This window comes from Streptomyces sp. NPDC006368 (assembly GCF_040612535.1).
GTDB lineage: Bacteria > Actinomycetota > Actinomycetes > Streptomycetales > Streptomycetaceae > Streptomyces.
In genome coordinates, this window is the sequence record NZ_JBEXQK010000003.1 from 115344 (window position 1) to 172872 (window position 57529).

Here is a 57529-nt window from a genome sequence, read left to right on the forward strand (position 1 = left end):
TCGCCCTGCGCGGCGGCGGCGCGTCGCAGCTGCCGCGCAGTGGGGCGGGGGCGGGGCCGCCGCCCCACTGACCGGCGCGGGACGACCGTCCGGCAGGGCCGTCCCCGCGAGGAAGCTGCGGGGGAGCGGGGGAGCGGGGCGTCAGCCACCGCACCTCGTTCCCCCCGTCAGGGTCTGCGGGCGGAGAAGTCCCCCGCCCCCTGACCCGCCGCGCCCCGAACCCCGGCCGCCGGCCGCAGCCGCATCGCCGCGCCGTACAGCAGCACTCCCCCCGCCAGCCCCGCCCCCGCGCCGAAGCAGGCCGTGGGGATGATGTCCAGCGGTGTCTCGATCCGCCCCCAGTACGCGTACCACCGCGCGCACCGGTGCACGACCCCCGCCACCACGCACGCGCCGAGCAGCCCCACCGCAAGCCACCGGCCCCGCGGCCCGAGCACCGGAACCGCGACCCGAGCCGGCGTCGGAGCCGGCCCCGCCGGCATGCGCCGTACCGCGCTGCCCACGAACCACACCAGCACCACCAACGCCACCGCCGAACCGCCGTACTGCGCGTACAGATACATCGGGAACCCGGCCACCACCTCCCCGAGGACCGGCAGCACCTTCATGCCCCACCGGTCCAGGTGGGTGAACGCGTCCCACACCACGTGCGTCGTCGCACCGATGACCGCCGAGACGTAGAACCACGCCGCGAGCGCGGCAAGCCGCCGCTCACGCCAGGGCCGCCCCCGTACCAGCGCCAGTACCCGCCCCTGCCGGTGTTCCGGCAACAGCGCCACCAGCGGTTCACGCACCATCAGCCACACCCCCACCAGCAGCGCCGCGATGGCGACATCGACCGTCACCACCCCCACCACCCCGTGCGTGACGTCCCCGAAGCGCATCGCGCCGGGCAGCGCGGTGTCGGCGAAATACGTCATGTCGGGCGCGAACGAGCCGGCGACGAGCGCGGACGCGACGAGCGGTCCGCGCGCCGTTCCGGACCGTCGTATCGCCGGCAGCACGGCCACCGCATGGCTGAGCGTGAACGGCATGGGCGGTCCCCCTTGAGCGATGAGTCAACGGCGGCCAGTATGCGTGACCTTCGCACTCCGCATTCCGGTGAACCAAGGAGTGACGAATACGTGAAAACCGGTCAGACGGCGCTGTGCCGACGCCCCGAGTTGACGTAGTGTCTGCACAGTCCCGCGCTGGGGAGCGCGGGCAGCCGTCAACGGGGAGGGACCACACGTATGGCAGGGCACATGGGGCGCCGGCTGCGCAAGGGAGCCACCAGCACCGCGGTGGCCGCGGCCGCCGTGGCCGCTCTTTCCGCTTCGCAGGCACCGGGCGTCACGCCCTCCGCCGACGGCGGCGACCAGCAGGCCGCCGAGGCGACCCCGCCGCCCCCCGGAACGTCGGCCACCGGCAACTCCCCCTACTACACCGACCTGCCGCCGCTCAACACACCCAACAAGCCGGGCGCTTCCGTGGACCTGCCCGCCACGGGCACCGCGGAGGCGGGCATACCGGCGACCGTCCTCGCCGCGTACAAGCAGGCCGAGCAGCACCTCAAGGCCGCCGACCCCGGCTGCAACCTGCCCTGGCAGCTCCTCGCGGGCATCGGCAAGGTGGAGTCCGGTCAGGCGCGCGGCGGTCGTGTCGACGCCAACGGCACCACCCTCACGCCCATCCTGGGCCCCGTCCTCAACGGTGTCGGCTTCGCCAACATCTCCGACACCGACAACGGCGCGTACGACGGTGACTCCACGCACGACCGCGCGGTCGGCCCCATGCAGTTCATCCCGTCCACGTGGGAGAGCTGGGGCCAGGACGCCAACGGGGACGGCCGCAAGGACCCGAACAACATTTACGACGCCGCGCAGGCGGCCGGCATGTACCTGTGCGCGAACAACCGCGACCTCGCCGTCAAGGCCGACCTCGACAAGGCGATTCTGAGCTACAACCGCTCAACTGAGTACCTTCGTACGGTTCTGTCGTGGTTCGAGTACTACAAGCGCGGGACGCACCGGATCCCGGATGGCACCGGCGCTCTGCCGGTCGACCGCAGCGACACCCTCCCGGCGCCGACCCCCACACCGACGCCGACGCCGAGCGTGCCCCCGGTGACGCCCGGCCCGGCGCCCACGAAGCCGGCCCCGACGACTCCCACGACGCCGACGAAGCCGGAGCCGACCACCCCCACCACGCCGACGCCCACCCCCCCGACCAGGCCGACGACACCGCCGGAACCGACGACACCGCCGAAGCCCGCGCCCCTGCCGCACGAGAGGGTCGCGCTCCTCAAGGACGCCGGCACCGCCGACCTCACCGCGGTGGCGGGCAGCCGCTTCACCGAGCGCCCCGAGGTCGCGGCGCTCGACGCGAAGGGCAAGCCGGTCGCCGAGGTCGAGGTGAAGTTCGAGATCATCGGCGCCACGGAAGCCCGTTTCACGGCCGGGACCGGAGCCGTCACCAGCGCCACCGTCACCACGCACGCCGACGGCACGGCCACCGCGCCGCGCATCCAGGCGGGCGAGCGGACCGGCGAGTTCACCGTCCGGGCCACCGTCGTACGCCGTTCCCTGCCCGCGGTCGACTACACCGCGACCGTCACCGCCCGCGAGGCGGACGCGCTGGCGAGGACGGACGAGAAGGCGCTGACGGCCGAGCCGGAGGCGGAGTTCGCCGACCAGGTCCGGGTGAAGGCGACGTACAAGGGCGCCGTCGCGTCCGGCGTCGCGGTGACCGCCACCCTGGTCAAGGCCGCGGACGACCCCACCGTCAACGACAAGGGCCCCTACTTCAAGGACGAGCAGGGCAAGCCCGTCCGCACGCTCGACGCCCTGAAGACCGACGCCGACGGCATCGTCACCCTCCCGAAGATGTACGCGGACGGCGCCACCGGCACCTTCCTGCTCCGTCTCACCACCGCGGGCGGCGCGACCCTGACCGTCGAGGTCGAGGTCGAGGAGTCCGCCTGACCGGTCGCCGGTCCGGCACCACGCCGCACCCCGCACGCCCCGCCGCAGCCGTCCGGCGGGGCGTGCGGCGTCCCGGCGCCCCTCCCCGCAGCCGCACCCCTTCCCGCAGCCGCAGCCGCGGGCCGGTCAGCGCCTGCCGTTCGTCCGGCGCGTCGGCTCCGCCGCCGACGGGTCCTCCGGCCACGGATGCTTCGGGTACCGGCCGCGCAGCTCCGCCCGCACGGAGCGGTATCCCTCACGCCAGAAGGACGCCAGGTCCGCCGTGACGGCCGCGGGCCGGCCGGCGGGGGACAGCAGGTGCACCAGAACCGGAACGCCCGCCACGCGGGGCGTTTCGGCCAGGCCGAACATCTCCTGCAGCTTCACGGCCAGAACGGGCTGGTCACCGTCGCCGTACTCGACCCGGATCCGCGACCCGCTCGGCACCTCGATCCGCTCGGGCGCCAGCTCGTCCAGGCGCGCGGCGTCCCCGGTCGCCCACGGCAGCAGCCGCCGCAGCGCCTGACCGGCGTCGATACGGCCGAGGTCGGCCCGCCGCCGTGCCCGGGACAGCTCGGGCTCCAGCCACTCCCCGGCGCGCTCCAGCAGCGCCGCGTCCGACACATCGGGCCACGGCCCGCCGACCACCCGGTGCAGGAACGCCAGCCGTTGCCGCAGCCCGACCGCCTCCGGCGACCAGCGCAGCAGCCCGAGCCCCTCCCGCCGCAACCCCTCCACCAGCGCCTCCCGTACGAGCGCGGGAGCCGGGTCCCGCAACGGGCGTACGGTCAGCTCGACGGCGCCCAGCCGCTCCACCGACCTGGCGACCAGGTCACCGTCCTCCCAGCGCACCTCCTCGCCCGCGACGAGCAGTTCCCGGGCGGCAGCCCGGGCCGCGTCCTCGTCGATCACGGCGGCCAGCCGCACCCGCGCGGAAGCGGCATGCGCGGGCCGGTCCGCGACGGCGACGGCGAGCCACTCCGAACCCCGCAAACCGGATCCCTCCGCGAGCTCCGCGCCCGTCCCCGAAGCCATCAGGAACGCCCCCTCACCCCGCGCCCGGGCCACCCGCTCCGGATACGCGAGCGAGGTGACGACCCCGACGGCCGCGTCGTCGCGCACCGACCGGCCGCCGTCCACGGCACCGTCCAGCTGCCCCGCGAGCCGCCGGGCCTCCTGCCGCCAGCGGGCGCCGTACCCGTCGCCGCCCCGCCGGGCCGCGTGCCACGCGGCCGACAGGTCGTCGCCGTACTCGCGTGGCGGCTCCTCGCTCAGCAGGGCCACCACCTCGGCGGCCCGCCGCGCCCCCACCCGCGGCGCCCCGTCCAGCAGCGCCCGGGCCAGCCGCGGGTGCACACCCAGCCGGGACATCCGCACGCCCCGGTCCGTCACCCGGCCCGCCGCGTCCACCGCCCCGATCGCCGACAGCACCGCCCGCGCCGCCCCCATCGCCCCCGCGGGCGGCGCGTCCAGCAACGCCAGACCGGCCGCGTCCGGGTCACCCCAGGCAGCCGCCAGGAGCGCGAACCCGGTCAGGTCGGCCAGCTGGATCTCGGGCGCCGGGAAACGCTGCCGCAGCGTGTCCTCCGCCTCCGACCAGCACCGGTACACCGTGCCCGGAGCCTCACGCCCCGCACGCCCCGCGCGTTGCCGGGCGGCGGCCTGCGACGCCCACACCGTCGTCAGCCGGCCGATGCCCCGCGCGTGATCCACTCGCGGCTCACGCGCCAGCCCCGAGTCGACCACCACGCGCACCCCCGGCACCGTCAGCGACGACTCGGCCACCGATGTGGCCAGGACGACCCGCCGACCCCGCCCGGGGGAGAGCACCGCGTCCTGCACCGCCGCCGGCGCCCGCCCGTGCACCTGGAGCACCTCGACGTCCGGAAGGCCGTTCAGCAGCCCCGCCACCCGAGCGATCTCCCCCACGCCCGGCAGGAAGCACAGCACGTCCCCCGCGCGTTCCTCCAGCGCCCGCCGCACCACCGACGCGACATGCCCGAGCAGCGCCGGGTCCACCCGCATTCCGTGCGGCGGGCGCACCGGCCGGGGCGGCGGAGCCCATGCCACGTTCACCGCGTGGCCCACGCCGGTCGCCTCCACCACGGGGGCGCCGCCCAGCAGCCGCGCCCAGCCCTCCGTGTCGGTCGTCGCGGAGGCGGCCACCAGCCGCAGCTCCGGCCGCAGGGTCTCCCGCACGTCCAGCAGGAACGCCGCGGCCGTGTCCGCGTCCAGGTGCCGCTCATGGCACTCGTCGAGGATCACCACGTCGACGCCGGCCAGCTCCTGGTCGCGCTGGAGCCGCTGCAGCAGGACACCCGTCGTCACGACCTCGACGACCGTCTCGCGCGACACGGTCCGCTCGCCACGCACGGTGAACCCCACCCGGCCGCCGGTTTCCTCGCCCAGCAGCCACGCCATCCGCCGCGCCGCCGCCCGCACCGCGATCCGCCGCGGCTCGGCCACCAGCACCCGCGCGCCGCGCTCCGCGAGCGCCAGGGGCACCAGGGTGGTCTTGCCGCTCCCGGGCGGGGCGCACAGCACCGCCGCCCCGTGCGTGTCCAGGGCCCGTTCCAGCTCGGGCAGGGCGGTCCGTACGGGAAGGGCCAGGCCCTCGTCACGGATCACGCGCGCTCGCAGACGAAGATCGCGGTCCCGGGGATCAGGTTTCCGCGCAGGGGGGACCAGCCGCCCCACTCCTGGGTGTTCCACTCCGGCCACTCCGGCTCGACCAGGTCGACCAGGCGGAACCCGCCCGCCACCACGTCCCGGACCCGGTCCCCGATCGTGCGGTGGTGCTCGACGTACACCGCGCGCCCCTCGTCGTCCTGCTCGACGTAAGGGGTGCGGTCGAAATACGACGCGGAGACCGACAGCCCTTCGGGGCCCGGCTCGTCGGGGAACGCCCAGCGGATGGGGTGGGTCACGGAGAACACCCACCGTCCGCCCGGCCGCAGCACCCTGCGCACCTCGCGGAAGACCCGCACCGGATCGGCGACGAAGGGCACCGCCCCGTACGCCGAGCACGCCAGGTCGAAGGACCCGTCCCGGAAGGGCAGCGCTCCCGCGTCGGCCTGCACCAGGGGTACGTCCGCCCCGATCCGCAGGGCGTGCTGGAGCTGCCGGTGGGAGAGGTCCAGGGCGACGGGGCGGGCGCCCCGCGAGGCCAGCCAGCGCGAGCACTGCGCGGCGCCCGCGCCGATCTCCAGGACGTCCAGCCCGGAGACGTCCCCGAGCAGCCGCGCGTCGGCCTCGTCCAGCCCTTCGGGGCCCCAGACGAAGCGGTCGTCCCCCAGGAAGGCCCCGTGCTCGGTCTGGTACTCGTCGGCGTTCCGGTCCCACCAGCCGCGATTGGCCCGGCTGCTCTCCGCGTCGTCGGCTCGTCGCCGCGTGGCTTCCGGTTCGTACTCTTGGATCATCCCGCCCCGCCGTTGTGGTTTCGTCCAGGAGCGCGCGGTCACCTGCGCCTCCATACGGCCGCGATGGCCTCGGGAAACTTTAAATGTGCCGGGTATGCGGGGTTCTGCCCCGGGTGTGCGCCTTCGCGCATTGACCCTGTCCGACCGTCCCCGTATGCTAAAGGTTGCGCTGCGGGCCTGCGCGCCTCAGACGGAGCAGGCCGCGCTCGCATCTGTTGTATGTCCCCTCGGTTGTCGAGGCGCCATCCCTCCGGGCAGGCGCTTCCTTGGCTGTCCGGCTTCTGCAGCTGCGATACGGGCTCTCGGCGTAGCAGTACCTACGACTTCAATGTCCGTACCGGAGCCCTTTCCCACATGACGAGCAGCACCGAGACCACCGCCACCACCCCGCAGGTTGCGGTCAACGACATCGGTAACGAGGAAGCCTTCCTCGCCGCGATCGACGAGACGATCAAGTACTTCAACGACGGCGACATCGTCGACGGCGTCATCGTGAAGGTCGACCGGGACGAGGTCCTGCTCGACATCGGTTACAAGACCGAAGGTGTCATCCCGAGCCGCGAGCTCTCGATCAAGCACGACGTCGACCCGAACGAGGTCGTCAAGGTCGGCGACGAGATCGAGGCCCTTGTTCTCCAGAAGGAGGACAAGGAAGGCCGCCTGATCCTTTCGAAGAAGCGTGCCCAGTACGAGCGGGCCTGGGGCACCATCGAGAAGATCAAGGAAGAGGACGGCATCGTCACCGGCACCGTCATCGAGGTGGTCAAGGGTGGTCTCATCCTCGACATCGGCCTCCGTGGCTTCCTGCCGGCTTCCCTCGTCGAGATGCGTCGTGTCCGCGACCTCCAGCCCTACGTGGGCAAGGAGCTCGAGGCCAAGATCATCGAGCTGGACAAGAACCGCAACAACGTGGTCCTGTCCCGCCGCGCCTGGCTCGAGCAGACCCAGTCCGAGGTGCGCCAGACGTTCCTCACGACCCTGCAGAAGGGTCAGGTCCGCTCCGGCGTCGTCTCCTCGATCGTCAACTTCGGTGCGTTCGTGGACCTGGGTGGCGTCGACGGTCTCGTCCACGTCTCGGAGCTGTCCTGGAAGCACATCGACCACCCGTCCGAGGTTGTCGAGGTCGGCCAGGAAGTCACCGTCGAGGTCCTCGACGTCGACATGGACCGCGAGCGTGTCTCCCTGTCGCTGAAGGCGACGCAGGAGGACCCGTGGCAGCAGTTCGCCCGTACGCACCAGATCGGTCAGGTCGTCCCGGGTAAGGTCACCAAGCTGGTTCCGTTCGGCGCGTTCGTCCGCGTGGACGAGGGCATCGAGGGTCTGGTCCACATCTCCGAGCTGGCCGAGCGCCACGTGGAGATCCCGGAGCAGGTCGTCCAGGTCAACGACGAGATCTTCGTCAAGGTCATCGACATCGACCTCGAGCGCCGCCGCATCAGCCTCTCGCTGAAGCAGGCCAACGAGTCCTTCGGTACCGACCCGGCCTCGGTCGAGTTCGACCCGACGCTGTACGGCATGGCCGCGTCGTACGACGACCAGGGCAACTACATCTACCCCGAGGGCTTCGACCCGGAGACCAACGACTGGCTGCCGGGCTACGAGGCCCAGCGCGAGGCGTGGGAGACCCAGTACGCCGAGGCGCAGCAGCGCTTCGAGCAGCACCAGGCCCAGGTCATCAAGTCCCGCGAGGCCGACGAGGCCGCCGCTGCCGAGGGTGGCGCCGCCGCTCCGGCCGGTGCCCCGGCGGGTGTGTCCGGCGGTTCGTACTCCTCGGAGTCGGACGACAACTCCGGCGCCCTGGCGTCGGACGAGGCGCTGGCTGCCCTGCGCGAGAAGCTGGCCGGCGGCCAGAGCTGAGCTCGATCGGCTCACCGCTGAGCGGTAGTTAGTACGGTACTGAGGCCCGTCCCCGGAAGGGGGCGGGCCTCAGTCGTGTGCCGTGGCGCTCCCGTCTCCCCAGCCCGTGACCGGCACTCCGGGTGTGACCAGGCCGCGACCGCCCGTGTGGGTGTTGTCCGCGTACACCGTCGTCCGGCAGGACGAGGAGTGGTGGGGGGCGTGGATCGCATACCGGTGGGCGCCGGTGGCGCCGGTCAGGTCGGCCTTGTTCGCGCGGAGGACCGTGCCGCAGCCCCAGCCGCTCTGCTGCGTATGGATCTCGAAGCCGTTGTTGAGGGTGTCGCGGCCGGTGTTGTTCTCGACGAGGACGTCGTTGCCCTTCACGTCCACCCAGGAGTCGTCGTAGTGGACGCCGGTCATGCCCCGGCCGTCGAAGGTGTTGCCGATGATCCTCGCGCCGGTCGTGCCCTCCTTGACGTCGATGCTTTCGCCGCCGACGTCCGGGCCGATGACGTTGTTCAGTATCTGGATGTGGTCGCTCTTGTCCGTGAGCGTGTTGGCGCTGCCGACATAGATCCCTTCGCCCATGCCACGGCCGTCGTTGCCGGTGTCGTGGATGCGGGAGTTCTTGATGACGCCGTTGCTGCTGGAGGTGCGGAAGTGGACGCCCTCCATGTCCAGGCCGTGGACGGTGACGGCGTCGATGACGACTCCGTTCGCCGCGTCCAGCATGATCCCCTTCTGTCCGCCGGTGACGGTGATGCCGTGGACGGTCCAGTACGACGCGCCGTTGAGGTGGAGCCCGTAGCCGCCGCCCGCCGTGAGCACGGCCCTGGAGGAGCCGGTAAGGGTGATCCGGGCGGAGGGCGTGCCGGGTGCGGTGGCTTTGAAGTTGCCCCTGTACGTGCCGTCGGCGAGGCGGATGGTGTCGCCGGGGCGGGCGGCGGTCAGCGCCGACGTGAGCTGCGTGGCGGTGGACACGTCGATGACCGCGGCGGCGCCGGCGGGGGCTTGGCCGGCCGGGGCCCGGTGGGTGGGGGCTGCGTCGGCCGGTGCGGTGAGCAGGGTGAGGCCGCCGGTGGTGAGCAGGGTGGCCAGCAGGGCGGGGAGCGGCGTTCGGGTGCGCATAGGGGGCCTTCCCGTCGGGTTCGCTTACGTGTACGCCGGGCGGGTGTCTGAACGCGCGTGCTGCCCCGGGACGGTAGGGAGGGGGGCGCGGGCATGTCAAGGTCTGGACCAGGTGCGCCAACTGCCTCGCCGGGAGTGGGAATCACTGTGCGGCGAGTGACGTTCTCCCCTATGGACACGAGGAGGAGCGGTAATCGTGCTTGATCCGCAGGGTTTGTACGCATGGGAGCCGAAAGGCCTGGCCGTCGTCGACATGGCGCTCGCCCAGGAGTCGGCCGGCCTGGTCATGCTCTACCACTTCGACGGATACATCGACGCGGGCGAGGCCGGCGAGCAGATCGTCGCCAACGTCCTGGGATCGCTGCCCCACCAGGTGGTGGCCCGCTTCGACCACGACAGGCTTGTGGACTACCGGGCCCGCCGCCCGCTGCTGACGTTCCGGCGCGACCGCTGGACCGGATACGACACGCCCGGCATCGAGGTCCGCCTCGTGCAGGACGCCACCGGCGCGCCCTTCCTGCTGCTGTCCGGCCCCGAGCCGGACGTCGAATGGGAGCGGTTCGCCGCCGCCGTGCGGCAGATCGTCGAGCGGCTCGGCGTCCGCCTCTCGGTCAACTTCCACGGCATCCCCATGGGCGTCCCGCACACCCGCCCGGTCGGCCTCACCCCGCACGGCAACCGCATCGACCTGATGCCCGGGCACCGCAGCCCGTTCGACGAGGCGCAGGTCCCGGGCAGCGCCGAGGCCCTCCTGGAGTACCGGCTGATGGAGGCCGGGCACGACGTGCTCGGGGTCGCCGCCCACGTACCGCACTACCTGGCCCGGTCCGCGTACCCCGACGCCGCGCTCACCGCCCTGGAGGCGATCACGGCCGCGACCGGCCTGGTCCTGCCGGGCGTCGCGCACACCTTGCGCGCCGAGGCCCAGCGCACCCAGACCGAGATCGAGCGCCAGATCGGTGAGGGCGACGAGGAGCTCGTCGCGCTCGTGCAGGGGCTGGAGCACCAGTACGACGCCATGGCGGGCGCCGAGACGCGCGGCAGCCTCGTCGCGGAACCGGTGGAGCTCCCGTCCGCCGACGAGCTCGGCCGGCAGTTCGAGCGGTTCCTGGCGGAGCGCGAGGGCGACGCGGGCTGAGGGCGACGTCGGCCGACCGCGGCCCGGGGCCGATTGGATAAGCTGCTCGGCGCCGCGCCCGGATGGGACGCCGGGAGGTGCTCCCCGAACCAGCGCGGCCGGGACGTGCTCCCCGTGCACGCGGGGACAGCGAAAGGTGGAGGCCGGTCATGCTGACCGTGGGGCTGACCGGTGGGATCGGGGCCGGCAAGAGCGAGGTGTCGCGGCTTCTCGCCTCGTACGGCGCGCTCCTCATCGACGCCGACAGGATCGCCCGCGAGGTCGTCGAGCCCGGCACGCCCGGGCTCGCCGCCGTCGTCGACGCGTTCGGACCCGACATCCTGACGCCCGAGGGAACCCTGGACCGGCCCCGGCTCGGCGCCATCGTCTTCTCCGACCCCGACCGTCTCGCCACGCTGAACGGCATCGTCCACCCGCTGGTGCGCGCCCGCTCGGCCGAGCTCCAGTCCGCCGCCGGACCCGACGCCGTGGTCGTCCACGACGTACCGCTGCTCACCGAGAACGGCCTCGCGCCCCTCCACGACCTCGTGGTCGTCGTCGACGCGTCCCCCGGAACCCAGCTGGACCGACTCGTACGGCTGCGCGGAATGACCGAGTCCGAGGCCCGGGCGCGCATGGCCGCCCAGGCGACCCGCGAGCAGCGGCTGGCCATCGCCGACCTGGTCATCGACAACGACGGACCCCTCGAGGCGCTGGAGCCGCAGGTCCGCACGGTATGGGCGGAGCTGACCCGGCGGGCCGCCGCCCGCTAGGGACGGGCCCGCACCAGGAATACCGCCCGCGACCCGGATGTTGAACAGCCGGAGCGAAGGGAAGGATGCGAGCGTGCCCGAAACCAACCCGGAGACCCACGTCATCGACTATCGCGCGGCGGAGCAGCTGCTCGCCGCCCGGGACCCGCGCGGGGCCGTCAAGCTGCTCGACTCGGTGATCGCGGCCCACCCCGAGAACACCGCGGCCCGGCTGCTGCGCGCCCGCGCCTTCTTCGCGGCGGCACAGCTGCGCCCGGCCGAGCTCGAATTCGAGCTGGTCCTGGAGCGGGAGCCGGACAACGCGTTCGCCCACTTCGCGCTCGCCCGTACCTTCCAGCGGTCCGGCCGGCCCGAGCAGGCCAAGCGCCACTTCCGCCTGGCCGCCGCGCTCGACCCGAAGCCGGAGTACCTGGAGGCCGCGCGCTTCGACGCGCGCTGACGCCCGCCCCCGAGGCGGCGCCCCCCCCGGCCTGGTCCTAAGGCTCGTACGGCGGCACATCGCGGCCCGGCTGATAGTGCGGGCCCTGGCGAATGTGCCGCACGACGAACGCCAGGTCCGCCGTGACCACCACGAACAGCACGCCACAGGCCACCGCCCAGCCGGGCCGCCCGGCCAGGGCGAAGCCCACCGTGCCGGCGACCGCCCAGATCAGCCCCCATAGACTCAGCCAGAACCGGAGCCGCAGCGGACTGCGTGCGGTCCTGGGTTCACTGCCCGTGCGCATGACGCTCGCTCCCCTGTTGGCCCTGTGCCGGGTACCCACAGCGGGCCGACATGTGACACGAGGCGAGCGGGGGAAGAGCCGCATGGTGAACGAGTCGTGGGAGGACACGCCGGTCCGGCGTGCCAAGGTGCGTGGATGCCTGTTGGGCGGGGCGATCGGTGACGCCCTGGGCAACCCGGTGGAGTTCCTCTCCCTGGGCGCGATCCGCCGGACGTACGGCGAACAGGGCGTGACCGGCCCGGTGCCGGACGCGGAAGGGATGACCGGGCGCGTCACGGACGACACCCAGATGACCCTGTTCACGGTCGAAGGACTGATCCGGGCGCAGGCGCGGGCGGCCGGCAAGGGCATCGGCGGCGGCGAGACCGCCGCCGTGCGGAACGCGTACGCGCGCTGGCTGGACACCCAGAACCACCCCTCCCCGCCCCGGCGCGGCGGCGACGACCCCATCCGTACCGGCTGGCTGCGCGAGCAGCCCTGGCTGTACGCGCGCAGGGCACCCGGCAACGCCTGCCTGACCGGCGTGGCGGCCGGACACGTACCGGACCCGCTCGGCGCGTTCGGCGCGCCCGGGCCCGTCAACCCCGGCTCCAAGGGATGCGGCACGGTCATGCGGTCGGCGCCGTTCGGCCTGATGGGTGTTCCCGCCCGGCGCGCGTTCGAGCTGGCCGCCCGGTGCGCGCAGATCACGCACGGCCACCCGACGGGTTACTACGCCGCCGGGGCCCTCGCCGCGATCGTCACGCACCTGCTGGAGGGGGACACCCCGGAGGGCGCCGTGCTGCGGTCCCTGGAGATCCTGCGGCGGTACCCCGGTCACGACGAGACCACGGCCGCCCTGCGCGCCGCGGTCGACCTGGCCGCCGACGGCCGGTCGCCGAGCGCCGAGAAGGTCGAATCCCTGGGCGCGGGCTGGGTCGCCGAGGAGGCCCTCGCCATCGCCGTCCACTGCACCCTGGCACGCACGGAATCGGTCGCCGAGGCGCTGCTCCTCTCCGTCAACCACTCGGGCGACAGCGACTCCACCGGGTCCATCTGCGGCAACCTCCTGGGGGCCCACCACGGTGACGTCCACCTGCCCGCCGCGTGGCTGGCGGCGACCGAGGGCAAGGGCGTGATCGCCGAACTCGCCGACGACCTGTGCCTCCAGTTCGTGTCCGCATCCATGGATCACGGGGAGCCGGTGCACCCCCGGGAGCGGTACCCGCACAACTGACGTGCGTCCGGGCGGATGACGGGAACGGGCGCGTCCGTCCCGTCGTTCCTCCGTCATGACAGGACGGATGCGCAAGGGATACGAGGGGACGGGTCCGGGCGCGATCACCCCGGACGGCTGCTCCGTCGAGCTGTACGACCGGCTGGCCGCGGGGGAGGAGCCCGGCATCGTGGCCGCCGCGGCACCGGCGGGCGGGACCCTGCTCGAACTGGGCAGCGGCGCCGGCAGGTTGACCGGTCCCCTGGGGGAACGGGGATTCACCGTCACCGCCGTGGACGAGTCGGCCGAGATGCTGGAGCGGCTCCGGCGCCGCACCCCGGGCGTCACCACCGTACGGAGCCCGATCGAGACGCTCGACCTGCCGGAGCGGTTCGACGTCGTGCTGCTCGCGTCGTTCCTGGTGCACGCGGGTGAGCACCGGGTGCGCGACGCGCTCCTCGCCACCTGCCGACGGCACGTCAAGGACGACGGCTGCGTCCTGATCCAGCGTGAAGGCCCGGACGCGCACACCCGGTTGCCGCGCGAGTGGGTGGACCCGGCCGGATACACCGTACGGATCGTCTCGGCCGAGCCGGTCGGGGACGGGGTGGACTCGGTGTTCGCCGAATACGTCTTCCCCGACGCCCGGTGGACGCAGACCTTTCTGTCCCGGCCGCTGACCGAGGAGGACTTCGAGCGGTACGCGGACCAGGCGGGGCTCGCGGTGGACGCCTATCTGACGGATGACCGGACGTGGGTACGAACGAGGCCGAAGGAGCGATGAGTTCCCGGCACGGGCCCGGTCCACCTCGGTGGCCCACGCCCACGCTCACGCCCGCGCCCGCACCGTCCCGTCCGCCGACGCCCTTCTCGGCCACCGCGCCGACATCCGGTGTGTGTCCCGCAGGCCCTGCCCGCCCTGCTGTTCGCGATCCCCGGCGCCGGGCCCAAGCCGGTCCGCCACTGGTCCACCGCACCCCTTCGACACGATCAGGGTGACACTGGGGCGACACTGGGCGCATCGACGTCGACCGAAGGGGCCGGGTACCGATGGAAGCGGTGTGCGCGACGCGGCAGGGCACGGTGCGCGGCAGACTGTCGGCCGACGGCCAGGTGGCCTCGTTCCTCGGGATCCCTTACGCCGCCGCGCCCTTCGGCCGGCTCCGTTTCCGCCCGCCCGCTCCACCGCGCGCGTGGGGCGGGACACGCGACGCCACCGCGCACGGGCCGACGCCCCCGAAGGCGCCGTACACGCCGCCCTTCGACGTCCTCATCCCCGAGGACACCATCGCGGGCGAGGACTGCCTGAACCTCAACGTGTGGACGCCCTCGCCCGGTCCGGGCGCCCGCCTGCCGGTCATGGTGTGGCTGCACGGGGGCGCCTTCACCAACGGGTCGGCGTCCACGTCCGCGTACGACGGCGGCACGTTCGCCCGCGACGGCGTGGTGTTCGTGTCGCTCGCCTACCGGCTCGGCACGGACGGCTTCCTGCACCTGGACGGTGTGCCCGACAACCGGGGCCTGCTCGACCAACTGGCCGCTCTGGAGTGGATACGGGACAACATCGCCGCCTTCGGGGGCGACCCGGACCGGGTGACCGTCTTCGGCGAATCGGCCGGAGCGATGTCCATCGGCGTCCTGCTCGCGGACGGCCGGGCGCGCGGCCTGTTCCGGCGGGCGATCCTGCAGAGCGGCGCCGCCCACCACTTCGTGCGTCCGGAGACGGCCCGCCGGATCACCGCCCGGCTCGCTGAGAAGCTGGCCATCGCCCCGGCCGCCGACGCCTTCGCCGCCGTACCGCTCGACCGGCTCCTCGCCGCCCAGGCCGAACTGCGCGGTGAGATCGGTGCCCGCCCCGACCCCGCAGTCTGGGGTGAGGCGGCGCTCAACGCGATGCCCTTCGAACCGGTCACCGACGGGCTCGCCCTCCCGGGAGCCGACTGCGGCGTCGACCTGCTGATCGGCAGCAACCGCGAGGAGTACCGGCTGTTCCTCGTGCCCACCGGGCGGCTCCACCGGCTGGCCGAGACCAAACTGCGGGCGACCGCCGAGGCGTACGGGCTCGACCCGGACAAGGCCCTGCCCGTCTACCGGGACGCGCGGCCGGGCGCGGCGCCCGGCGAGATCTTCGACGCGATGGCGACGGACTGGTTCTACCGGATTCCGGCGATCCGGCTCGCCGAATCGGTGCCGGGCTCGTACATGTACGAGTTCGCCCGGCGCTCCTCCGCCTTCGACGGGCGGCTCGGCGCCTGCCACGCCGGCGAGCTGGCCTACGTCTTCGACCGCCTGGACGACCCGACGTACGCCCCGGTGGTCGGCGAGGACCCGCCGCAGGCGGTGGCGGACGCGATGCACGGGGCGTGGGTGGCGTTCGCGACGAGCGGCGACCCGGGCTGGGCGGCGTACGACCCGGCGGCGCGCGCGACGATGATCTTCGATGACATCGCGCCGGGCCTGGTCGAGGACCCGCGGGCAGGGGAGCGGGCGCTGTGGAGAGGGGTGCGCTGAGGGCGTACGGGCCGATTGTCGGACCCCACCCGTAAGGTCGTGGGTCAGGGATGATCCAGGACCCGACCAGCGAGAGGGGAGGTGACCGGCCGTGCGCCCCGGTCCGACGCACCACCGTCTGCCGCCCCTGTGCGCGGCGACCTTCCTCCCCGCCGCGCTGCCCCGCGACGGCCGCGTCGCCTTCTGGTCGGTGACGGGCGACCCCTTGCCGGATCCCGCGCACCTGACGGACCCCGCGGACGTGACGGGCGTAGCGGGCCGGCGGGACCCGGCGGGCGTTCCGGCGCTGTGGGGCGTCGCCCGGCCCCCGGCCACCGTGGCGGCCCCCGGCCCGGTCGCGGAGCCGCGCTCCCACCGGTACGGCACCGACCCCGGCGGCCCGTACGAAGCCGCTCCGGGCACCCGTGGCCCGTCCCGAGCCGGCACCGCCGCCGGCGCCCCGCCCGGAGCCACGGACAGCGCCGGTGCGTCCAGGATCGGCACCGTCACGGTCGTACGGCCGCACGGCGCCGGGGTGCGCAGCCGCACCGTGCCCGCCGTCGTCCTGCCCGTCGGCGAGGCCCTCCCCGTCCTCGTCGCCGCACGGCACGACCCCGGCGCCCACCCCGCGGCGGCATCCTGGGGGGCCGCCGCGCTCCACGCCCTCCACCTGGCCGCGCGCGGACGGCTGCTGCCGGGGCTGACCGCCGACGACCTCGACGCCTGGCGCGCGGGACCGCTCGACGCCGACGACATCGCCCACCTGCGGGCCATTGCCGCCGCCATGCCGTACGAGGCCCACGCCACACCCGTCCCCGGACCGCGCCCACTGAGGCTGCCCGAGCCGGAGGCCCTGGTGCGGGCGTTCCTCGACGCGGTCGCCGACACCCTGCCCCGTACCCCCGCCGCCCCCTTCGCCGCGGGGGCGCCGTTCGCGGCCCGCACCCCGCAGCACCTGCCCCGCGCGCGTGCCTGGGCCGCCGAGGCGGCGGCGGGCATGGACGCCGGGGTCCGGGTCTCGCTCCGCCTCGACCTGTCCCCGCACGACCTCTTCGACACCCCGCACGAGGGCGGCGGCGAGCGGCAGGCCGCCGCCGCCCTCGTCCAGGTGCACAGCCTCGCCGACCCGTCCCTCGTGATCGACGCGGCCGGCCTGTGGTCCGGCTCCGCCGACGAGCACTTCGGACCCCGCGCCCGGATCGACGCCGTCCTGGCGCTGCGCCGCGCCGCGCGCGTATGGCAGCCGCTCGCCCGCCTGCTGGAGCGGGACGTGCCCGATGTGCTGACCCTCACCGAGGACGAGCTGTACGAGCTGCTGGGTCCCGCCGCCGCCCGGCTCGGCGCGGCGGGCGTCACCGTGCACTGGCCCAGGGAGCTGGCCCGCTCCCTGACCGCCGCCGCGGTCGTGCGGCCCGCGCCGGGCTCGGCCACCGACGGCACGGCGTTCTTCGACAGCGAGCGACTGCTGAGGTTCAACTGGCAGCTGGCCCTGGACGGCGACCCGCTGACCGAGCGCGAGATGGACGCCCTCGCCGAGGCGCACCGCCCCATCGTGCGGCTGCGCGACCAGTGGGTCGTCGTCGACCCCGCGCTCGTACGCAAGGCGCGCAAGCGCGAGCTGGGCCTGCTGGAGCCGGCCGACGCGCTCGCCGTCGCGCTCACCGGCACCGCCGAGGTGGACGGAGAGACCGTCGACGCCGTCCCCGCCGGCGCGCTCGCGGCACTGCGCGACCGGCTCGTCGCCGGCCCGGCCGCCGTCCCCCAGCCGCCCGGCCTCGACGCCACCCTGCGCGACTACCAGCTGCGCGGGCTGGCCTGGCTCGACCTGATGACCTCCCTCGGCCTCGGCGGCTGCCTCGCCGACGACATGGGCCTCGGCAAGACCGTCACCCTCATCGCCCTCCACCTGCGCCGCGCCCACCGCGCGCCCACCCTCGTCGTCTGCCCGGCGTCCCTCCTCGGCAACTGGCAGCGCGAGATCACCCGGTTCGCGCCCGGTGTGCCCGTGCGCCGCTTCCACGGCACCGACCGCTCCCTGGACGGGCTGGACGGCGGGTTCGTCCTGACCACGTACGGCACGATGCGCACCAGCGCCGAGAAACTGGCCGCCCAGCGGTGGGGGATGGTCGTCGCGGACGAGGCCCAGCACGTCAAGAACCCGTTCTCCGCCACCGCGAAGGCGCTGCGCACCATCCCCGCGCCCGCGCGCGTCGCGCTCACCGGCACACCCGTCGAGAACAACCTCTCCGAGCTGTGGGCGCTGCTCGACTGGACGACCCCGGGACTCCTCGGCCCCCTCAAGGCGTTCCGCTCCCGCCACGCCCGCGCCGTCGAGAACGCCGAACAGATCGAGAACGACGAGGCGGTGGAACGGCTGTCGCGACTGGTCCGCCCCTTCCTCCTGCGCCGCAGGAAGTCCGACCCCGGCATCGTCCCGGAGCTGCCGCCCAAGACGGAGTCCGATCACCCCGTCGCCCTCACCCGGGAGCAGGCCACCCTCTACGAGGCGGTCGTACGGGAGACGATGGCGCGGATCGAGGCGGCGGAGGGCATCGCCCGCCGCGGCCTGATCATGAAGTTGCTGACGTCCCTCAAGCAGATCTGCAACCACCCCGCCCAGTACCTGAAGGAGGACCCGGCACGGCTGGCCGGCCGCTCCGGAAAACTGTCCCTCCTCGACGAACTGCTCGACACGATCCTGTCCGAGGACGGGTCGGTCCTCGTCTTCACCCAGTACGTGACCATGGCGCGGCTGCTCACCGCGCACCTGGCCGCCCGAGCCGTCCCGTCCCAACTCCTGCACGGCGGGACACCGGTGGCCGAACGGGAGCGGATGGTGGACCGGTTCCAGGCCGGTGACGTCCCGGTGTTCGTCCTCTCCCTCAAGGCGGCCGGCACCGGGCTCAACCTGACCCGCGCGGGCCACGTCGTGCACTACGACCGCTGGTGGAACCCGGCCGTCGAGGAGCAGGCCACGGACCGTGCCTACCGCATCGGCCAGACCCAGCCGGTCCAGGTCCACCGGCTGATCGCCGAGGGCACGGTGGAAGACAGCATCGCGGAGATGCTCCGGACGAAGCGCGCCCTGGCCGACGCGGTCCTCGGCTCGGGAGAGGCGGCGCTGACGGAGCTCACCGACCGCGAGCTGGCCGACCTCGTGTCGCTGAGGAGGCCGTCATGACCCCGCACCGCCCCGCCGGCTCCGGCCCCCACTCCGGCCCGGCGTCCGCCGGCTCCGGCTCCGGCCGCTCCCGTAGCGGCGCGCCCCGCCCGGCCCCGCCGCACGACGACCACCGCCGCACCTTCCCGCAGCTCGCCCCCGCCCGGAGCGACGACGGGAGGTTCGCCGCCACCTGGTGGGGCAACGCCTGGGTGGAAGCCCTGGAGGACACCGCCCTGGACCCGGCACGCCTGGCCCGCGGGAGGGCCTACGCCGCGACCGGCCATGTCGACGCGATCACCGTGACCCCGGGCCGGGTCGTCGCCTACGTGCACGGCAGCAGACCCCGCCCGTACCGCGCGGAGATCCGGCTGCGTGTCCTCGGCGACGAGGACTGGGAACGCTTCCTGGACGCGGCCGCGGCCCGCCCCGACCACATCGCCGCCCTCCTCGACAAGGACGTGCCGCACGCCCTGGCCGCCGTCGCGGACCTGCTGCCCAGCCCGGGGGACCTGATCCCGGACTGCTCCTGCCCCGACCACGGCTACCCCTGCAAGCACGCGGCGGCCCTCTGCTACCAGGCCGCGCGGCTCCTCGACGAGGACCCGTTCGTCCTCTTCCTGATGCGCGGCCGTGGCGAGCAGGAGATCCTCGCCGCGCTCGGCCACCGCAACGCCGCCCGGTCGGCCGCCGAAACCACCGCCCAGCCCCCGCGGATGCCGACCGTCCCCGCCCGCGAGGCCCTCGCCGCCGCGCCCGCCCCGCTGCCCGCTCTCCCGCCTCCGCTGCCCGCGCCGGCCCATCCCGGCCGCCCGCCGATGTACCCGGAGGACCCGGACGCCCCCGACCCCCTGGCCCTCGAACTGCTCGCCACCGAGGCGGCGGCCCGCGCCCACGCCTTCCTGACGACCGGCCACGACCCGGTGGCCGCGCTCACCCCCTGGCAGGACGCCGTCCGCCTGGCCGCCGCCCACCCCGGCTCCGGCCTGACCGCCTCCACCCGGGCCCTCTACCGCGACCTCGCCGCCGCCCTGGACCGCACCCCCGCCGACCTGGCCCGCGCGGTGGCCGCCTGGCGCCAGGGTGGCATCGCCGGTCTCACCGTCCTGGAGGAGCCCTGGGACCCGCCCGCCGGCCCCTTCGACCGCGCCCGCCCGGCCCTCATCGCCGCCGACTTCGCCCACTTCCGCCCCTGGCGCAACCGCCTGTCCACCCGCTCCCTCCAACTCCGCTACGGCCGCGACGGCCTCTGGTACGGCTACGAGTCGGACCCGGACCGCGAGGACTGGTGGCCCCGCGGTACCCCCGACGCCGACCCGGTCGGCGCACTGGCCGGCTTGCTGGGGCGCTGAACGGGGAGGGTGGGCAACGGGCGGAAGATTCACCCGGATCGGTGGTGTACGGGACAGGACGGCGCATTCAGGCGTGCAAGGCGTAGAGGACCTGTGAGGGTTCGATTACAGCGCCACTCGATGGGGTGAATGGCGGCTGCGTCATAACCGACTTGGCTGTAACGCGTTAATTCCGGTGCGGGCGGGTGCCCGTGAAATTCTCCGGAAGGCAGGAAGCCATGAGGCACACTCGCCGAAGTGGTCTGGCCACACTGATGGTCACGGGTGGCGCGCTCGCTCTGGCGGCGGGTTATGCGCACGCCGACTCGGACGCGGCCGGCGTTGCGGCCGATTCGCCGGGGCTCGTCTCCGGCAATACCGTGCAGCTGCCGGTGGACGTCCCGGTCAACATCTGTGGGAACACGGTCAATGTGGTCGGGCTGCTCAACCCCGCGGCGGGCAACACGTGCGCGAACAAGGGCGGCGGTGGCGCCGCGCACAAGGACAAGCCGGGCACGCCGCACGCCGGCGGCGGCAGCGGCGGCGGTGCCACGGCGGAAGGCGTCGCGAAGGGTTCCCCCGGGGTGATCTCCGGCAATGGGATCCAGCTGCCCGTCGATCTGCCCGTCAACGTCAGCGGGAACTCGGTCAGCCTCGTCGGCATCCTCAACCCCGCCTTCGGCAACGCCTCCAGCAACACCTCCGGCAACGGGGGCAGCAAGACGCCGGTGACGCCGCAGAAGCCCCCGAAGGGCGACGAGCCGGCCACGCCGCCACTGACCGACGGTCCCGCCCCCACGGCGCCCCAGGGGCCGCAACCCGCTCCGGTGATCGAGACCGCCACCACGCCGCTGGCCGAGACCGGCGCCGCCGACGGCCTGCTCGGAATCGGTGTGCCGACCGCCCTGGGCATGATGCTGGGCGGCGCGGTCCTCTACCGCCGCTTCCGCCGCCCCGCGCGCGACGGCGTCGCCTGAGCCCCGGTTTCACCGCCGCCAGGACCCCAGCACCGCGTCGATGACCGGTGCCACACGGGTACGCGCCTGGCGGCGGGGGACGCCCCGCATCAGCAAGGCGTCGTACTCCGTGTCCAGGTGCCGCACCGACGCCCGGACGGCTGCCGTCACCGCGCCCTCGTCCAGTGCCCGCCCCGCCGCCGTCCGCCCCACCCGACCGCTTCCCCGCAGCCCCGCGTGGGCCGCGACGGAGGCGGCCCGGTCCGGCGGGCAGCCCGGGAAGAGACGCAGGATCTCGGCGGCCAGAGCGGTCGTGAACCGCACGTCCTCCGCGGCACGACGTTCCCCGTCCCTGACCCGGCGGCGCGCCCGCGCCTCGGCGTCCGCAAGGCAGGCCCTCTCGGCCCGCGCCAGGGCGGCCTCCTCGACGAGGATGCCCTGGCGCTCGTACCGCGTCCGGCGCCGGTTGTGGCGTACGACCACCGCCCACAGCCCGCTCGCCTCGCGGGCGCGGCGGGTGAGCGCCGCGTCGCCGCGCGGCAGGTGGACCAGGTGACCGAGGTCGGCGCAGTCCAGGCAGAGCGGGGCGTGGGACTCCAGGACCATCCGGGACAGCGGGCCGCCGAGGCACTCCGCGCACCGGAGGCGTCGCCTCAGCGGCTCGATCACCACGATCGGCGCCGACACGGACATGTCAGCGCACGCTGGGCGCCGCGGCCTCGATGAAGGCGGTGAGCGCCTCGACCGCCCGCTCCGAGCGCCGTTCGCGCTCCGCCTCGTCCCCGGCCTCGTGCATACAGTGCGTCAGCTCGAAGGTGTCCCGGGCCCGTTGGACGGTCTCCGGGTCGGCGCAGACCAACTGCACCCGGACCAGGGCCTGCCGGGCGGCGGCCCGCCGCTCGTAGGACTCCATGCGCGCCTCCTCCGCACGCGAGCCGTTCCTGCGGTACCAGCGCGCGTTCTGCGCCCGCCGGTACTCGACGACCGCACCGGCGAACGCGCTGTACGTGGCGATCCGTTCCTGACGCAACTGCTCGGCACGGGCGAGGGCGGCGGTGCGCTGCGCGGCCCGGCCCTGGAAGAAGTGCGTGACGACCGCGCCGAGCAGCGTGCCGATCACAGCAATCAGCGCGGTCTCCATCGCTGTGCGTGCTCCTCACCGGTACATGGTTCCCCTCTGGCAACCACCCGACTCCATCAGATCATCGTGGTGGAGACGGGCGTCAACCCTCGGGCAGCATGAAGCCGTGAGATTCGAACCGATCACCCGGGAACGCCTGGCCGACGCCCTCGCCGCGCACGTGGACGGGGAGCGTCCCGGCGACGGCGGGCCCTGGCTGAAAGTCGGCATCGACGGGCCGCCTGCCGCCCGCCCCGACGAGCCCGCCCGACTGCTGGCCGAGGCGTTGCGGCTGCGTGGACGGGCGGTGGCGGTCATCGGCACCGGGGGCTTCCTGCGGCCGGCGTCGCTCCGGTACGAGTACGGGAAGGAGGACCCCGACGCGTACTACAGCGGCTGGTTCGACACCGGAGCCCTCTGGCGCGAGGTGTTCGCCCCGCTGGAGCCCGGTGGCACCGGGCTGGTGCTGCCCGATCTGTGGGACCCGGTCACGGACCGAGCGACCCGCAGTCCCCGCACACGGCTCGCGCCGGGCGGGGTGCTGGTGCTGCACGGCCCGTTCCTGCTCGGGCACTGGTTCCCGTTCGACGTGACGGTGCACCTGAGGGTGTCGCCCGCCGCCCTCGCCCGCCGCACGGACCAGCCGTGGACGCTGCCCGCCTTCGAGCGGTACGAGAACGAGGTCACCCCCGCGGAGGCCGCCGACGTCGTCGTACGCGCCGACGACCCGCTCCACCCCGCCTGGACGGGCACGGGCTAGCGGCCCCGTGCCCGTTGCCCGTCGCGCGAGAGTGCCCCCGCGCCCGGCAAGAAACCTCCCGCTACAGGCGCTTGGCGCTGCGCAGCGTGCTCGCGTAGTAGCCGTTGCCGTCGAGCCGGGACGTACCGCCCTTGTCACCGATGGTCGGGCCGTTGACCTCTTCCCGGCTGGAGACGAAGATCCGGTGGCCGTCCGTGTCGACGCCGAGGTAGAAGCCGACGTGGTCGAGGCGCTGACCCGTGCGCTGGTCCAGCTTGAAGAAGACCAGGTCACCCGGTTGCAGCACGTCGATCGACCGGGGGCGGTCCTTCGGGCCGACGCCCTTGAGCGGGATGATCTCGGTGCCGATCCTGGCGCGGGCCATGCCGTTCGCCGTACGGGGCAGACCGTCGCCCTTCTGGTCGGAGGCCCGCAGCGGATAGCGGGCGCGGTAGCCCCACACCAGCCGCTGGAAGCCCGAGCAGTCCACGGACCGGGTGCGCTTCGCCTCCGGCTGGACCGAGGTGCCGTCGCGGAAGGTGTACGGGATGCCCAGGTAGTCGTAGAAGTCGGAGAGCTCCTCGCGCAGGTCGCCGCCCGCGCTGCCCTCCGGGTTGAGCGGCCCGAAGGAGGCGTCACCGGCGTAGGCGATGCCCTCGTCGTCCTTCTTGACCGGCGCGCCCTCCATGTACTGGAAGGCGAACGCGAAGATGTCGTCCTCCTCGCTGCCGTAGAACTCCTTGAACCAGTCCTTGAACCACTTCTCCTTCTCGGCGCCCTTGCGCCACGGCTCCGGCATCAGCCGCACCCAGTCGTCCGTCACCACCCGGGACTTGGTGTTCGCGGCCTCGGTGAAGGTGCGGCTCGGGCCACGGAGTGTGGCGGTGCGCGCGCCGTCGGTGAAGGTGGCGAGGACCTGCCCGTCCTCGCCGAGCAGCACCGAGCGCTCCGGGTTCTTCAGCCGCTCCCACTTCTGGGCGCCGCTCATCTGCCCGTTGCTGGACTCCAGCAGCGGACTGTCGGTCACGGCCTGCACGGCGGGGGCCTTCGCCTGCTCCTCCTTGCGGAGTTCGACGGTCAGGTACGCGCTGCCGGCGAGCAGGGCGAGGACGGTCGCGGCGTGCAGGACGGGGCGTTTCTTCTTCGGGGGCATCGCGGAACTCCGTTGGTCAGGCGGACGGCATGACGCCGAGGAGGATCCCGGCGGTGAGGACGACATAGGCCATGAGCGTCACCGAGCCGGTGGCGAGCATCGTGGGGCCCTTGGGCTGGCGTACCAGCTGGTAGGCGATCAGGCCGGGGACGATGAAACCGAGCGTCTGGTTGCTGTACATCAGCGGGAACTCCAGCGACAGCACGATCATCACCGTGGCCTGGAAGATCACGCCGGTGAGCACGACGGCGGCGAACAGGCGCTTGCCGTAGAGGATCACGAAGCGCTGCATCAGGAGCGTGCCGACGTACGTGAGGACGGTGACGCCGACGACCATGGCGGCGCGCTGGAGGTCCTCGACGAGGGTCAGCGCCAGCCAGCCCGGGGTGATCATGCCGCCGGGGGACAGGTTGGTCGTGAGGTAGCAGACCAGGGAGAAGAGCAGGCCCAGAGCGATGCCGACCGCGGCGATCTCGGGTGTGAGGACGGAGGGGATCAACGGTGCTGCTCTCCTGAGTTCTGCCACTGCTGGGGGTCGTCGGCGGGGGGCGTGGGGGGAACGCGCGGCTCGAACAGGCCGCGCTGCGCGGCGGGTTCACCGTGCGGCGCGGCGTCCCTGCGCCGCTCACCAGGGGCGTCCCGCTCGGCCTGGGCCGACCGGTCCCCCGGGTGGTGCTGCTGGTGGTGGCCGGCGCGGGTGGGCTGGACCTGGTGGGCCGGCCGGTCGTCCGGGTGGCGCCGCTCGGCCTCGTACCGCTGGTCCGTCCGGGCCGGGAGCTCGCTTCGGGTCGGCAGGTCGCCCGGGAACCGCTCGTCGGCGTGGGGCGGCGCGTCACCCCCGTACCGCTGCTCGCCCGCGTACCGCTGTTCGCCCGCGTACCGCCGGTCGGTGTGGGCCGGCCGGTCGTCCGGGTGGCGATGCTCCGGCTGTGTCACGGACGGCCAGGGCTCCGTGCCCGGCTCCGGCGGGGTCTCCCGGCCGGTGTCCGGGCCCGTGCCCCGACCGGCGTCCCGGCCGGTGTCGTAGCCCGTCGGGTCGTAGCCCGTCTCCGTCCCGGGCGCCGGGGGCAGTACGGCCTGCGGCGCGTAACGCGCCTCGTACGCCTCCGGGTACTGCTGGTACGGGTCGATCCGCGGCACGTACAGCTGCATCGTCTCGCTCGGCGCGGCCGGTCGGGACGCCGGGGCGTCGCCGCCCGGCGCACTCCCCGGCGCGTCGCCCGGCTCTTCGGCGGAGTCGTCGGCCGGAAGCTCCGCGAGGTGCTCCAGCAGGACTTCGCCCTGGCCGTGGATGTTGCCGATGGCGACCAGCGAGGAGTCCGGGCCGAGCCGGCCCAGCAGCTGCGCCATGAACTCCTCGGGGTCGCGGCGGTCGCCGCCGAGGTCGACCGCGCGCGACCGCCACTCGGCGGGGATCGCGTCGATGGCGCTCTTCGCCGGGTGGCCGATCACGAAGACCTGCTCCGGGTCGAGCTCGGGGATGATCTCGCCCATCTGGCCGTTGCGCTCGACGCGGTCGGGACGGCAGTTGATGACCACGTTCAGCGGGCGGTGGATGGCGCCGAGGTCGAGGAGCTGATTGATGTTCATCAGCGTCGACTCGGGGTCGTTGGCCGCGAAGACGTTGGCGAAGCGGAGCTTCTTGCCGTCCTCGGTGACGTACCGCTCGACGGAGAGGACACCCGGGTCCGGCGGGGCGTCGTACATGCCCTGCAGGGCCGTCTCGCGGTCCACGCCGAGGAGGTCGGCGACGCACAGCGCGATGGCCACGTTCTCCTTGAAGGTGAACCAGCTGAAGCCGCGCAGCTCCTCGTCGCTGACGGTCTCGGGGTCGGCGTAGACCAGCTTGCAGTCCCGCGCGTCCGCCTCCTCCTGGAGGATGTGGAAGCGGTCCTTCTCGGCGGTGACGCAGATGCCACCCTCCGGCATGGACCGGCTCAGCGAGCGCGCCACGTCGTCCAGCGTGGGGCCCATCTCGGCGAGGTGGTCCTCGCGGACGTTGCAGAGGACGCCGATGGTGGAGCGGATCAGCTTGGACTGGTTGATCTCCTGGAGCGCGGGCATGACGGCCATGCACTCGATGACGAGCGCGTCCGGGTTGTACGCGGCCGCGCGGCGCACGATGCCGATCTGTTCGACGACGTTGGCGATGCCGAACTTGCGGTAGACCGGCTCCTCGGTCGCGTCGGGGTGGATGAACCGGGCGGCCGTACCCGTGGTCTTGGCGACCGTGGTCAGTCCGCCGCCCCGCAGCGCGCCGGCGCACAGCCGGGTGATGGAGGACTTGCCCCGGATGCCGTTGACCAGCACGCGGGTCGGGATGTGCTCGAGGTTGGTGAAGTGCCGCCGCTGCTCGACTATTCCGGCGATGAGCAGGATGGCGGCGCACACCACCAGCACGGTGTAGAGGAAGAGCACGCTGGTCAGTTCCTTCCGGCGAGGGTCTTCGGCCCGCCGTCGCGCTTGCGCAGGTCCAGGAGTTGCTGGCGAACCAGCTCCAGGGAGCGGGCGACGGCGCCGACCTCGTCGTGGTGGCGCGGGTAGAGAACGGTGCGGCGGTCCCCGTCCGCGAGCGCCTCGGCCTGGTCCGCCAGGGCACGCAGGGGGCGTACGACGACGATGTGCAGCCAGCCGAGGCAGGCCGCGGCGGCGGTGGCGCCGAGGAGCCCCGCGAGGACCGTGCGGTTCTGCAGGCTGTACTCGGGGATGGCCAGCCCGGAGGCGGGCTGCCAGCTCACCACGGTCCAGCTGAGATCCTTGGCCGCGCCGCCACCGGCGAAGGGTGCGGCGGCGGCGATCTGGATGTCGTTCCCGTCGCGGTAGAGGACGCCGCTCGGGCGCGGGCTCATGCCGACCTTCTGGTTGGTGCCCTTGACGAGGGCGCCGAGCCGGTCGTTCGGCAGGTCCTGGAAGGCGCGGTAGCCGTTGTTGCCGCCGATCACGCGGCGGTCCTGGTCCACCACGCGGACCGTGCCGAGCCCGGGGCGCTTGAGCAGCGAGTTGAGGAAGTCGATGCGGAACTCACCGACCACGGCGGTTCCGGCACGACCGGGAACCTCCGCGGTACCGATGATCACCGGCTTCCTGCCGTCGCCGTCCAGCACCCGGAGCGGCGTGGTGGAGGGCCCCTTGCCCGCGGGGCTGTGCGCGTCCTCACCCGCGTGGGCGACGATCCTGCCGTCGGAGTCGAGGACGTACAGCGACGCGTACCGCGCGTGCTCGGCCATGGTGCGCTCGAGTACGAGGGTCATCTGGTCGGGGGCGGTGCGGTCACCGAGGAGGGAGGCGACCGACGCCAGGTCGGCGTGGCCCTCGTTGAGTGCGCGACGCACCCGGTCGGACAGGGTGTCGGTGCGCTCGCGCTGGTCGTTGACCATCTGCTGCGGTACGACGACCGCGTCGCCGGCCCGGTTGAGCAGCAGGAGCAGCGGCGCGCACCAGACGAGCAGCAGCACACCGCAGACGGCGAGCAGGGCGCGGGCGCCGATCCGGCGGCGGCGGGACCCAACCGGTGCTCCGGTCGCGGCGTCGCCGGGGCCACCCGCGTCGGTGCCGACGAGCTGGCGGCGCAGCCGTTCCAGGGCGATGCCGATCCGTGCCGTCTCGCCGTACTTGGGCACGGTCACGGGGCGTGTCAGATCGCCGCGGGTGATGCGGCGGCTCTCCAGGAACAGCCGGAGCAGCGGGCGCTGCACGGTGCCGATGAGTACGGCGATGGCGAGCCCGCCGATGAGGAGGAGGGCGCCCGCGGCGATCAGGCCGAAGAGGGGGCTGGAGGCGACGCCCGGGGGCTCGGCGACCTTGACCATCGCGACGACGGTGAGGCCCAGGCCGGTGGCGACGGTCGACTCGCCGGCCTCGGGGGCGGCGAGCGTCGCGTATCCGGCGATGGAGCGGTCGCCGAGGTAGCGGTCGCCGAAGAGGCTGCCGCTGACGCCGGTGAAGCCGCCGGAGCCGGGTTCCTTGCTCCTGAGCGGGTTCTGCCGGGACTTCTCGGCCGCCGCCGTGGCGAAGGCCTTCATCTGCTTGTTGGACTCGGCGACCTCGGCGCGCTGCAGGTCCGTGAGCACTTGCTCGGGCTCCGGGATGCCGTCCTGGCTGAGGACGTGGCCCTCCTGGTCGATCACGGCGATCGCCCGGAAGCCGCCGAGGCTGATGCCGGGGAATTTCAGGGCGCTGGAGGCGACCAGGAGTTTCTGCGGCTCGCCTTGCCAGGTGAGCAGGGCGAGGGAGAGCAGCCGCGTCTCACCGTTCTTCAGCCGCACCATGCGCGGGGCGAGGCCGCCCTCCTGGGCGAGCTTGGTGCGGTCGATGGCGGTGAGGGGCATGTGCTCGCCCCGGGCGGCGAGCAGCCGGCCCGACTTGATCTCGATGACGGCGGTGCCCAGCCACTTCTGGTACACGTTGCCGACCTTGTCGAGCACGGCGTCGGCGGGCATCGGGGCGGAGGCGCTGAAGAGCGCGGCGGACCTGTTCAGGTCCGTGACGCTCTCGTCCACCGCGGCGCGCAGCGCGATGGCCCCGTCCTCGGCGAAGTGCTGCTGGGAGGTCAGCACCGCCTTGGGGACGCGGTCATGGCCGACGCGGCCGAGCGTGAGGGCGGTGATGCCCGCGAGGGCGAGGAGCAGAGCTGACAGAACGGCAATGGGCGGACGTATGCCACCCAAGAGGGACATGTCGGCTCTCCGGCGGACCTTGTGCCGCCGCTTCGTACGCGAAGCGGCCAAGGGGCTAGCTCCTCTCTGGGGGCCCGGGCGGGACGAACGCCGCTCGGGCGCGTGGACACACGGAGGTGCACAGGAGTGCGACTCCGGAATGCCCAGACTGATGTACGGGGGGTTTGGTTGTACGCGGAAGGGGAAAGTGTGACGCGCTACTCAGGGAGCCCCTGCAGCGGCCTCAGCCCGTCCTTCGCCGCGCCGCGGTTGAGCATCGTGCCCTGGGTCCGCTCGAAGGCCAGGCGGTAGCGCGAGCGCTGCTGGTCGCTCAGGTCCTTGCCGTCGCGGAGGGCGGCGGCCACGTCGATCAGGCGGTGGTCCTCCACGGCCCCTTCGGGTAGTTTGCCGGACTCGTCCGGGTCCGGCGGAATGTCCACGAAGGTGGGGACGTACTTGGCCTTGACGTCCCACGTGCCGCCGCGCTGGGTGAACTCGAACCAGCCGATGACCCCCTCCTCGGTCAGCCCGGTGGGCACGTCGTGGCGGGCGACCTGGTTCCCCAGGCCGTACGCGATCCAGGTGCCGTCGACCTTCTCCATCGGCTGCACGACATGGGCGTGATGGCCGATGATCAGGTCGATGCCGGTTTCCTTGGCGATCCTGCGGCCGAGCTGGAGCTGGGAACGGCTCGGGTTCGGCCAGTTCTCACGCCCCCAGTGGATGCTGAGGATCACCACGTCGGCCCCGGCCTTCCGGGCGGCCCGCTCGGCGGCGGCGATGGCCTTGAAGTCGGTCCGGTTGACCAGCCAGGGCTTGTTCTTCGGGATCTCGAAGCCGTTGAAACCGAAGGCGAAGGAGATCTGGGCGACCTTGACGCCCTTCACGTCCATGATCAGCGGCTTCGCGGCCTCCGCGGCGCTGCGGGCCGAGCCGGTGTGCTTCAGGCCCGCCTTGTCGAGGGTGTTCAGCGTGCGGGTGACACCGGCGACGCCGTGGTCGAGGGTGTGGTTCGAGGCGGAGGAGCAGGTGTCGTACCCGATCTCCTTGATCGTCGTGGCGATCTGCGGCGGGACGAGGAAGGCCGGGTAGCTCTGGAAGGGGCCCTCCGGCTTGCCCACGACCGGCTCGAAGTGGCAGATGGCCAGGTCCGCCTTGCTGATGACCGGCTTGATCCCCGCGAACATGGGGTCGAAGTCGATCCCCTTCTCGCCGTTGCCCGTGGCCTTGGCGTCCTTGCGGGCCTGCTCGGTGAGCTGCGGGTGGATGAGGATGTCCCCCGCGGCGGCGACGGTGAACGACGGCCCGCCCGCCTCCGGCTTCTCGTCCGTGCCGAGCATTCCGCATCCGGCGGTCGCCAGAAGGAGGACGAGTGCGGTGATACCGGTCGAAAGTGACCGGGGAGGGAGGGAGCGTGTCATCACCCAGATATCTTCGTACAACTATGAAGGCGAACCGGACGAAGTTGGTAACAATTGCAGCAACGATCGTGCTGGTCAGCGCTTTCGTGGTGCTTGTGCTGAACGTCACTCAGCAGGACGGCCCCACCGCGCGCCCGGAATCCCCGACCGGCGAGGAGACCCCCGGGGGCGACGGAGCCGTCGATCTGCGGCGCCATGTCGCCGACTTCACCGCGCACCTCGATGAGGACGGCGGCTACCGTCCGCCCACCCGCACCGAGCGGCGCGCGGTCGCCGAAAGCGTCGGGCTGCTCCTCGACGGCCGACGCGCCGAGGCCACCGAGCGGCTCTCCACGGTCGACTTCGACCTGCGTACCGTCACCGACAGCGCCACCGGGCGACGGTACGCGGAGATCGCCGACCGCGCGGAGGACAGCGCAGCGCCGCGCGGCTGGGGCCGGGTCTACGTCGACCTGGGCGCCCGCGCCGGCTGGTCGGTGCAAGTGCCGCACCCCGTGGCGGACGAGGCGACCGAACAACTCGGCGTCAGGGTCCTGCGCGGAACGCCGGGCGGCGTACTCGTGCTCGCGGGCGCACACCGCGACGCCGGCAAGGGCAACTCGGCGGACGCGGCGCACCGTCGCGACACCGTCTTCCACGCCGTGTGCGACGAACTCACCCGGCGCGGACTGCCCGGCCTCCAACTGCACGGCTTCGCACGCTCGACCGCCCCGGACTTCGACGTCATCGCGTCCACGGGCAAGGGCGACGACGCGCGCGGGGAGGGCAGGAAGCTGGCGAACGCCCTGCGGGACCGCGGCTTCGAGGTCTGCCGCGCGTGGGCGCGGGACTGCCCGCTGGAGGGCCGGACCAATATGCAGGGCCGCAGCGCAGCCGAGGCGAGCGTGCCGTTCCTGCACATCGAGTTCAGCCGCGACATCCGTACGACACCCACCCGGGCCGCCGCAGTCACCGAGGCCCTCGCCACGGTCACCTCGGCCTGGGCCAAGGAACCCGCGAGCGGCGACTGACGGGCGCCACGGACCGGCGGCGGCCCCGGGCAGGGCACGGTATCTGCCGGGCCCGCGCCGGTCGTTGGGGGCGGTCGTTCGGGGCGGTCGTTGGGGGCGGCGTCACCCCGAACGACCGTGCCTCCTCACGGTTCGGGGGGCCTGCCGCCCAGTACCGTCACCGCTCGCGCGCCCGCCCGGCAGCCCGCCGCCGCGGCTTCGCAGGGGGGTGCGCCGGACAGGCGGGCCGCCAGGAAGGCACCCGTGAAGGCGTCACCGGCGCCCGTCGAGTCGACCGCTCGTACCCGTGGTGCCGGGACCCGCGCGACGACCCGTCCGCACCGAGCCACGAGCGCACCGGCCGCGCCCAGCGTCACCACGACCAGCGGGAAGCCGTGGCTCAGCTTGGCCGCCGCGTCCGAAGGATCGGGCAGGCCCGTCAGAAGCGCGGCCTCGTCGGCGTTCGGCAACAGCACGTCCACGCCTTCCACCGCATCCAGGAAGGAGCGCACCCCGAGCCCCGCGATGAACCCCGCCGACGCCGGGTCCACACTCACCGGGACGCCCCGCTCCCGCGCCGCCGCCAGAGCGAGCGACGCGACCTCCCGACTGGGAGCGGCGAAGAACAGGTATCCGGACAGGTGTAGATGGGACACCTCGTCCAGCAGGGTTGGCGACCAGTCACCACGTGCCAGCCGCAGTGCCGCGCCGCTGTCCGTGAGGAACGTCCGCTCCGTGGCCGCGTCGACCAGTGCCACGACCGTCGCGGTCGGAGCCTCCTCGTCCCGCACCAGCAGCGGCCGCACCCCGGCGGCCCGCAGCCGCTCCTCGTGCCAGGACGCCCGGTCCGTCCCGACCCGCGCCAGGATCCGCACGTCCGAGCAGCCCGAACGCGCCGCCCAGCACGCCGCGTTCGCCCCCGCGCCTCCCGGCAGCGTACGGATCTCCGCCGCCGTGTCGGTCGCCGGGACGAGCGGCGTGCGGTGCCGGGCCACCACGTCGGTGACCACGTCACCGACGATCAGAAGGGCCGTCACCGCACAGCCGCTGCCGCCGCCGCGATCCGCGCCGCCAGCCGCACGTTGCCGCGGACCGCCGCCAGGTTGGCCTCCAGGGACGCCCCCTCCGTGTGCCGCATCAGATACTCCAGCAGGAACGGCGTCACCGCCTGCCCCACGATCCCCCGCTCCCGGCACTCGTCCAGCGCCTCCGCCAGCACCCGGTCGTGCAGCTCCGGGTCCAACTGCTCGTCCTGGGGGACCGGATGGGCCACGATCAGCGCCGCCCCGGGCGTCCCCGGCACCGCGAGGGTCTCCTGGGCGCGCATCACCGCCGCCACTTCCTCCGGGGACCGCACCGTCCAGTCGACGGGCTCGCCGGAGGACGTCAGATAGAAGCCGGGAAAGTGTTCCGTTCCGTATCCGAGCACCGTCACACCGAGGGTCTCCAGTCGCTGCAACGTCGCCGGTACGTCCAGGATGGACTTGACGCCCGCGCACACGACCGTGATCCGCGTCCGCGCGAGCAGCCGCAGATCCGCCGACTCGTCCTGGCTCTGCGCCCATTCGCGGTGTACGCCGCCGAGCCCGCCGGTCGCGAAGACCCGGATACCGGACCGCGCGGCCAGGAACGCCGTCGCGGACACCGTCGTCGCCCCGCTCGCCCGTGCCGCCAACGCGGGCGCCAGATCCCGGTGCCCCAGCTTCCGTACGCCCGGATCGCCCGCCACCTGTTCCAACTGCCGCCTGTCCAGGCCCACGTGGGCGACGCCGTCCAGTACGGCGATCGTGGCCGGGACGGCGCCCTCCTTCCTTACCAGCGCCTCCAGCTCCTCCGCGACGGCCAGATTGCGGGGGCGGGGCAGGCCGTGGGCGATGATCGTGGATTCGAGGGCGACGACGGGGCGGTGCGCCGCCATCGCCTCCCGTACCTCTTCGGACAACGTCACTGTGGTCTCAGGCATGCCCCATCCCTGGCGCGGTGGCGACCGCCGCAAACCTCGGTGCCGTCCCGCCACGGGCGCGCACCGCGCAGTGGCCACCGGACCGTGCGTGGCCAGAGGGAGGTGCGTACAGTCACCGCCCATGACGAACGCGACAACCCACGACCGACCGTCCTTCGCGGTGCACCTACCGGACGCCGAGCTGGAGCCCGAGCCGCTGGACCCGGAGCAGATCGTCTCCGGCGAACCGGTGGTGACCGGCAAGGTGCTGTGGGAATCCGCCGACGGCACGCAGGTGCGCGGCATCTGGCAGATCACGCCCGGAGTCGTGACGGACACCGAGGCGAACGAGCTCTTCGTGGTCGTCGGCGGCCGGGCCACCGTGGCGGTGGAGGGCGGCGACACCCTGGAGATCGGGCCGGGCGACGCCTGTGTCCTGCGCGAGGGCGACCGTACGACGTGGACGGTGCACGAGACGCTCCGCAAGGCGTACCACATCTGTCTCTGAGCGGCGCGGCCGAACCTGAGCCCGACGGCGAGCCGGCCCCCACGCCCACCCGCCGTGGACGGCGCGGTCCACACCCCGGACCCGCGCGGCTTGTGCCCTCCGGGCCGACGCCGGGCGCCGCCCCGGGCCGGCGGTCGGCGTCCTCGGAGTGTGCGGCCCCGTTCCCGGGCCTGCGGCTCCTACCCGGGCCTGCGGGCTCCGTACCCTCCGGCTCGCGGCGTCCTCGGAGTGTGCGGCCCCGTTCCCGGGCCTGTGACCCCGTATCCGGGCCTGCGGCTCCGTCCCGGGCCTGTGACCGGCGCCCTCAGGGCCGGCGGCCTCCGACCGGCCCGTGGTCCCGTACCTCGGCTCGTTCCGGCGTCCTCGGGGCCTGCGGGCCCGTACCCAGGCCGACGGCCCCGTACCCCGGCTGGTTGCCGACGCCCCGCGGCCCCGCATCCGGCCCCGCACCCGGCCCGGCCCCGCACCCGGTCCGGCCCCGTACCCGGCCCGGCCCCGCACCCGGCCTGGCCCCGCACCCCGGTCCGACCCCGCACCCGGCCCGGCCCCGCACCCGGGCCGGCCCCGCACCCGGGTCGGGCCCGTACCCGGCCGGCAGGCGGTGCCCTCCGGGTCCGCGGCGGCGCCGCTGTCAGAACAGCGGCTGCGGCAGCACACCCTCCAGCGCCAGCAGGCGGCGCTTCGTCTCCAGCCCGCCCCCGAACCCGCCGATCCCCCCGTCCCGCTCCACCACCCGGTGGCACGGCACGACCACCGGCAGCGGGTTGGAGCCCATGGCCGCGCCCACCGCCTGCGCCGCCCCCGGCTGTCCCACTCGCTCGGCCAGCTCCCCGTACCCCACGACCGTGCCGTACGGCACCCCCGACGCCAGCTCCCGCAGCACCTGGCGGTTGAACCCGCTGGTCAGCGACCAGTCCAGAGGAAGCCCGAAGTCCGTCAGGGCTCCCGCGAAGTACCCGTCCAGCCTTCGTATGGGCTCGGCGAGCCGGCCCGACGCGTCCTCGACGAGCTCCGCGCCCAGCTGCCCCGTCAGCCGCCTCAGGGCCCGCTCCCGCACCGCGTCGTCCGCGTGGAACACCACGCTCACGAGCCCCTCGCCGGTCGCGGCGAGCATCAGGGGGCCGATGTCGCTGCCGACGACGGCCCACTCCACCCATCGCACATCGCTGTCCATGCCGACACCGTACGACCCACCACCGACAACCGGCCGACTCGGAGTCCGAAAACGCATGGAACTCCCGCAAACCGCATCAGGGCGGCGGGCGCAGCCGGCGCATCGGTGCCCGCATGTTTGTTCAGCCGGCCACCCGCCGTAGCCTCGCCCCCCTACCAGCCGGTACACATGGCACCACCAGCACAACGGCACGGCACCGGGTACGACGGCTTGGCGGACGGCGGGGCACACAGGGCGAAGGGCTTACGGGTATGCAGGGGACAGTCGACGGATTCAGCTACGGGCTGGTCACACCGGTGGCCGCCTACCTGATGGCCTGCCTGGGCGGCGCGCTCGGCCTCCGCTGCACCACCAGGTCGCTGAGTGGCGGAGGACGCGTCCGCGTCGGCTGGCTGGCCCTCGGCGCGACCTCCATCGGCTCCGGCATCTGGACCATGCACTTCATCGCCATGATGGGCTTCAGGGTCCAGGAGTCGCCCATCGGCTACGACCGGCCCACGACCTTCGCCAGCCTCGTCGTCGCGATCGTCATGGTGGGCATCGGCATCTTCATCGTCGGCTACCGCGGCGCGACCGTGATGGCACTGATCACCGGCGGCACCCTCACCGGGCTCGGCATCGCCACCATGCACTACCTCGGCATGGCCGGGATGCGCCTGCGCGGCGGCATCGAGTACGACACCCCCACCGTCGCCCTGTCCGTCGTGATCGCGGTCGTCGCGGCGACGTCGGCCCTCTGGGCAGCCGTCTCGGTGCACGGCTTCCTGCCCAGTCTGGGCGCCAGCCTCGTCATGGGCATCGCGGTCACCGGCATGCACTACACGGGCATGGCCGCCGTCCGCGTCCACCTGCACGGCGAGGGCCGGGTGCCGGGTACCGAAGACGCCGCGTCGTTCCTGATCCCCATGCTGATCGGCCCGATGGTGTTCCTGCTGCTCGCCGGCGTCGTGGTGCTGTTCGACCCGCGACTCGTGACGGGGGAGCCGGGCCGGCGCGGCGCGCTCCGCGGCGCCCAGCCCTCCCCGGTGCCGTCCGGGCGCCCGGGCGACTACGCCTGGGCGGACCCCGCCGCCTGGTCGGGGTCCCGCCCGCAGCGCGGCCGACGGCGCTCCCGGGGCCGCTGAGGGTCCGCGCCTCCGGCCGTTCTCCGGGCCGTACGGAGGCCGGCGCAGGGCCGTGCGCCGGCCGATCCGACCCCGACTGTCAGTGGGGGGTCGTACGGTGGTTGCATGCGGCCCGTTTCCAAGATCGAACGTTCGGTGGCGCCCTTCGAGGTCGTCAGCCCCTACACGCCCAGCGGCGATCAGCCCGCGGCCATCGCCGACCTCGAGCGGCGCATCCGCGCGGGCGAGAAGGACGTCGTGCTGCTCGGCGCGACCGGCACCGGCAAGTCGGCGACCACCGCCTGGATGATCGAGAAGCTCCAGCGGCCCACCCTCGTGATGGCGCCGAACAAGACGCTGGCCGCGCAGCTGGCCAACGAATTCCGTGAGCTGCTGCCGAACAACGCCGTCGAGTACTTCGTCTCGTACTACGACTACTACCAGCCCGAGGCGTACGTCCCGCAGTCGGACACCTACATCGAGAAGGACTCCTCGATCAACGAGGAGGTGGAGCGGCTGCGCCACTCCGCCACCAACTCGCTGCTGACCCGGCGCGACGTCATCGTGGTCGCCTCCGTCTCCTGCATCTACGGTCTGGGCACGCCCCAGGAGTACGTGGACCGGATGGTGCCGCTCAAGGTCGGCGAGGAGATGGACCGCGACCAGCTGCTGCGCCGCTTCGTCGACATCCAGTACACCCGTAACGACCTCGCCTTCACCCGCGGCACCTTCCGGGTGCGCGGCGACACCATCGAGATCTTCCCGGTGTACGAGGAGCTCGCCGTCCGCATCGAGATGTTCGGTGACGAGATCGAGGCGCTGTCCACCCTCCATCCGCTCACCGGCGAGGTCATCACCGACGACCGGGAGCTGTACGTGTTCCCGGCCAGCCACTACGTGGCGGGGCCGGAGCGCATGGAGAAGGCGATCAACGGCATCGAGCGCGAGCTGGAGCTGCGCCTGGCCGAGCTGGAGAAGCAGGGCAAGCTGCTGGAGGCCCAGCGGCTGCGCATGCGCACCACCTACGACATCGAGATGATGCGCCAGATCGGCTCCTGCTCCGGCATCGAGAACTACTCGATGCACTTCGACGACCGCGCGCCCGGCTCCGCGCCCAACACCCTCCTCGACTACTTCCCCGAGGACTTCCTCCTCGTCATCGACGAGTCCCACGTCACGGTCCCGCAGATCGGCGCCATGTACGAGGGCGACGCGTCCCGCAAGCGCACCCTCGTCGACCACGGCTTCCGCCTGCCGTCCGCGCTCGACAACCGGCCGCTGAAATGGGAGGAGTTCCAGAAGCGGATCGGACAGACCGTCTATCTGTCGGCGACGCCCGGACAGTACGAACTGTCCCGGTCCGACGGCTTCGTCGAGCAGATCATCCGCCCCACCGGTCTCGTCGACCCGGAGGTCGTGGTCAAGCCCACCGAGGGTCAGATCGACGACCTGGTGCACGAGATCCGGCTGCGCACCGAGCGGGACGAGCGGGTCCTGGTCACGACGCTCACCAAGAAAATGGCCGAGGACCTCACCGACTACTTCCTGGAGCTGGGCATTCAGGTCCGCTATCTGCACAGCGACGTCGACACCCTGCGCCGCGTGGAGCTGCTGCGCGAGCTGCGCGCCGGTGACTACGACGTCCTGGTCGGCATCAACCTGCTCCGCGAGGGACTCGACCTGCCCGAGGTCTCCCTGGTGGCCATCCTGGACGCCGACAAGCAGGGATTCCTGCGCTCCGGCACCTCCCTCATCCAGACCATCGGCCGCGCCGCGCGCAACGTCTCCGGCCAGGTCCACATGTACGCGGACACCATCACCCCGGCCATGGCGCAGGCCATCGACGAGACCAACCGCCGCCGCGAGAAGCAGGTCGCGTACAACACGGAGCACGGCATCGATCCGCAGCCACTCCGCAAGAAGATCAACGACATCGTCGCCACCATCGCGCGCGAGGAGGTCGACACCGAGCAACTGCTCGGCACCGGCTACCGCCAGTCCAAGGACGGCAAGGGCGCCAAGACACCCGTGCCCTCCCTCGGCGCCCACACGCCCAAGGGCGGGGCCAAGGTGGGCAAGGGCGGCAGGACGGCCGCCCGCAAGGGCGAGCTGGTCAGCGACCGCCCGGCGGCCGAACTGGCGGGCATCATCGAGGAGATGACCGAGCGCATGCGGGCCGCCGCGGCGCAGCTGCAGTTCGAGGTGGCGGCACGCCTGCGTGACGAGGTCAGCGAGCTGAAGAGGGAGCTGCGGCAGATGAAGGAGGCCGGCATCGCCTGACGCCGCCGACCGGGCCGCCCCACCTCGTGCGGTGCGACACCTCGCGCGGTGCCAGACCTGGTGTGTTGCAACACCGACACAAAAGCGGGACGGGCCTGCTGCCGCCTCCGCACCCCTGCGTAGGGTGCTGGGCAACCGCACTCAGACGTCGCGGGGGAACGCAACGAGAGGGGACAGCGCGTGACGGTCAACATGACCAAGGGTCAGGCCATCAACCTGCAGAAGAGCGACGGGGGGACCCTGACCGCCGTGCGGATGGGGCTGGGCTGGCAGGCGGCTCCGCGCCGTGGCCTGTTCGGTTCGCGTACCCGGGAGATCGACCTGGACGCGTCGGCGGTGCTCTTCGCCGACAAGCAGCCGGTGGACGTCGTGTTCTTCCGCCACCTGGTCAGCGATGACGGTTCGGTGCGCCACACCGGCGACAACCTGGTGGGCGGCGCCGGTCAGGGGGGCGACGACGAGGCGATCCTCGTCGACCTCCAGCGCGTCCCCGTCCACATCGACCAGATCGTCTTCACGGTCAACTCCTTCACCGGCCAGACGTTCCAGGAAGTGCAGAACGCCTTCTGCCGCATCGTCGACGAGACGAACGGCCAGGAGCTCGCCCGCTACACCCTGGACGGCGGCGGCCAGTACACCGCGCAGATCATGGCGAAGGTGCACCGGGCCGGTTCCGGATGGCAGATGACGGCCCTGGGCAACCCGGCCAACGGACGTACGTTCCAGGACCTGATGCCGGCGATGCTGCCGCACCTGTAGCCACACCGGTACGGCGCGGGTCGACCGCACCCCGTGGGCAGCGCCCCGGGGGCGGCCCACCGCGTCCATAACCGCAGCTCCCGGATCCCTCTGGCGCCGGGAGCTGCCGCAGCGTCGAGCCACAGCAGCGTCGAGCTGTCGTGGCAGCGAGGGGGAACAGGCGAATGACGGCCGCGTTGGTACGGGGGCAGAACCACCCCCTGCCCCACACCCGACTCGAGATCCGGGTCTCCGCCGGCGTGCCGGTCATGGCGGGTGCCACGCTCGGCGACGAGGACGGCCGGGTCCGCGGTGCCGAGTGGGTCGCCCATCCCGGCTCGCCCGCGCTCCCCGGTCTGGAGGTCTCCCGGCAGGTCGCCGCCGACCACCGGCTCGCCGTCGACCTCGACGCCCTCCCGGCCGGCGTACACCGGCTGACCGTGCTCCTCGCCCTGCCCGTCGGCGCCGGGGGCCCCGACCGCTTCGGCGCCGTCGCCGCGCCCTTCGTCTCGGTCACCGGCCTCGACGGCACCGGGATCGCCGGGTACACCGTCACCGGCCTCTCCACCGAGTCCGCCGTGGTCGCGCTGGAGCTCTACCGGCGCCACGAAGCCTGGAAGGTCCGCGCCGTCGGCCAGGGGTACGCGGCAGGCCTCGCCGCGATGCTCGCCGACCAGGGCCTCGACCCGGCCGCCGACCTCGCGCACGCCATCCAGGAAGCCGTCGCGAGCGGCCTGAACCGCGCGGTGGCCGCGCCCCCTCCCCGTACCGCCGAAGGCGACCGGGTCCGCCACGGCGCCCCACCGGCCGCTCCGGGACCGGCCGCCGGCCCGGCCGCCACGGCCGGCACCCAAGGCGGTCCCGCTCCGCTCGGCCGACAGGCGCCACCCCCGGCCGCACCCCGGCCCTCCGGGCCCCCGCCCTCCGGACCCCCGCTCCCGGGCGGACCCATCGACTACACGCACCCGCGCCGCGTCGCCGCGCCACCGGCGGCGTCCCTCTCACCGACGCGGCCCGCACCGACGCAGCCCGCACCGCCGGTCGCGGGCGACGCGTCCGGCTGGACCATGGAGGAACGCCTGTACAACCAGGTCTGGGGCATGTTCGAGGACCTGGCCCGCACCACCGCGGCGTACCGCAGCGCCGTCGATTTCGCCGAGTCCCGCATGGAGCAGGAGCTCGACCGCGTCCTGTCCGACCCGCGCAGCCGTATCGGCGCCGGCGGCGACGCGGCCCGCGCGGCGGCCCGTGCCAAGCGCGACGAACTGACCGACCGGGCCCGCGAGGCACTCGACCGCGACCTGGCGCAGCTCACCGCCGAGGCGGAGGTCGTCGAACCTGCGCTGCCGGCCGCGTTCGCCGGCTGGGACAACCCCGTGTGGCACGCCTACCGGGTGCCGACCGAGGCCCCGATGGCCATGCGCCTCGGCGACCTGCACCTCCCCGAGAGCCCCGACCTGCGCATCCCCATGCTGATGCGGCTACCGCTGGAGCGCGGCCTGTGGGTGGACAGCGGTCGATCCGGGTCCGAGGCCGCCGCCGACATGGACGAGGCGGGGCTGCGGCGCCTTGCCATGGACACGGCCGTGTCGCTCGCGGCCCGGCTCGTCGCGGTCCACCCGGCCGGTGACTACACCGTCCATGTCATCGACCCGGCGGGTTCGGCCGCCGGATCCCTGGCCCCGCTGGTCGAGTCGGGCGTCCTGGCCGAGCGTCCGGCGGCCGGCGCCGGGGGAGTGGCCTCCGTCCTGGACCGGCTCACGCAGCGGGTGGACCTGGTGCAGATGGCGGTCCGCGGCGGAGCGGCCGACTCCCTCCCGCCCGACCTGGACACCTCCGAGCAGCTGCTGATCGTCCACGACTTCCCGCACGGCTTCGACGACCGGGCCGTCACCCGGCTGCGGTACCTCGCCGATGAGGGCCCGGCCGTGGGCGTGCATCTGCTGATGGTCGCGGACCGCGAGGACTGCCGTGCGTACGGGCCGGTGCTCGACCCGCTGTGGCGGTCGCTGCTGCGCGTCACGCCCGTCCCCGACGACCACCTCGCCGACCCGTGGGTCGGCCACGCGTGGACGTACGAGCCGTCGCGTGTGCCGGAGGGCAGTGGGGTCCTGCGTGGCGTGCTGTCCCGGGTCGCCGCAGCGCGCCCGCACCGACGGCTCTGACCTGCGCACTTGGGTCTCTCTTTACTTTCCCCTTTACCTTCCTTTGGTGTTTGCGGTACTGTTCTTTACGCGGAGGGGAGTACTCCCACGCGGCGTGCCCGTCAATACGGACGGTCGGACAGAGACCATGTCCCGGGGCGCCGGCCCGTGGTGACCCCGGTGACACACATCGGGCCGCCCCGGGTGGAAGAGACCTCCGGCAGCGACGACGCTGATCGATAGCCGTACGAAGCCGGAGGCGCAGTGGACGTTTCTTGGACCCTGTGGGCGCTGACCATCCTTGGTCTGTCCGCCCTGATCGCGGTCGACTTCTTCATCGGGCGCAAGCCCCATGACGTGTCGATCAAGGAGGCGGGAACCTGGACGGTCGTCTGGATCGTTCTCGCCGTACTGTTCGGCCTGGGCCTGCTGGTGGCCGGCGAGAGCCAGGCGTCCGGCGAGTTCTTCGCCGGTTTCATCACCGAGAAGTCGCTCAGCGTCGACAACCTCTTCGTCTTCGTGCTGATCATGGCGAAGTTCTCGGTGCCCTCCCACCTCCAGCAGCGGGTGCTGCTCATCGGTGTGCTGATCGCCCTTGTCCTGCGCGCGATATTCATCGCCGCCGGTGCCGCGATCATCGCCAGCTTCTCGTGGGTCTTCTACATCTTCGGCGCGTTCCTGATCTACACCGCCTGGAAGCTCATCCAGGAGGCGCGCGCCGACGAGCCGGAAGAGGAGTTCGAGGAGAACCGCCTCCTCAAGTCCATCGAGAACCGCTTCGGCGTCGCCGACCGCTACCACGGCACCAAGCTGTTCATCCGCCACAACGGCAAGCGGGTGCTGACCCCGCTGATGGTCGTCATGCTCGCCATCGGCTCCACGGACGTGCTGTTCGCCCTGGACTCCATCCCCGCGATCTTCGGGCTGACCCAGGACCCGTACATCGTGTTCACGGCCAACGCGTTCGCGCTGATGGGTCTGCGGCAGCTGTACTTCCTCATCGGCGGCCTGCTGAAGAAGCTGGTGCACCTCAGCTACGGCCTGTCGGTCATCCTCGGCTTCATCGGGGTGAAGCTGGTGCTGCACGCGCTGCACGAGTCCGGGGTGCATGTCCCGGAGATCTCCATCCCCTTCTCGCTGGCGGTCATCTGCGGCGTGCTGATCATCACCACGATCACCAGCCTGATCGCCTCCAAGAAGCAGTCCGAGCGCGAAGCGGCAGCCGGGGCCGACGCCTCCGACGCGTCGGACTCCTCCGGGGACACGCGCAAGGACAGCATCGAGGCCTGACGCACCGGGGGCGCCGGCCACAGTGCCCGCGCCCCCGCCGGCTCTGCACACCGGCCGGTGCGGCCCGCAATGCGGACCGCACCGGCCGGTGTTCGCATCGGCTTCGAGACCGAGCGCATCGAACGAACCGCTATCTCGCCGTCGCCGTCGCCGTCGCCGTCGTCGACTTCGAGTCCCACGAGAGCGCCATGCGCAACAACGACGACCCGGACACAGCCAGGCTCGCCGAGAAACCGGCCGCCCCGTGCACGCGTCCGCCCGTCTCCACCAGCTGCGATCTCCTCAGCAAGAAGGATCTGCGCTGACCCGACCTGACCTGACCTGACCTGACCCCACCCACCCTCATACCGCCGCTGACTCCGCCGCCGATTCGTTGACCGGGTCCGCCGCCGGTCCGGGCAGGGTCTCCGGAAGCAGGGCGAAGCAGGCGAGGCTCACCAGCGCGATACCGCTCAGATACGCCGCCACACCCCACGGCGCGCCCGGACCACCCGCCATGGTCGTCGCCACGATCGGCGTGAGCGCCCCGCCCAGCACCCCCGCGAGGTTGTAACCGACGGCCGCACCGGTGCACCGTACCCGCGGCTCGTACAACTCCGGCAGATACGCCGCGACCACCGCGAACATCGTGATGAACGACAGCAGCGCGCCCGTGAAGCCCACGAACATCAGCAGCGGTTGCGCCGTGTGGAGCAACGCCACCATCGGGAACATCCACAGCGCGCACCCCGCGCAGCCGGCCAGGCACAACGGCCGCCGCCCGTAGCGGTCACCCAGCATCGCGGCGAACGGCGTTGCCACGCCCTTGACGGCCACCGCCGCCATGACGCACACCAGCATGACCGTACGGCTTACGCCGAGCCGCTCGGTGCCGTACGCCAGGGCCCATGTGGAGACCGCGTAGAAGACCGCGTACCCGACCGCGAGCGCCCCCGCCGTCAGCAGCACCAGCCGCCAGTGTTCCCTGGCCACCTCCTTGAGCGGGGCGCCGGCCCGCGTCCCGGTCTCGGCCAGTTTCCGGAACTGCGGTGTCTCGGCCAGGGACGTGCGCAGCAGCAGCCCACCGGCCGCCAGCAGCCCCGCCGCCCAGAACGGCACCCGCCATCCCCACTCCCGGAACTGCGCGTCGCTCAGCCCGGCCGACAGGGCCAGCATCACGCCGTTCGCCAGCAGGAACCCGACCGACGGGCCGATCTGCGGAAAGCTCGCCCACAGTCCGCGCCGCCGCTCCGGCGCGTGCTCGGCCGTCAGCAGCACCGCCCCGCCCCACTCCCCGCCGAGGCCGAGCCCCTGGAGGAACCGCAGCACCAGCAGCAGTACGGGAGCGGCGATGCCGAGCGTGGCGTACGACGGGACGCACCCCACCGCGACCGTGGCGCAGCCGGTCAGCGCCAGCGAGGCGAACATCACCGGCCGCCGCCCGTACCGGTCACCGATGTGCCCGAAGAGGATGGAACCGAGCGGACGTGAGAGGAAACCGATCGCGAAGGTGCCGAAAGCCGCCAGTGTCCCGGCGGCCGGCGAGAAGGTCGGGAAGAACAGCGGCCCCAGAACGAGCGCGGCGGCGGTCCCGTAGACGAAGAAGTCGTAGAACTCGACGGCCGTTCCGGCGAGCGAGGCCGCGGCGAGCCGTCCCATGGACGGCGGGTTCGGATGATGACTCTGGCGCATGTCGCGCCAACTGCCCGAGGACAGCCCCGGTTACGGGAGCGCGGGGAAGCAGGAGGCGCGCGGGACGGTCACCAGCCGCGTTCGTGCCACTCCGGCAGATGCGGCCTCTCGTCGCCCAGCGTGGTGTCCTTGCCGTGGCCGGGGTAGATCCAGGTCTCGTCCGGCAGGGCGTCGAAGAGCTTCGCCTCGACGTCCGCGATCAGGCTGGCGAAGGCGTCGGCGTCCTTCCGCGTGTTGCCGACGCCGCCGGGGAAGAGGCAGTCGCCGGTGAAGACGTGCGGGTGGCCGTGCGGGTCGTCGTAGATCAGCACGATCGATCCGGGGGTGTGTCCCACCATGTGGCGGGCGGTGAGCTCCACGCGGCCCACGCGGAGCGTGTCCCCGTCCTCGACCGGTACGTCCGTGGGGACCTCGATGCCCTCGGCGTCGTACCGCCCGGCGTACGTACGCGCGCCGGTGGCCGCCACCACCTCGGGCAGGGCCTGCCAGTGGTCGGGGTGGCGGTGGGTGGTGACGACGGACGCGATGCCGTCGTCACCGATCAGCCGGAGCAGCGTGCGCGGCTCGTTCGCCGCGTCGATCAGCATCTGCTCGCCGGTGGCCCGGCAGCGCAGCAGATAGGCGTTGTTGTCCATCGGGCCGACGGCGACCTTGGAGATCATCAGGTCCGTCAGCTCGTGCACGTCGGCGGGCCCGCCGACCCTGACCGCTCCGCTGTACGTCATGGACCCAGGCTATAGCGGCGGCAGCGCCGGGAGGGTGCCGTTGAGGATCTTCAGGCCGCCACCGTCGCGGCGGCCGGCGAGCCAGCCGAGCACATCCGCCGCGGAGCCCCTGACCGTGACCGTGTCGCCGCCCGCACCGCCGCCCGTGCTCCACGTGCGCCCGCCGTCGACGGACAGCTCGGTCGGGGGGACGTCCTTGTGGCCGGAGAACCGCTCGGCCAGGAAGTCGATCTCTCGCTCCACGAAGTCCCCGGGAAGGTCCTCCAGCTCGTAGCCGATGCCGAGGTCGACGTGGTGCAGCTCGACCTCCACGAGACGGCGGAAGGGGATCCGGGCGGCCTGGTCCGTCACACCGTTGCGCAGCTCGACCGTGCGGTTCCAGTCGGCGGGGGCCTCGCTCGCCGCCCTGAAGCGGGCGGCGCTCTCGCGTACGTCGTCGAGCTGGGCGGCCAGGGGGCGCGGCGCGTCCCGCTCGATGTCGGCCTCGCGCGCCTCGCCGCTGACGTACATGGGACGGCCCTGGAGGACGTTCACCAGGGCGTCTGCGTTCCGGGCGAGGTGGGCGAGGACGTGGCCACGGCTCCAGCCGGGAAGTCGTGACGGCTCGGCCACCGCGGCGTCGTCGAGCGTGCCGGCCGCGGCGAGCAGCCGGTCGGTCGCCTCACGTACGGAGGTCAGGTCATGCACATGGTCGATCATGCCGCCGACCCTAGCGCCGCCACACGATCGGGTGAAGGTGGCTCAGCGCGTCCGTAAATCGAATGCACGTGCTATACGCTCGGTGGAGGCATCCTGGAAGTCAGGAACTCATTCATTTGGCGGCCCCCCGTAAGCTGGAACAGTCTGGGACGGGGGCTGTGCCCCCGCTTCTCTCAAGAAAGGTGCGGACCGGCGTGGCCGACCGTCTCATCGTCCGTGGCGCGCGCGAGCACAATCTGAAGAACGTCTCGCTCGACCTCCCGCGTGACTCCCTCATCGTCTTCACCGGGCTCTCGGGGTCGGGCAAGTCCTCTCTCGCGTTCGACACGATCTTCGCCGAGGGGCAGCGCCGGTACGTCGAATCGCTCTCCTCCTACGCCCGGCAGTTCCTCGGCCAGATGGACAAGCCGGACGTCGACTTCATCGAGGGCCTCTCCCCGGCCGTCTCGATCGACCAGAAGTCGACCTCGCGCAACCCGCGCTCCACGGTCGGCACCATCACCGAGGTCTACGACTACCTCCGCCTGCTCTTCGCGCGCATCGGCAAGCCCCACTGCCCCGAGTGCCGCCGGCCCATCTCGCGCCAGTCGCCGCAGGCGATCGTCGACAAGGTGCTGGAGCTGCCCGAGGGCAGCCGCTTCCAGGTGCTGTCGCCGCTGGTGCGCGAGCGCAAGGGCGAGTTCGTCGACCTCTTCGCCGACCTCCAGACCAAGGGGTACAGCCGGGCCCGGGTGGACGGCAAGACCATCCAGCTCACCGAGCCGCCCACGCTGAAGAAGCAGGAGAAGCACACCATCGAGGTGGTCGTCGACCGCCTGACGGTGAAGGAGAGCGCCAAGCGCCGGCTCACCGACTCCGTCGAGACCGCGCTGGGTCTGTCCGGCGGCATGGTCGTGCTCGACTTCGTCGACCTCCCCGAGGACGACCCCGAGCGCGAGCGGATGTACTCGGAGCATCTGTACTGCCCGTACGACGACCTCTCCTTCGAGGAGCTGGAGCCCCGCTCCTTCTCCTTCAACTCGCCCTTCGGCGCCTGCCCCGACTGCACCGGCATCGGCACGCGCATGGAGGTCGACCCCGAGCTGGTCGTCCCGGACGAGGAGCGGACCCTCGACGAGGGCGCGATCCACCCCTGGTCGCACGGCCACACCAGGGAGTACTTCGGACGGCTGATCGGCGGGCTCTCGCAGGCCCTCGGCTTCCGCACCGACATCCCGTGGGCCGGGCTGCCGGCCCGCGCCAAGAAGGCCCTGCTGTACGGCCACAGGACCCAGGTCGAGGTCCGCTACCGCAACCGGTACGGCAGGGAGCGGGCGTACACCACCCCTGCCTTCGAAGGCGCCGTCTCCTTCGTCAAGCGGCGGCACAGCGAGGCCGAGAGCGACTCCAGCCGTGAGCGCTTCGAGGGGTACATGCGGGAGGTTCCCTGCCCCACCTGTGAGGGCACCCGCCTCAAGCCGATCGTGCTCGCGGTGACGGTCATGGAGAAGTCCATCGCCGAGGTCTCCGCGATGTCCATCAGCGAGTGCGCCGACTTCCTCGGGCGCCTCACGCTGAACGCCCGCGACAAGAAGATCGCCGAGCGGGTTCTCAAGGAGGTCAACGAGCGGCTGCGCTTCCTGGTCGACGTCGGCCTGGACTACCTGTCGCTCAACCGCGCGGCCGGCACCCTCTCCGGCGGCGAGGCCCAGCGCATCCGGCTGGCCACGCAGATCGGTTCCGGTCTGGTGGGTGTGCTGTACGTCCTGGACGAGCCGTCCATCGGCCTCCACCAGCGCGACAACCACCGCCTCATCGAGACCCTCGTCCGGCTGCGCGACATGGGCAACACGCTCATCGTCGTGGAGCACGACGAGGACACCATCAAGATCGCCGACTGGGTCGTCGACATCGGCCCGGGCGCGGGCGAGCACGGCGGCAAGGTCGTCCACTCCGGTCCGCTGAAGCAGCTGCTGGCCAACAAGGAGTCGCTGACCGGGCAGTACCTGGCCGGAAAGCGGGCCATCCCGACGCCGGACCTCCGCCGCCCGGTGGACCCGTCCCGGCGGCTCACCGTGCACGGCGCGCGGGAGAACAACCTGCGGGACATCGACGTGTCGTTCCCGCTCGGTGTGCTCACGGCGGTCACCGGTGTCTCCGGCTCCGGCAAGTCGACCCTCGTCAACGACATCCTGTACACGCACCTCGCGCGCGAGCTGAACGGCGCCAAGTCCGTGCCGGGCCGGCACACGCGCGTGGACGGCGACGACCTCGTGGACAAGGTGGTGCACGTCGACCAGTCGCCGATCGGCCGCACCCCGCGGTCGAACCCCGCGACGTACACCGGCGTCTTCGACCACGTGCGGAAGCTGTTCGCGGAGACGATGGAGGCGAAGGTCCGCGGCTACCTGCCCGGCCGGTTCTCCTTCAACGTCAAGGGCGGCCGGTGCGAGAACTGCTCCGGCGACGGCACCATCAAGATCGAGATGAACTTCCTGCCGGACGTGTACGTCCCGTGCGAGGTCTGCCACGGAGCGCGCTACAACCGGGAGACCCTGGAGGTCCACTACAAGGGCAAGTCCATCGCCGAGGTGCTGGACATGCCGATCGAGGAGGCCCTGGACTTCTTCGAGGCCGTCCCGACGATCGCGCGCCATCTGCGCACGCTCACGGAGGTCGGCCTCGGGTACGTCCGGCTCGGGCAGCCCGCGCCGACCCTCTCCGGTGGTGAGGCGCAGCGCGTGAAGCTCGCCTCCGAGCTGCAGAAGCGGTCCACCGGGCGCACGGTGTACGTGCTGGACGAGCCGACGACCGGTCTGCACTTCGAGGACATCTCGAAGCTGATCAAGGTGCTGTCGAACCTGGTCGACAAGGGCAACTCGGTGATCGTCATCGAGCACAACCTGGACGTCATCAAGACGGCCGACTGGGTCATCGACATGGGCCCCGAGGGCGGCAGCGGCGGTGGCCTGGTCGTCGCCGAGGGCACGCCCGAGCAGGTCGCGGGCGTCCCGGCCAGCCACACCGGCAAGTTCCTGCGGGACATCCTCGACGCGGAGCGCATCAGCGACGCGGTGGCGACGATCCCCCCGGCGCGCAAGCGGGCGCCGAGGAAGACGGTGGCGGCGGACGGCACACCCCGCAAGACGGCCACGGCCCGCACCGCCACGGCGAAGAAGACGACGGCCCGCTCCCGGAAGTCCTGACCCGACCCCGGGTACGCACACCGGCAGGCCCCCGACCGTGGGCGCCTGCCGGTGACACCGGCCACCGAAACCGGCCGGGCGCCGGCGCCGGGGGCCACTCCTGAGCCCTGAGCCCGGTGCGCGTTCGAGGTTGCCCGGCCACCGGCCCCAAGCCGGGGCCGGCCCTGAGCCCGGTGCGTGATCGCAGTTGCGGGGCCCGGAACCGGCCCCGGACCGGTGCCGTGCCCGACCGGTGCCGTGCCGGACCCGGTGCCGTACCGGGCCGCGGGGGGCCGGGCACCAGCGCCTGCCCGGCGCCCGGGCCGCCGGTCGGGGCGGGCGAGCCGACCGGCGGGGGGCCGGGCGCCGGACCGGTGCCGGACGGGCGGAGGCCGGGGCGGCGGACCGGCATGTGCCCGGGACCCGTGTGCCCCGGACCCGTGTGCCCGGGACCCGGCCTCGGTGCCGGATCGCCGTGCGCCAGTTGCGGTGGACCGGGGCGCCGGTCCCAGCCGGGTGACGTCGGGGCGCCCGGCCCGGCCGGCCGACCCCGCCCGCGCCGGATCTGCGGCGCCCGGCCCCGCCCGCGCCCGACCTGGTCAGGGCATCGCTCAGGACAGTTCCGGCGCGTACGGGGGCTCCGCGCCCGGGCGGGAGCAGGTGACCGCTGCCGCGCGGGCCGCGAAGGTCAGCAGCTCCGTCCAGGCGGGCGCGTCCAGCGTGGCCGGGTCGCGGCCCGCCAAGCCGTGCAGCAGGGCCGCGTTCACCGTGTCACCGGCCCCGATCGTGTCGGCGACGGTCACCGGGACCGCGGGAACCGAGACGGACAGGTCACCCGTGAACACCGTCAGGCCCGCCGCACCCCGGGTCAGCACCACCGCCGACGGCCCCTTCGCCGGCCACTCCTCCGGCGAACCGCCCAGCCACCGGGCGTCCTCCTCCGACAGCTTCAGCAGCGACACATACGGCAGCCAGCCCGCGAACCGCGACCGGTAGGCGTCCGCGTCCGGGATCAGGCCCGGCCGGACGTTCGGGTCCAGCAACGTCAGCACACCCCGCTCCGACTCCCGCCGCAGCAGCGCCTCGTACGCGCTCGCGCCCGGCTCCAGCACCAGCGAGCACGTCCCGAAGGACACCGCCCGCACCCCGTCCGGCAGGCGCCCGGGGAGGGTGAAGAGCCGGTCGGCCGTGCCCTGCGCGTAGAAGCCGTACCGCGCGGACCCGTCCGCCCCCACGGAGGCGACCGCCAGCGTCGTCGGCTCGGGCCCCCGCTGGACGAGGCCGGTCGCGACGCCCGCCGCCCGCAGGCCGTCCACCAGAGCCTCCCCGAAGGCATCCGTCGAGACGCGGGAGCAGAAGGCGACCTCGGCGCCCAGCCGCCCCAGCGCCACCGCCGTGTTGTACGGGCCGCCACCCGGCCGCGGCACCAGCGGCGACAGGGTCGAGGGGCCCTCGGCACCGGGCTGCGGGACGAGGTCGATCAGGGACTCTCCTGCGACGACGATCACGTGCCCGAACGTAACGCATGGCCTTCACGGCGGGACAGCCCCGGCCGAAGGGCCTCCCATCTACGCGGGTATCGTCGGTTCCGTCACCGACGCCCCCATTCCGCCGCGCAACCCCGTGGAGAGCCCATGCCCGGCCAGCCCGCCGCCCGCCGTACCGTGCTGAAGGGCGCCGCACTCGCCGGTGCCGCCGGGCTGGGTGCGGCCGCCTGCTCCACGGAGTCCAAGCTGGGGCATGCCCAGAACCCGACCCCGACCGCCCCGGTCGAGCTCGGCGCGGCGGACGCCGTACCGGTCGGTGGCGCGAAGCTCTACCGCGAGCAGCGCCTGGTGGTGAGCTGCCCGGCGAAGGGGCAGTACAGGGCGTTCAGCGCGCAGTGCACCCACGCGGGCTGCGTGTTCGACAAGGTCGAGGGCGTCGAGGGGAACTGCCCCTGCCACGGCAGCCGCTTCGACGTCACCACCGGCAAGGCGATCAAGGGCCCGGCGACCGCCGCGCTGCCCGAGGTCCCGGTCAAGGTCACCGACGGCAAGCTGGTCGCGGGCCCCGACGCCTAGCCCCCTGGATCCCGCACGCCCCCACAGGCCCCCGGGTCCCCAGGCCCCCGGGTCCCCAGGCCCCCGGGTCCCCGGGTCGCCAGGCCCCCAGGCCACCGGGTCCTCGGGCCGGCTCCCAGCCGGTGACGCTCACTCCCAGTCCCAGTCGATCCCCAGGATCCCCGGCCGCACCCCCTGCTCCACGAAGTGGACCGTGCGGTGCCGCCCGCTCAGGGTCAGGTCGCCCCGGGCGCCGCGCGGCGCGCCCGTCGACGTCTGGGCGAAGCGCCGGCACCGTACCGGCAGGGCGTCCTCGTGGAACCGCACCTGCAGCACGTACTGCCCGCCGGCGAAGCTGAACCCCCGCACGTACTCGGCGCTCACCCCGCCCGTACCGTCCTCGAAGCCGTACCCGAAGACATACGTGTCACCCGCCCGCAGGCGCGCGTCGAAGAGCAGCTCGGCGATCACCACGCCGGTCTCCCGGTGGCGGCGCACCCGCCCGGGACGGCAGTTCTCGCCCGCCCGGACGACGACCCGGTCCGGGTCGCACCCCGGGTCCCCGTGGTGGATGGCCAGGTAGCGGTCGACCCCGTCGCGGTGGGCCCGCACCACGTGCTGCGAGTCGCGGCCTGCCAGCTCCCGCCCGGCCCCGATCCGTACCCGCTCGTGGTGTCCCACCGTGTGCAGCCCGCCGTCGACCGGCGAGCCGAGCTCCGCGATCAGCTCCTCGACGACCCCGGAGACCTCCGTCAGGGTGCGGTACGAGCGGGCAGCGGGCCGGGTGGGCATCGCCGCCCGCTGCGGCCCGGCCGAGGCCGCCGGGCCGCCGCCCTCCGACCCGCCGCCGAGCAGCCGGATCAACGAGCCACCGGGCAGCTGGAGCAGCTCCTCCAGCGCCCGCACGGCCTTCAGCGACTCGGGCCGCTGGGGGCGCCGGGCGCCCTGCTGCCAGTAACACAGGCTCGTCACCCCGACCTTGATGCCGCGATGCGCGAGATGGTGCTGCACCCGCTGGAGCGGCAAGCCGCGCACCGCCAGCGCCGCACGCAGTGCCAGATGGAACGGGCCGGTGTGCAGGACCTGCGCCAGATCGGCCTCGGTGTGTCCCGGCGGGGCCATGGGGACTCCTCAGTGAACGTTCACGACGGGCGGTACGACACGGCGCCGGTGGTGACGGGCGGGGCTGGTGGGCACGGGGATGCCGTTCACACATCAACCAGTGAGGTTCACAGCGCGATGTCACCCCGCATTGAAGCGCGTTGACCTGCCTCCGACAACGGGTGATGCTCCTCAGCAGCGTCCGGACGCGATCCTCCCTCCCCACATCCCCAGCCGGAGGAACGCGATGCGCAACCCAAGCAAGGACAGAAGCGAGCGCGGAAGCAGGGACAGAGCGTTCATCGTCGCTGTGCTCGCCGCCGCCCTCACCCTCCTCCTCCCGGTGTCCGCCGCCACCGCCGAGGACCGCTCCACGTTCGCCGCCAAGCGTCTCGACATCACCATGCAGGCCCAGCAGAAGAGCAACTGGTGCTGGGCCGCCGCCGGCAACACGATCGCCACCTGGTTCGGCCGCGGCCACACCCAGAACCAGTTCTGCAACGCCGCGTTCAACCGCCGGCAGGGCTACGACTGCCCCAACTGGCAGGCCACCCTGGGCAACGTACAGACCGGCCTGCGCTGGGCCGGCATCACCCCGGGCTCGTACGTCGACGGCTGGCTGCGCTACTCCACCGTCCAGACCGAGATCAACGCCAACCGTCCCGTCGAGACCCGTATCCAGTGGTCGAGCGGCGGCGGCCACATGCATGTCCTGTACGGGTACGACGACGCCAACAGCTGGGTGTACTGGGGCGATCCCTGGCCTTCCAGCGACCGCTACAACTGGGCCTCCCACGCCTGGTACGTCGACAACGCCTCCTTCTCCTGGACCCACTCGCTCTACCGGATCGGGGCGTGAGACGGATGACCCACCGACGACACACCGCCACCGCCACCGCCACCACCGCCGCGGTGCTGGCGCTGCTGGGCCTCGCCGCGCCCACCGCCCGCGCCTCCTCCACCACCGCATCCGGCGGCCCCGGCGCCGACACCCCTGACCGGGCCGTCACCGCCCCCGCCGCACTCGACACGCTGTCCCGCTTCTTCGCGCGCGACGGCGCCGTCTCCGTACGGGCCGCCCACCCCCGTATCGAGGGCAGGGCCGTCCCCGTCCGCGTCCTGTCCCCGGACTTCGTGGCGGGCCGGCCCGGCGCCCCGGTCGCCCGGGTGGAGTTCCACGCCGCCAAGGCGGTCTCCTCCGACGGGCAGAGGGCATCCGTGTGGGCCGTCCGCCAGGGCGCCAAGGGCTGGCAGGTCGTGAACATCGCGACCGGTGACGACGAGACCCGGTACGCCACGGAGGGCGCCCGCAGGCTCCCCGGCGGCACGGTCTTCCGCGAGCCGCAGATTGACGCCTGGTACGTCCACCAGGGCAGCAAGGTGCTCCCGCTGGACGAGGACGCGATACGGGCGGTCGGAACCGGCGGCACCACGCTCGCCGCCTATCAGGACCGGGTGGAGGCGGCGTACGGGGACAAGCTCCCCGGCTCCGCCTACGCGGTGAAGGGGAAGGCGGGCGGGTACACCGCCCAGGCCGACCCCGCCCCCGCCGCCCCAGGCGTCACCGGCGCGGACTCCCGTGTCACCGACGCCGACGCCGACGCCGACGCCCGCGCCGACGGCGGACCCGCCCACCGCAGCGCACCCGCGGCGGTGGGCACCGCGGCCGTCGTCGCCGCCCTCGCCCTCGCCGGGGCCCTCACCGGAGCCCTGATCCGGAGGAGCCGGCCGACCCCGTGGCGGCGCCGCGGCTGACCCCGCCCCGCCTCCGCCCACCCCGCCGCCGGGCTGCCGCCGCGACAGGCCCCGTGGAGCACCTCCGCCCCCACCGGAGGTGCTCCACGGACACCGGGACGACACCCGGAGTGTCACCGGGCGCCAGTAGGGTGTGAGGCATGGCAGACCCCTCCAGCTACCGCCCCAAGCCGGGACAGATCCCCGACTCGCCGGGGGTCTACAAATTCCGCGACGAGCACCGCCGGGTGATCTACGTCGGGAAGGCGAAGTCCCTGCGCCAGCGGCTCGCCAGCTACTTCCAGGACCTGGCGGGCCTGCACCCGCGCACCCGCACCATGGTCACCACGGCCGCCTCCGTCGAGTGGACCGTGGTCTCGACCGAGGTCGAGGCGCTCCAGCTGGAGTACTCCTGGATCAAGGAGTTCGACCCGCGGTTCAACGTCAAGTACCGCGACGACAAGAGCTACCCCTATCTGGCCGTCACCCTCAACGAGGACTTCCCGCGCGTGCAGGTCATGCGCGGCCAGAAGAAGAAGGGCGTGCGGTACTTCGGCCCGTACAGCCACGCCTGGGCCATCCGCGACACGGTCGACCTGCTGCTGCGGGTCTTCCCCGTGCGTACGTGTTCGGCCGGGGTGTTCAAGAACGCCGAGCGCACCGGCCGCCCCTGCCTCCTCGGGTACATCGGCAAGTGCTCGGCCCCGTGCGTCGGCCGGGTCGACCCGGAGGAACACCGGGAACTGGCCGAGGACTTCTGCGACTTCATGGCCGGCCGCACCGGCACGTACATCCGCCGCCTGGAGAAGGACATGATGCGGGCGGCCGAGGACATGGAGTACGAGAAGGCCGCCCGGCTCCGGGATGACATAGAGGCCCTCAAGCGGGCCATGGAGAAGAGCGCGGTGGTCCTCGCCGACGCCACCGACGCCGACCTGATCGCCGTCGCGGAGGACGAGCTCGAAGCGGCCGTGCAGATCTTCCACGTCCGCGGGGGCCGGGTGCGCGGACAGCGCGGCTGGGTCACCGACAAGGTCGAGGCCGTCGACACCGCGGGCCTCGTCGAGCACGCGCTCCAGCAGCTGTACGGCGAGGAGAGCGGCGACGCCGTCCCCAAGGAAGTCCTCGTCCCCGCCCTCCCCGAGGACCTGGACGCGGTCACGCAGTGGCTCAGCCAGCGCCGGGGCTCCCAGGTGTCCCTGCGCATCCCGCAGCGCGGTGACAAGAAGGCCCTGATGGCGACGGTCGGGCGCAACGCCCAGCAGGCCCTCGTCCTGCACAGGACCAAGCGCGCCAGCGACCTGACCACCCGCTCCCGGGCGCTGGAGGAGATCGCGAAGGCCCTCGGCCTGGACACCGCCCCGCTGCGCATCGAGTGTTTCGACATCTCGCACCTCCAGGGCGAGGACGTCGTCGCGTCCATGGTCGTCTTCGAGGACGGCCTGCCCCGCAAGAGCGAGTACCGCCGCTTCCAGATCAAGGGCTTCGAGGGACAGGACGACGTCCGCTCGATGCACGAGGTGATCAGCCGCCGCTTCAAGCGGTACCTCGCGGAGAAGGAGAAGACCGGCGAGTGGGCCTTGGAGGAGGCCGACGGCGAGGTCCCGGCGGACCTGCCCGAGGACGACGGCCGGCCGAAGAAGTTCGCGTACCCCCCGCAGCTCGTCGTGGTGGACGGCGGACAGCCCCAGGTCGCGGCGGCGCAGCGGGCCCTGGACGAGCTCGGGATCGACGACATAGCCGTCTGCGGTCTCGCCAAGCGCCTGGAGGAGGTCTGGCTGCCCGGTGAGGACGACCCGGTCGTCCTGCCCCGGACCAGCGAGGGGCTGTATCTGCTGCAGCGCGTCCGTGACACGGCTCACGACTTCGCCATCCGCTACCAGCGGACCAAGCGGCACAAGCGGATCCGGACCGGCCCGCTGGACGCCGTGCCCGGTCTCGGCGACGCGCGCAAGCAAGCGCTGATCAAGCACTTCGGCTCGGTGAAGCGGCTGCGCCAGGCGACGATCGACCAGATCTGCGAGGTTCCGGGCTTCGGCCGGAAGACCGCGGAGGCCGTCGCCGTCGCCCTCGCGCAGGTCGCCACGGCCGCTCCCGCCGTGAACACGGCGACAGGAGAGATCATTGAAGAGGACGACGGGGGTACCAGCCATGACTGATCAAGATCGACCAGCAGAAGCACCGGCCAACGCGCCGGTCAACGCACCGGCCGACGCGCCGGTCAACGCACCGGCCGACGCGCCGGCCGACGCGCCGGTGGAGAACAAGCCGGCGCCGGTCGCGCCGCACGCGCCGGTCACGGACAGAGAAGAAGACGGAGCAGCACACGTGAGTACGGGCACGACGATCGAGGCCGGCGAGGCCGCCGAGGCGGCCATCCCCGAGCTGGTGATCATCTCCGGCATGTCCGGCGCCGGGCGCAGCACCGCCGCCAAGTGCCTGGAGGACCTCGGCTGGTTCGTCGTCGACAACCTGCCGCCCGCCCTGATCCCCACCATGGTGGAGCTCGGCGCCCGCTCCCAGGGCAACGTCGCGCGCATCGCCGTCGTCGTCGACGTGCGGGGCCGCCAGTTCTTCGAGAGCCTGCGCGAGTCCCTCGCGGACCTCGACGCCAAGCAGGTCACCCGCCGGATCGTCTTCCTGGAGTCGTCCGACGACGCCCTCGTCCGCCGCTTCGAGTCGGTGCGCCGCCCGCACCCGCTCCAGGGCGACGGCCGGATCGTCGACGGCATCGCCGCCGAGCGCGACCTGCTGCGCGAGCTGCGCGGCGACGCCGATCTGGTGATCGACACCTCCAGCCTGAACGTCCACGAGCTGCGCGCCAAGATGGACGCCCAGTTCGCGGGCGACCAGGAGCCGGAGCTGCGCGCCACCGTCATGTCCTTCGGCTACAAGTACGGCCTGCCGGTCGACGCCGACCTGGTGGTGGACTGCCGCTTCCTGCCCAACCCCCACTGGGTGCCCGAGCTGCGCCCGTTCACCGGTCTCAACGAGGAGGTGTCCGGCTACGTCTTCAACCAGCCGGGCGCCAAGGAGTTCCTGGACCAGTACACCGAGCTGCTCCAGCTGATCGCCGCCGGCTACCGCCGCGAGGGCAAGCGGTACGTCACCATCGCCGTCGGCTGCACGGGCGGCAAGCACCGCTCCGTCGCCATGTCCGAGAAGCTCGCCGCCCGTCTCGCCTCCGAAGGCGTGGAGACCGTCGTCGTCCACCGGGACATGGGGCGCGAGTGAAGTCGTACCGCCGGCGTACGAGCAGCCTGTCCGTTCGTACGCTCCGCAGGCGCGGCACGCAGCCCAAGGTCGTCGCCCTCGGGGGCGGCATGGGCCTGTCCGCGTCCCTCGCCGCGCTGCGCCGCATCACCGGCGACCTGACCGCCGTGGTCACGGTCGCCGACGACGGCGGCTCCAGCGGCCGGCTCCGGGAGGAGCTGGGCGTGCTGCCGCCCGGGGACCTGCGCAAGGCCCTGGCGGCGCTGTGCGGCGACGACGACTGGGGCCAGACGTGGGCCCGCGTCATCCAGCACCGTTTCCAGTCCAAGGGCGACCTGCACGAGCACGCCGTCGGCAATCTGCTGATCGTCGCCCTGTGGGAGCAGCTCGGCGATCACGTCCAGGCGCTGGACCTGGTCGGCAGGCTGCTGGGCGCGCACGGCCGGGTGCTGCCCATGTCGGCCGTGCCGCTGGAGCTCCAGGCGCTGGTCAAGGGCCATGACCCCGAGCGCCCCGAGGACGTGGACCTGGTGTGCGGCCAGGCCACCGTGGCGCTCACGCCCGGCGAGGTGCAGTCGGTCCACCTCGTGCCGAACGACCCGCCCGCCGTGCCCGAGGCGGTCGCCGCCGTGCTCGACGCGGACTGGGTGGTTCTCGGGCCGGGCTCCTGGTTCTCCTCGGTGATACCGCACCTGCTGGTGCCGGAACTGTTGGAGGCCCTCGTCGAGACGAAGGCCCGCAGGGTCCTCTCGCTGAACCTCGCGCCGCAGCCCGGAGAAACCGAGGGCTTCTCCCCGCAGCGTCATTTGGAGGTTTTGGGACGACACGCCCCTAAACTCGCCCTGGACG

Annotated in this window: 46 protein-coding genes (1 of these 46 running past the window's edge); 26 read left to right on the forward strand and 20 right to left on the reverse strand. The window is 72.8% G+C overall.

Translation table 11 applies throughout. The annotated features are described in order from the left end of the window. Window positions 1-167 precede the first annotated feature (167 nt). On the reverse strand, window positions 168-1034 hold the full coding sequence (locus ABZZ38_RS04060; protein ID WP_356735480.1) for a DUF4184 family protein: 867 nt from the start codon (window positions 1032-1034) through the stop codon (window positions 168-170). A 198-nt stretch (window positions 1035-1232) separates the two neighbouring features. On the opposite strand from ABZZ38_RS04060, the gene ABZZ38_RS04065 reads away from it, so the two are divergent. Then, window positions 1233-2963 (forward strand): lytic transglycosylase domain-containing protein, encoded by a 1731-nt coding sequence (locus tag ABZZ38_RS04065; RefSeq protein WP_356735482.1) that lies wholly within the window; start codon window positions 1233-1235, stop codon window positions 2961-2963. Window positions 2964-3089: 126 nt separating this feature from the next. On the opposite strand, the gene hrpB is transcribed toward ABZZ38_RS04065, so the two are convergent. After that, a complete protein-coding gene (hrpB, locus tag ABZZ38_RS04070) occupies window positions 3090-5570 on the reverse strand; it encodes an ATP-dependent helicase HrpB (protein WP_356735484.1) in 2481 nt (826 codons plus the stop codon). Continuing rightward, window positions 5567-6361, reverse strand: coding sequence for a methyltransferase domain-containing protein (locus ABZZ38_RS04075; protein ID WP_356735486.1), 795 nt, complete (start codon window positions 6359-6361; stop codon window positions 5567-5569). The genes hrpB and ABZZ38_RS04075 overlap by 4 nt, the downstream gene beginning before the upstream one ends. A 354-nt stretch (window positions 6362-6715) precedes the next feature. Here ABZZ38_RS04075 and rpsA point away from each other — a divergent pair, with 354 nt between their 5' ends. Then, a complete protein-coding gene (rpsA, locus tag ABZZ38_RS04080; RefSeq protein WP_356735488.1) occupies window positions 6716-8218 on the forward strand; it encodes a 30S ribosomal protein S1 in 1503 nt (500 codons plus the stop codon). A 69-nt stretch (window positions 8219-8287) separates the two neighbouring features. Here rpsA and ABZZ38_RS04085 read toward each other — a convergent pair whose 3' ends face one another. Next, window positions 8288-9328: a right-handed parallel beta-helix repeat-containing protein gene (locus ABZZ38_RS04085; RefSeq protein ID WP_356735490.1), complete on the reverse strand. Its 1041-nt coding sequence runs from the start codon at window positions 9326-9328 to the stop codon at window positions 8288-8290. A 196-nt stretch (window positions 9329-9524) separates the two neighbouring features. Here ABZZ38_RS04085 and ABZZ38_RS04090 point away from each other — a divergent pair, with 196 nt between their 5' ends. The 3 genes from ABZZ38_RS04090 to ABZZ38_RS04100 all read left to right on the forward strand — a co-directional run bounded on the left by ABZZ38_RS04090 (window position 9525) and on the right by ABZZ38_RS04100 (window position 11657). Next, entirely contained in the window at window positions 9525-10466 is a 942-nt protein-coding gene (locus tag ABZZ38_RS04090; RefSeq protein WP_356735492.1) for a PAC2 family protein, read from the forward strand. Window positions 10467-10615: 149 nt separating this feature from the next. Continuing rightward, window positions 10616-11218, forward strand: coding sequence for a dephospho-CoA kinase (gene coaE / locus ABZZ38_RS04095; RefSeq protein ID WP_356735494.1), 603 nt, complete (start codon window positions 10616-10618; stop codon window positions 11216-11218). 73 nt (window positions 11219-11291) lie between these two features. After that, complete coding sequence (locus ABZZ38_RS04100; RefSeq protein WP_356735496.1) at window positions 11292-11657, forward strand: tetratricopeptide repeat protein; 366 nt, start codon at window positions 11292-11294, stop codon at window positions 11655-11657. Between the two features lie 37 nt (window positions 11658-11694). On the opposite strand, the gene ABZZ38_RS04105 is transcribed toward ABZZ38_RS04100, so the two are convergent. Then, window positions 11695-11943 (reverse strand): DUF6343 family protein, encoded by a 249-nt coding sequence (locus ABZZ38_RS04105; protein ID WP_356735498.1) that lies wholly within the window; start codon window positions 11941-11943, stop codon window positions 11695-11697. Between the two features lie 82 nt (window positions 11944-12025). Between ABZZ38_RS04105 and ABZZ38_RS04110 the strand changes: the two genes are divergently transcribed. From ABZZ38_RS04110 to ABZZ38_RS04135, 6 genes are all read left to right on the forward strand, one after another. Then, window positions 12026-13159, forward strand: coding sequence for an ADP-ribosylglycohydrolase family protein (locus ABZZ38_RS04110; RefSeq protein WP_356735500.1), 1134 nt, complete (start codon window positions 12026-12028; stop codon window positions 13157-13159). Window positions 13160-13226: 67 nt separating this feature from the next. Then, window positions 13227-13922: a class I SAM-dependent methyltransferase gene (locus ABZZ38_RS04115; protein ID WP_356735502.1), complete on the forward strand. Its 696-nt coding sequence runs from the start codon at window positions 13227-13229 to the stop codon at window positions 13920-13922. 266 nt (window positions 13923-14188) lie between these two features. After that, window positions 14189-15649, forward strand: a complete 1461-nt coding sequence (locus ABZZ38_RS04120; RefSeq protein ID WP_356735504.1) for a carboxylesterase family protein — start codon at window positions 14189-14191, stop codon at window positions 15647-15649. A 91-nt stretch (window positions 15650-15740) separates the two neighbouring features. Further along, complete coding sequence (locus ABZZ38_RS04125; RefSeq protein WP_356735506.1) at window positions 15741-18809, forward strand: SNF2-related protein; 3069 nt, start codon at window positions 15741-15743, stop codon at window positions 18807-18809. Continuing rightward, entirely contained in the window at window positions 18806-20140 is a 1335-nt protein-coding gene (locus ABZZ38_RS04130) for an SWIM zinc finger family protein (RefSeq protein ID WP_356735508.1), read from the forward strand. Before ABZZ38_RS04125 ends, ABZZ38_RS04130 begins: the two co-directional genes overlap by 4 nt. A 218-nt stretch (window positions 20141-20358) precedes the next feature. Continuing rightward, entirely contained in the window at window positions 20359-21096 is a 738-nt protein-coding gene (locus ABZZ38_RS04135; RefSeq protein ID WP_356735510.1) for a chaplin family protein, read from the forward strand. Between the two features lie 9 nt (window positions 21097-21105). On the opposite strand, the gene ABZZ38_RS04140 is transcribed toward ABZZ38_RS04135, so the two are convergent. Next, window positions 21106-21768 (reverse strand): DUF2293 domain-containing protein, encoded by a 663-nt coding sequence (locus ABZZ38_RS04140; protein WP_356735512.1) that lies wholly within the window; start codon window positions 21766-21768, stop codon window positions 21106-21108. A 1-nt stretch (window position 21769) separates the two neighbouring features. Next, a complete protein-coding gene (locus tag ABZZ38_RS04145; RefSeq protein WP_356735514.1) occupies window positions 21770-22216 on the reverse strand; it encodes a hypothetical protein in 447 nt (148 codons plus the stop codon). 106 nt (window positions 22217-22322) lie between these two features. Here ABZZ38_RS04145 and ABZZ38_RS04150 point away from each other — a divergent pair, with 106 nt between their 5' ends. Beyond that, on the forward strand, window positions 22323-22955 hold the full coding sequence (locus tag ABZZ38_RS04150) for a uridine kinase (protein WP_356735516.1): 633 nt from the start codon (window positions 22323-22325) through the stop codon (window positions 22953-22955). A gap of 61 nt (window positions 22956-23016) precedes the next feature. Here ABZZ38_RS04150 and ABZZ38_RS04155 read toward each other — a convergent pair whose 3' ends face one another. The 5 genes from ABZZ38_RS04155 to ABZZ38_RS04175 all read right to left on the reverse strand — a co-directional run bounded on the left by ABZZ38_RS04155 (window position 23017) and on the right by ABZZ38_RS04175 (window position 30163). Next, window positions 23017-24087 carry an NlpC/P60 family protein gene (locus tag ABZZ38_RS04155; RefSeq protein ID WP_356735518.1) on the reverse strand — a complete coding sequence of 357 codons (1071 nt, stop codon included), beginning with the start codon at window positions 24085-24087 and terminating at the stop codon, window positions 23017-23019. A 16-nt stretch (window positions 24088-24103) separates the two neighbouring features. Further along, entirely contained in the window at window positions 24104-24586 is a 483-nt protein-coding gene (locus tag ABZZ38_RS04160) for a poly-gamma-glutamate biosynthesis protein PgsC/CapC (protein ID WP_356735520.1), read from the reverse strand. Beyond that, complete coding sequence (gene pgsB, locus ABZZ38_RS04165; RefSeq protein ID WP_356735522.1) at window positions 24583-26505, reverse strand: poly-gamma-glutamate synthase PgsB; 1923 nt, start codon at window positions 26503-26505, stop codon at window positions 24583-24585. The genes ABZZ38_RS04160 and pgsB overlap by 4 nt, the downstream gene beginning before the upstream one ends. Before the next feature lie 5 nt (window positions 26506-26510). Continuing rightward, complete coding sequence (locus ABZZ38_RS04170) at window positions 26511-28763, reverse strand: HAMP domain-containing protein (protein ID WP_356735524.1); 2253 nt, start codon at window positions 28761-28763, stop codon at window positions 26511-26513. 197 nt (window positions 28764-28960) lie between these two features. Further along, entirely contained in the window at window positions 28961-30163 is a 1203-nt protein-coding gene (locus ABZZ38_RS04175; protein ID WP_356735526.1) for a CapA family protein, read from the reverse strand. 23 nt (window positions 30164-30186) lie between these two features. On the opposite strand from ABZZ38_RS04175, the gene ABZZ38_RS04180 reads away from it, so the two are divergent. Beyond that, window positions 30187-31173 carry a hypothetical protein gene (locus ABZZ38_RS04180; protein WP_356735528.1) on the forward strand — a complete coding sequence of 329 codons (987 nt, stop codon included), beginning with the start codon at window positions 30187-30189 and terminating at the stop codon, window positions 31171-31173. A gap of 125 nt (window positions 31174-31298) precedes the next feature. Here ABZZ38_RS04180 and ABZZ38_RS04185 read toward each other — a convergent pair whose 3' ends face one another. After that, window positions 31299-32189 (reverse strand): PfkB family carbohydrate kinase, encoded by an 891-nt coding sequence (locus tag ABZZ38_RS04185; RefSeq protein WP_356735530.1) that lies wholly within the window; start codon window positions 32187-32189, stop codon window positions 31299-31301. Next, a complete protein-coding gene (locus ABZZ38_RS04190; protein WP_356735532.1) occupies window positions 32186-33115 on the reverse strand; it encodes a pseudouridine-5'-phosphate glycosidase in 930 nt (309 codons plus the stop codon). Before ABZZ38_RS04190 ends, ABZZ38_RS04185 begins: the two co-directional genes overlap by 4 nt. A 121-nt stretch (window positions 33116-33236) precedes the next feature. On the opposite strand from ABZZ38_RS04190, the gene ABZZ38_RS04195 reads away from it, so the two are divergent. Next, window positions 33237-33602, forward strand: a complete 366-nt coding sequence (locus tag ABZZ38_RS04195; protein WP_356735534.1) for a cupin domain-containing protein — start codon at window positions 33237-33239, stop codon at window positions 33600-33602. Window positions 33603-34233: 631 nt separating this feature from the next. On the opposite strand, the gene ABZZ38_RS04200 is transcribed toward ABZZ38_RS04195, so the two are convergent. Further along, window positions 34234-34776, reverse strand: a complete 543-nt coding sequence (locus ABZZ38_RS04200) for a methylated-DNA--[protein]-cysteine S-methyltransferase (protein WP_356735536.1) — start codon at window positions 34774-34776, stop codon at window positions 34234-34236. Between the two features lie 251 nt (window positions 34777-35027). Here ABZZ38_RS04200 and ABZZ38_RS04205 point away from each other — a divergent pair, with 251 nt between their 5' ends. From ABZZ38_RS04205 to ABZZ38_RS04225, 5 genes are all read left to right on the forward strand, one after another. After that, a complete protein-coding gene (locus ABZZ38_RS04205; protein ID WP_356735538.1) occupies window positions 35028-35900 on the forward strand; it encodes an MHYT domain-containing protein in 873 nt (290 codons plus the stop codon). A gap of 105 nt (window positions 35901-36005) precedes the next feature. After that, window positions 36006-38159: an excinuclease ABC subunit UvrB gene (uvrB, locus tag ABZZ38_RS04210; protein ID WP_356735540.1), complete on the forward strand. Its 2154-nt coding sequence runs from the start codon at window positions 36006-36008 to the stop codon at window positions 38157-38159. Window positions 38160-38339: 180 nt separating this feature from the next. Next, window positions 38340-38918 carry a TerD family protein gene (locus tag ABZZ38_RS04215; RefSeq protein ID WP_356735542.1) on the forward strand — a complete coding sequence of 193 codons (579 nt, stop codon included), beginning with the start codon at window positions 38340-38342 and terminating at the stop codon, window positions 38916-38918. Between the two features lie 164 nt (window positions 38919-39082). After that, entirely contained in the window at window positions 39083-41062 is a 1980-nt protein-coding gene (locus ABZZ38_RS04220; RefSeq protein WP_356735544.1) for a TerD family protein, read from the forward strand. A gap of 243 nt (window positions 41063-41305) precedes the next feature. After that, the gene (locus ABZZ38_RS04225) at window positions 41306-42331 is read left to right on the forward strand and encodes a TerC family protein (protein WP_356735546.1); all 1026 of its coding nucleotides are present in this window, start codon (window positions 41306-41308) and stop codon (window positions 42329-42331) included. 342 nt (window positions 42332-42673) lie between these two features. Here the strand turns inward: ABZZ38_RS04225 and ABZZ38_RS04230 are convergent, their stop codons facing one another. The 3 genes from ABZZ38_RS04230 to ABZZ38_RS04240 form a co-directional block, all read right to left on the reverse strand. Further along, window positions 42674-43969: an MFS transporter gene (locus tag ABZZ38_RS04230; protein WP_356735548.1), complete on the reverse strand. Its 1296-nt coding sequence runs from the start codon at window positions 43967-43969 to the stop codon at window positions 42674-42676. Window positions 43970-44070: 101 nt separating this feature from the next. After that, window positions 44071-44727 (reverse strand): MBL fold metallo-hydrolase, encoded by a 657-nt coding sequence (locus ABZZ38_RS04235; RefSeq protein WP_356735550.1) that lies wholly within the window; start codon window positions 44725-44727, stop codon window positions 44071-44073. Window positions 44728-44736: 9 nt separating this feature from the next. Then, a complete protein-coding gene (locus tag ABZZ38_RS04240) occupies window positions 44737-45426 on the reverse strand; it encodes a maleylpyruvate isomerase family mycothiol-dependent enzyme (protein ID WP_356735552.1) in 690 nt (229 codons plus the stop codon). A gap of 194 nt (window positions 45427-45620) precedes the next feature. Between ABZZ38_RS04240 and uvrA the strand changes: the two genes are divergently transcribed. Continuing rightward, window positions 45621-48611, forward strand: coding sequence for an excinuclease ABC subunit UvrA (uvrA, locus tag ABZZ38_RS04245; protein WP_356735554.1), 2991 nt, complete (start codon window positions 45621-45623; stop codon window positions 48609-48611). Window positions 48612-49201: 590 nt separating this feature from the next. Here uvrA and ABZZ38_RS04250 read toward each other — a convergent pair. Further along, on the reverse strand, window positions 49202-50098 hold the full coding sequence (locus tag ABZZ38_RS04250) for a carbohydrate kinase (RefSeq protein ID WP_356735556.1): 897 nt from the start codon (window positions 50096-50098) through the stop codon (window positions 49202-49204). Between the two features lie 126 nt (window positions 50099-50224). Between ABZZ38_RS04250 and ABZZ38_RS04255 the strand changes: the two genes are divergently transcribed. Further along, window positions 50225-50653 (forward strand): Rieske (2Fe-2S) protein, encoded by a 429-nt coding sequence (locus ABZZ38_RS04255; RefSeq protein ID WP_356735558.1) that lies wholly within the window; start codon window positions 50225-50227, stop codon window positions 50651-50653. A 129-nt stretch (window positions 50654-50782) separates the two neighbouring features. Here ABZZ38_RS04255 and ABZZ38_RS04260 read toward each other — a convergent pair whose 3' ends face one another. Next, window positions 50783-51754, reverse strand: a complete 972-nt coding sequence (locus ABZZ38_RS04260) for a hypothetical protein (RefSeq protein WP_356735560.1) — start codon at window positions 51752-51754, stop codon at window positions 50783-50785. Window positions 51755-51980: 226 nt separating this feature from the next. Here ABZZ38_RS04260 and ABZZ38_RS04265 point away from each other — a divergent pair, with 226 nt between their 5' ends. The 5 genes from ABZZ38_RS04265 to yvcK form a co-directional block, all read left to right on the forward strand. Next, window positions 51981-52592, forward strand: coding sequence for a papain-like cysteine protease family protein (locus ABZZ38_RS04265; protein WP_356735562.1), 612 nt, complete (start codon window positions 51981-51983; stop codon window positions 52590-52592). A gap of 5 nt (window positions 52593-52597) precedes the next feature. Next, window positions 52598-53488, forward strand: coding sequence for a hypothetical protein (locus tag ABZZ38_RS04270; protein ID WP_356735564.1), 891 nt, complete (start codon window positions 52598-52600; stop codon window positions 53486-53488). Between the two features lie 140 nt (window positions 53489-53628). Next, window positions 53629-55626, forward strand: coding sequence for an excinuclease ABC subunit UvrC (gene uvrC, locus ABZZ38_RS04275; protein ID WP_356735566.1), 1998 nt, complete (start codon window positions 53629-53631; stop codon window positions 55624-55626). Then, entirely contained in the window at window positions 55619-56701 is a 1083-nt protein-coding gene (rapZ, locus tag ABZZ38_RS04280) for an RNase adapter RapZ (protein ID WP_356735568.1), read from the forward strand. The genes uvrC and rapZ overlap by 8 nt, the downstream gene beginning before the upstream one ends. Then, window positions 56698-57529: the 5' portion of a uridine diphosphate-N-acetylglucosamine-binding protein YvcK gene (yvcK, locus tag ABZZ38_RS04285; RefSeq protein WP_356735570.1), read on the forward strand. It continues 191 nt past the right edge of the window; the window shows 832 of its 1023 coding nt (coding positions 1-832); the start codon lies at window positions 56698-56700; the stop codon falls past the right edge of the window. Before rapZ ends, yvcK begins: the two co-directional genes overlap by 4 nt.

What these genes read in the sequence shown, in the direction of transcription:
- ABZZ38_RS04265 (WP_356735562.1), top strand. Translation starts at nt 51,981, where the DNA reads ATGCGCAACCCAAGCAAGGACAGAAGCGAGCGCGGAAGCAGGGACAGA.
- ABZZ38_RS04140 (WP_356735512.1), bottom strand. Translation starts at nt 21,768, where the DNA reads ATGTCCGTGTCGGCGCCGATCGTGGTGATCGAGCCGCTGAGGCGACGC.
- ABZZ38_RS04235 (WP_356735550.1), bottom strand. Translation starts at nt 44,727, where the DNA reads ATGACGTACAGCGGAGCGGTCAGGGTCGGCGGGCCCGCCGACGTGCAC.
- ABZZ38_RS04120 (WP_356735504.1), top strand. Translation starts at nt 14,189, where the DNA reads ATGGAAGCGGTGTGCGCGACGCGGCAGGGCACGGTGCGCGGCAGACTG.
- ABZZ38_RS04180 (WP_356735528.1), top strand. Translation starts at nt 30,187, where the DNA reads ATGAAGGCGAACCGGACGAAGTTGGTAACAATTGCAGCAACGATCGTG.
- ABZZ38_RS04115 (WP_356735502.1), top strand. Translation starts at nt 13,227, where the DNA reads ATGCGCAAGGGATACGAGGGGACGGGTCCGGGCGCGATCACCCCGGAC.
- uvrC (WP_356735566.1), top strand. Translation starts at nt 53,629, where the DNA reads ATGGCAGACCCCTCCAGCTACCGCCCCAAGCCGGGACAGATCCCCGAC.
- rpsA (WP_356735488.1), top strand. Translation starts at nt 6,716, where the DNA reads ATGACGAGCAGCACCGAGACCACCGCCACCACCCCGCAGGTTGCGGTC.
- ABZZ38_RS04145 (WP_356735514.1), bottom strand. Translation starts at nt 22,216, where the DNA reads ATGGAGACCGCGCTGATTGCTGTGATCGGCACGCTGCTCGGCGCGGTC.
- ABZZ38_RS04175 (WP_356735526.1), bottom strand. Translation starts at nt 30,163, where the DNA reads ATGACACGCTCCCTCCCTCCCCGGTCACTTTCGACCGGTATCACCGCA.
- ABZZ38_RS04205 (WP_356735538.1), top strand. Translation starts at nt 35,028, where the DNA reads ATGCAGGGGACAGTCGACGGATTCAGCTACGGGCTGGTCACACCGGTG.
- ABZZ38_RS04170 (WP_356735524.1), bottom strand. Translation starts at nt 28,763, where the DNA reads ATGTCCCTCTTGGGTGGCATACGTCCGCCCATTGCCGTTCTGTCAGCT.
- ABZZ38_RS04155 (WP_356735518.1), bottom strand. Translation starts at nt 24,087, where the DNA reads ATGCCCCCGAAGAAGAAACGCCCCGTCCTGCACGCCGCGACCGTCCTC.
- rapZ (WP_356735568.1), top strand. Translation starts at nt 55,619, where the DNA reads ATGACTGATCAAGATCGACCAGCAGAAGCACCGGCCAACGCGCCGGTC.
- ABZZ38_RS04105 (WP_356735498.1), bottom strand. Translation starts at nt 11,943, where the DNA reads ATGCGCACGGGCAGTGAACCCAGGACCGCACGCAGTCCGCTGCGGCTC.
- ABZZ38_RS04195 (WP_356735534.1), top strand. Translation starts at nt 33,237, where the DNA reads ATGACGAACGCGACAACCCACGACCGACCGTCCTTCGCGGTGCACCTA.
- ABZZ38_RS04255 (WP_356735558.1), top strand. Translation starts at nt 50,225, where the DNA reads ATGCCCGGCCAGCCCGCCGCCCGCCGTACCGTGCTGAAGGGCGCCGCA.
- ABZZ38_RS04270 (WP_356735564.1), top strand. Translation starts at nt 52,598, where the DNA reads ATGACCCACCGACGACACACCGCCACCGCCACCGCCACCACCGCCGCG.
- ABZZ38_RS04060 (WP_356735480.1), bottom strand. Translation starts at nt 1,034, where the DNA reads ATGCCGTTCACGCTCAGCCATGCGGTGGCCGTGCTGCCGGCGATACGA.
- ABZZ38_RS04240 (WP_356735552.1), bottom strand. Translation starts at nt 45,426, where the DNA reads ATGATCGACCATGTGCATGACCTGACCTCCGTACGTGAGGCGACCGAC.
- coaE (WP_356735494.1), top strand. Translation starts at nt 10,616, where the DNA reads ATGCTGACCGTGGGGCTGACCGGTGGGATCGGGGCCGGCAAGAGCGAG.
- ABZZ38_RS04075 (WP_356735486.1), bottom strand. Translation starts at nt 6,361, where the DNA reads ATGATCCAAGAGTACGAACCGGAAGCCACGCGGCGACGAGCCGACGAC.
- ABZZ38_RS04260 (WP_356735560.1), bottom strand. Translation starts at nt 51,754, where the DNA reads ATGGCCCCGCCGGGACACACCGAGGCCGATCTGGCGCAGGTCCTGCAC.
- ABZZ38_RS04130 (WP_356735508.1), top strand. Translation starts at nt 18,806, where the DNA reads ATGACCCCGCACCGCCCCGCCGGCTCCGGCCCCCACTCCGGCCCGGCG.
- ABZZ38_RS04110 (WP_356735500.1), top strand. Translation starts at nt 12,026, where the DNA reads ATGGTGAACGAGTCGTGGGAGGACACGCCGGTCCGGCGTGCCAAGGTG.
- ABZZ38_RS04200 (WP_356735536.1), bottom strand. Translation starts at nt 34,776, where the DNA reads ATGGACAGCGATGTGCGATGGGTGGAGTGGGCCGTCGTCGGCAGCGAC.
- ABZZ38_RS04230 (WP_356735548.1), bottom strand. Translation starts at nt 43,969, where the DNA reads ATGGGACGGCTCGCCGCGGCCTCGCTCGCCGGAACGGCCGTCGAGTTC.
- uvrB (WP_356735540.1), top strand. Translation starts at nt 36,006, where the DNA reads ATGCGGCCCGTTTCCAAGATCGAACGTTCGGTGGCGCCCTTCGAGGTC.
- ABZZ38_RS04220 (WP_356735544.1), top strand. Translation starts at nt 39,083, where the DNA reads ATGACGGCCGCGTTGGTACGGGGGCAGAACCACCCCCTGCCCCACACC.
- ABZZ38_RS04065 (WP_356735482.1), top strand. Translation starts at nt 1,233, where the DNA reads ATGGCAGGGCACATGGGGCGCCGGCTGCGCAAGGGAGCCACCAGCACC.
- ABZZ38_RS04190 (WP_356735532.1), bottom strand. Translation starts at nt 33,115, where the DNA reads ATGCCTGAGACCACAGTGACGTTGTCCGAAGAGGTACGGGAGGCGATG.
- ABZZ38_RS04085 (WP_356735490.1), bottom strand. Translation starts at nt 9,328, where the DNA reads ATGCGCACCCGAACGCCGCTCCCCGCCCTGCTGGCCACCCTGCTCACC.
- ABZZ38_RS04135 (WP_356735510.1), top strand. Translation starts at nt 20,359, where the DNA reads ATGAGGCACACTCGCCGAAGTGGTCTGGCCACACTGATGGTCACGGGT.